This window comes from Hyphomicrobium sp. 802 (assembly GCF_000526135.1).
Taxonomy (GTDB): domain Bacteria; phylum Pseudomonadota; class Alphaproteobacteria; order Rhizobiales; family Hyphomicrobiaceae; genus Hyphomicrobium_B.
Genome location: NZ_JAFM01000001.1, coordinates 511,465 through 568,486 on the forward strand (window position 1 = coordinate 511,465; position 57,022 = coordinate 568,486).

52 protein-coding genes and 1 tRNA gene (1 of these 53 cut by a window edge) are annotated in these 57,022 nt (G+C 60.6%); 25 read left to right on the forward strand and 28 right to left on the reverse strand.

Features of this window, described 5'->3' with window-relative positions; genetic code table 11:
* Nucleotides 1-211 precede the first annotated feature (211 nt).
* The gene (locus HYP802_RS0102585; RefSeq protein ID WP_013950469.1) at nt 212-874 is read left to right on the forward strand and encodes an ABATE domain-containing protein; all 663 of its coding nucleotides are present in this window, start codon (nt 212-214) and stop codon (nt 872-874) included.
* A 444-nt stretch (nt 875-1,318) separates the two neighbouring features.
* Here HYP802_RS0102585 and HYP802_RS23450 read toward each other — a convergent pair whose 3' ends face one another.
* The 4 genes from HYP802_RS23450 to HYP802_RS0102610 all read right to left on the reverse strand — a co-directional run bounded on the left by HYP802_RS23450 (nt 1,319) and on the right by HYP802_RS0102610 (nt 5,038).
* Entirely contained in the window at nt 1,319-1,543 is a 225-nt protein-coding gene (locus HYP802_RS23450; RefSeq protein ID WP_155831108.1) for a hypothetical protein, read from the reverse strand.
* Nucleotides 1,544-1,797: 254 nt separating this feature from the next.
* Nucleotides 1,798-1,874 (reverse strand) — tRNA-Arg (locus HYP802_RS0102600).
* 159 nt (nt 1,875-2,033) lie between these two features.
* Nucleotides 2,034-3,548, reverse strand: a complete 1,515-nt coding sequence (locus HYP802_RS0102605) for a HAMP domain-containing sensor histidine kinase (RefSeq protein WP_244420941.1) — start codon at nt 3,546-3,548, stop codon at nt 2,034-2,036.
* A gap of 29 nt (nt 3,549-3,577) precedes the next feature.
* Nucleotides 3,578-5,038 (reverse strand): FAD-dependent oxidoreductase, encoded by a 1,461-nt coding sequence (locus HYP802_RS0102610; protein WP_013950472.1) that lies wholly within the window; start codon nt 5,036-5,038, stop codon nt 3,578-3,580.
* A 369-nt stretch (nt 5,039-5,407) separates the two neighbouring features.
* Here HYP802_RS0102610 and rpmH point away from each other — a divergent pair, with 369 nt between their 5' ends.
* The 4 genes from rpmH (at nt 5,408) to yihA (ending at nt 8,695) form a co-directional block, all read left to right on the forward strand.
* Nucleotides 5,408-5,542, forward strand: a complete 135-nt coding sequence (gene rpmH / locus HYP802_RS0102615; protein ID WP_024275086.1) for a 50S ribosomal protein L34 — start codon at nt 5,408-5,410, stop codon at nt 5,540-5,542.
* Nucleotides 5,543-5,605: 63 nt separating this feature from the next.
* Nucleotides 5,606-6,004, forward strand: coding sequence for a ribonuclease P protein component (rnpA, locus tag HYP802_RS0102620; protein WP_013950473.1), 399 nt, complete (start codon nt 5,606-5,608; stop codon nt 6,002-6,004).
* 90 nt (nt 6,005-6,094) lie between these two features.
* Nucleotides 6,095-7,987 (forward strand): membrane protein insertase YidC, encoded by a 1,893-nt coding sequence (yidC, locus tag HYP802_RS0102625; protein WP_013950474.1) that lies wholly within the window; start codon nt 6,095-6,097, stop codon nt 7,985-7,987.
* A 51-nt stretch (nt 7,988-8,038) separates the two neighbouring features.
* Nucleotides 8,039-8,695 carry a ribosome biogenesis GTP-binding protein YihA/YsxC gene (yihA, locus tag HYP802_RS0102630; RefSeq protein ID WP_013950475.1) on the forward strand — a complete coding sequence of 219 codons (657 nt, stop codon included), beginning with the start codon at nt 8,039-8,041 and terminating at the stop codon, nt 8,693-8,695.
* Between the two features lie 3 nt (nt 8,696-8,698).
* On the opposite strand, the gene HYP802_RS23455 is transcribed toward yihA, so the two are convergent.
* Nucleotides 8,699-10,855: a Clp protease N-terminal domain-containing protein gene (locus tag HYP802_RS23455; protein WP_244420942.1), complete on the reverse strand. Its 2,157-nt coding sequence runs from the start codon at nt 10,853-10,855 to the stop codon at nt 8,699-8,701.
* A gap of 358 nt (nt 10,856-11,213) precedes the next feature.
* On the opposite strand from HYP802_RS23455, the gene argB reads away from it, so the two are divergent.
* Both argB and HYP802_RS0102645 read left to right on the forward strand, forming a co-directional pair.
* The gene (gene argB, locus HYP802_RS0102640; RefSeq protein WP_050976914.1) at nt 11,214-12,113 is read left to right on the forward strand and encodes an acetylglutamate kinase; all 900 of its coding nucleotides are present in this window, start codon (nt 11,214-11,216) and stop codon (nt 12,111-12,113) included.
* Entirely contained in the window at nt 12,113-12,856 is a 744-nt protein-coding gene (locus tag HYP802_RS0102645) for a pyrimidine 5'-nucleotidase (protein WP_013950478.1), read from the forward strand. Before argB ends, HYP802_RS0102645 begins: the two co-directional genes overlap by 1 nt.
* A 16-nt stretch (nt 12,857-12,872) precedes the next feature.
* Here HYP802_RS0102645 and HYP802_RS0102650 read toward each other — a convergent pair whose 3' ends face one another.
* Nucleotides 12,873-13,631 carry an SDR family oxidoreductase gene (locus HYP802_RS0102650; RefSeq protein ID WP_013950479.1) on the reverse strand — a complete coding sequence of 253 codons (759 nt, stop codon included), beginning with the start codon at nt 13,629-13,631 and terminating at the stop codon, nt 12,873-12,875.
* A 124-nt stretch (nt 13,632-13,755) separates the two neighbouring features.
* On the opposite strand from HYP802_RS0102650, the gene HYP802_RS0102655 reads away from it, so the two are divergent.
* Nucleotides 13,756-14,568, forward strand: coding sequence for a zinc ribbon domain-containing protein (locus tag HYP802_RS0102655; RefSeq protein ID WP_013950480.1), 813 nt, complete (start codon nt 13,756-13,758; stop codon nt 14,566-14,568).
* Nucleotides 14,569-14,572: 4 nt separating this feature from the next.
* Here HYP802_RS0102655 and HYP802_RS0102660 read toward each other — a convergent pair whose 3' ends face one another.
* The 5 genes from HYP802_RS0102660 to HYP802_RS0102685 form a co-directional block, all read right to left on the reverse strand.
* Nucleotides 14,573-15,502, reverse strand: coding sequence for a 3-hydroxybutyryl-CoA dehydrogenase (locus HYP802_RS0102660; RefSeq protein WP_013950481.1), 930 nt, complete (start codon nt 15,500-15,502; stop codon nt 14,573-14,575).
* Between the two features lie 45 nt (nt 15,503-15,547).
* A complete protein-coding gene (locus tag HYP802_RS0102665; RefSeq protein WP_013950482.1) occupies nt 15,548-16,492 on the reverse strand; it encodes an FAD-binding protein in 945 nt (314 codons plus the stop codon).
* A gap of 2 nt (nt 16,493-16,494) precedes the next feature.
* Nucleotides 16,495-17,250 (reverse strand): electron transfer flavoprotein subunit beta/FixA family protein, encoded by a 756-nt coding sequence (locus HYP802_RS0102670; protein WP_013950483.1) that lies wholly within the window; start codon nt 17,248-17,250, stop codon nt 16,495-16,497.
* Nucleotides 17,251-17,577: 327 nt separating this feature from the next.
* The gene (locus HYP802_RS0102680; RefSeq protein WP_013950484.1) at nt 17,578-18,159 is read right to left on the reverse strand and encodes a cob(I)yrinic acid a,c-diamide adenosyltransferase; all 582 of its coding nucleotides are present in this window, start codon (nt 18,157-18,159) and stop codon (nt 17,578-17,580) included.
* Between the two features lie 68 nt (nt 18,160-18,227).
* Nucleotides 18,228-18,416, reverse strand: a complete 189-nt coding sequence (locus HYP802_RS0102685) for a twin transmembrane helix small protein (protein WP_013950485.1) — start codon at nt 18,414-18,416, stop codon at nt 18,228-18,230.
* Nucleotides 18,417-18,647: 231 nt separating this feature from the next.
* On the opposite strand from HYP802_RS0102685, the gene HYP802_RS0102690 reads away from it, so the two are divergent.
* The 4 genes from HYP802_RS0102690 to HYP802_RS0102705 all read left to right on the forward strand — a co-directional run bounded on the left by HYP802_RS0102690 (nt 18,648) and on the right by HYP802_RS0102705 (nt 23,026).
* Nucleotides 18,648-20,237: a peptidoglycan DD-metalloendopeptidase family protein gene (locus tag HYP802_RS0102690; protein ID WP_013950486.1), complete on the forward strand. Its 1,590-nt coding sequence runs from the start codon at nt 18,648-18,650 to the stop codon at nt 20,235-20,237.
* Nucleotides 20,237-21,685 carry a S41 family peptidase gene (locus tag HYP802_RS0102695; protein WP_013950487.1) on the forward strand — a complete coding sequence of 483 codons (1,449 nt, stop codon included), beginning with the start codon at nt 20,237-20,239 and terminating at the stop codon, nt 21,683-21,685. Before HYP802_RS0102690 ends, HYP802_RS0102695 begins: the two co-directional genes overlap by 1 nt.
* Before the next feature lie 95 nt (nt 21,686-21,780).
* On the forward strand, nt 21,781-22,314 hold the full coding sequence (locus HYP802_RS0102700) for an RNA pyrophosphohydrolase (RefSeq protein WP_013950488.1): 534 nt from the start codon (nt 21,781-21,783) through the stop codon (nt 22,312-22,314).
* A gap of 163 nt (nt 22,315-22,477) precedes the next feature.
* Nucleotides 22,478-23,026, forward strand: coding sequence for an RNA pyrophosphohydrolase (locus tag HYP802_RS0102705; RefSeq protein ID WP_013950489.1), 549 nt, complete (start codon nt 22,478-22,480; stop codon nt 23,024-23,026).
* 20 nt (nt 23,027-23,046) lie between these two features.
* On the opposite strand, the gene HYP802_RS23130 is transcribed toward HYP802_RS0102705, so the two are convergent.
* The 4 genes from HYP802_RS23130 to HYP802_RS0102725 form a co-directional block, all read right to left on the reverse strand.
* Nucleotides 23,047-23,193: a DUF2474 domain-containing protein gene (locus HYP802_RS23130; RefSeq protein ID WP_081740925.1), complete on the reverse strand. Its 147-nt coding sequence runs from the start codon at nt 23,191-23,193 to the stop codon at nt 23,047-23,049.
* Complete coding sequence (gene cydB / locus HYP802_RS0102715; protein ID WP_024275089.1) at nt 23,193-24,200, reverse strand: cytochrome d ubiquinol oxidase subunit II; 1,008 nt, start codon at nt 24,198-24,200, stop codon at nt 23,193-23,195. Before cydB ends, HYP802_RS23130 begins: the two co-directional genes overlap by 1 nt.
* A gap of 19 nt (nt 24,201-24,219) precedes the next feature.
* Nucleotides 24,220-25,647 carry a cytochrome ubiquinol oxidase subunit I gene (locus tag HYP802_RS0102720; RefSeq protein ID WP_013950491.1) on the reverse strand — a complete coding sequence of 476 codons (1,428 nt, stop codon included), beginning with the start codon at nt 25,645-25,647 and terminating at the stop codon, nt 24,220-24,222.
* A gap of 317 nt (nt 25,648-25,964) precedes the next feature.
* Nucleotides 25,965-26,246 (reverse strand): hypothetical protein, encoded by a 282-nt coding sequence (locus tag HYP802_RS0102725; RefSeq protein WP_013950492.1) that lies wholly within the window; start codon nt 26,244-26,246, stop codon nt 25,965-25,967.
* Nucleotides 26,247-26,771: 525 nt separating this feature from the next.
* Here HYP802_RS0102725 and HYP802_RS0102730 point away from each other — a divergent pair.
* The 3 genes from HYP802_RS0102730 to HYP802_RS0102740 all read left to right on the forward strand — a co-directional run bounded on the left by HYP802_RS0102730 (nt 26,772) and on the right by HYP802_RS0102740 (nt 28,978).
* The gene (locus tag HYP802_RS0102730) at nt 26,772-27,062 is read left to right on the forward strand and encodes a hypothetical protein (protein WP_013950493.1); all 291 of its coding nucleotides are present in this window, start codon (nt 26,772-26,774) and stop codon (nt 27,060-27,062) included.
* 149 nt (nt 27,063-27,211) lie between these two features.
* A complete protein-coding gene (locus tag HYP802_RS0102735; RefSeq protein ID WP_013950494.1) occupies nt 27,212-27,382 on the forward strand; it encodes a hypothetical protein in 171 nt (56 codons plus the stop codon).
* 279 nt (nt 27,383-27,661) lie between these two features.
* On the forward strand, nt 27,662-28,978 hold the full coding sequence (locus HYP802_RS0102740; protein WP_013950495.1) for an MFS transporter: 1,317 nt from the start codon (nt 27,662-27,664) through the stop codon (nt 28,976-28,978).
* A gap of 81 nt (nt 28,979-29,059) precedes the next feature.
* On the opposite strand, the gene HYP802_RS0102745 is transcribed toward HYP802_RS0102740, so the two are convergent.
* Nucleotides 29,060-30,580, reverse strand: coding sequence for an acyl--CoA ligase (locus tag HYP802_RS0102745; protein ID WP_024275092.1), 1,521 nt, complete (start codon nt 30,578-30,580; stop codon nt 29,060-29,062).
* Nucleotides 30,581-30,623: 43 nt separating this feature from the next.
* Nucleotides 30,624-31,628, reverse strand: coding sequence for a 2-dehydropantoate 2-reductase (locus HYP802_RS0102750; protein WP_013950497.1), 1,005 nt, complete (start codon nt 31,626-31,628; stop codon nt 30,624-30,626).
* Between the two features lie 160 nt (nt 31,629-31,788).
* Here HYP802_RS0102750 and oxlT point away from each other — a divergent pair, with 160 nt between their 5' ends.
* Complete coding sequence (gene oxlT / locus HYP802_RS0102755) at nt 31,789-33,063, forward strand: oxalate/formate MFS antiporter (protein ID WP_013950498.1); 1,275 nt, start codon at nt 31,789-31,791, stop codon at nt 33,061-33,063.
* Nucleotides 33,064-33,140: 77 nt separating this feature from the next.
* Here oxlT and HYP802_RS0102760 read toward each other — a convergent pair whose 3' ends face one another.
* Nucleotides 33,141-33,800, reverse strand: a complete 660-nt coding sequence (locus HYP802_RS0102760) for a rhomboid family intramembrane serine protease (RefSeq protein ID WP_013950499.1) — start codon at nt 33,798-33,800, stop codon at nt 33,141-33,143.
* A 44-nt stretch (nt 33,801-33,844) separates the two neighbouring features.
* Complete coding sequence (ubiG, locus tag HYP802_RS0102765; protein WP_013950500.1) at nt 33,845-34,612, reverse strand: bifunctional 2-polyprenyl-6-hydroxyphenol methylase/3-demethylubiquinol 3-O-methyltransferase UbiG; 768 nt, start codon at nt 34,610-34,612, stop codon at nt 33,845-33,847.
* A gap of 200 nt (nt 34,613-34,812) precedes the next feature.
* Here ubiG and HYP802_RS0102770 point away from each other — a divergent pair, with 200 nt between their 5' ends.
* The 6 genes from HYP802_RS0102770 (at nt 34,813) to HYP802_RS0102800 (ending at nt 43,139) form a co-directional block, all read left to right on the forward strand.
* Complete coding sequence (locus HYP802_RS0102770; protein WP_024275093.1) at nt 34,813-36,075, forward strand: aspartate kinase; 1,263 nt, start codon at nt 34,813-34,815, stop codon at nt 36,073-36,075.
* Nucleotides 36,076-36,165: 90 nt separating this feature from the next.
* Entirely contained in the window at nt 36,166-38,457 is a 2,292-nt protein-coding gene (gene ptsP, locus HYP802_RS0102775; protein ID WP_013950502.1) for a phosphoenolpyruvate--protein phosphotransferase, read from the forward strand.
* Nucleotides 38,458-38,558: 101 nt separating this feature from the next.
* The gene (locus tag HYP802_RS23915; RefSeq protein WP_013950503.1) at nt 38,559-39,578 is read left to right on the forward strand and encodes a helix-turn-helix domain-containing protein; all 1,020 of its coding nucleotides are present in this window, start codon (nt 38,559-38,561) and stop codon (nt 39,576-39,578) included.
* A 101-nt stretch (nt 39,579-39,679) separates the two neighbouring features.
* Complete coding sequence (gene prfA, locus HYP802_RS0102790) at nt 39,680-40,759, forward strand: peptide chain release factor 1 (protein WP_024275095.1); 1,080 nt, start codon at nt 39,680-39,682, stop codon at nt 40,757-40,759.
* Entirely contained in the window at nt 40,756-41,664 is a 909-nt protein-coding gene (prmC, locus tag HYP802_RS0102795; RefSeq protein WP_013950505.1) for a peptide chain release factor N(5)-glutamine methyltransferase, read from the forward strand. The genes prfA and prmC overlap by 4 nt, the downstream gene beginning before the upstream one ends.
* Before the next feature lie 467 nt (nt 41,665-42,131).
* On the forward strand, nt 42,132-43,139 hold the full coding sequence (locus tag HYP802_RS0102800; RefSeq protein ID WP_024275097.1) for a DUF4167 domain-containing protein: 1,008 nt from the start codon (nt 42,132-42,134) through the stop codon (nt 43,137-43,139).
* A gap of 267 nt (nt 43,140-43,406) precedes the next feature.
* On the opposite strand, the gene HYP802_RS0102805 is transcribed toward HYP802_RS0102800, so the two are convergent.
* Nucleotides 43,407-44,330, reverse strand: a complete 924-nt coding sequence (locus tag HYP802_RS0102805) for a hypothetical protein (RefSeq protein ID WP_013950508.1) — start codon at nt 44,328-44,330, stop codon at nt 43,407-43,409.
* A gap of 54 nt (nt 44,331-44,384) precedes the next feature.
* Nucleotides 44,385-45,158 carry an MOSC domain-containing protein gene (locus HYP802_RS0102810; protein WP_013950509.1) on the reverse strand — a complete coding sequence of 258 codons (774 nt, stop codon included), beginning with the start codon at nt 45,156-45,158 and terminating at the stop codon, nt 44,385-44,387.
* A 195-nt stretch (nt 45,159-45,353) separates the two neighbouring features.
* Between HYP802_RS0102810 and clpB the strand changes: the two genes are divergently transcribed.
* The gene (gene clpB, locus HYP802_RS0102820) at nt 45,354-47,945 is read left to right on the forward strand and encodes an ATP-dependent chaperone ClpB (protein ID WP_013950510.1); all 2,592 of its coding nucleotides are present in this window, start codon (nt 45,354-45,356) and stop codon (nt 47,943-47,945) included.
* A gap of 126 nt (nt 47,946-48,071) precedes the next feature.
* Here clpB and HYP802_RS0102825 read toward each other — a convergent pair whose 3' ends face one another.
* Entirely contained in the window at nt 48,072-48,899 is an 828-nt protein-coding gene (locus HYP802_RS0102825) for an oxidoreductase (RefSeq protein WP_013950511.1), read from the reverse strand.
* 106 nt (nt 48,900-49,005) lie between these two features.
* Between HYP802_RS0102825 and HYP802_RS0102830 the strand changes: the two genes are divergently transcribed.
* Complete coding sequence (locus HYP802_RS0102830; RefSeq protein WP_013950512.1) at nt 49,006-49,578, forward strand: TetR/AcrR family transcriptional regulator; 573 nt, start codon at nt 49,006-49,008, stop codon at nt 49,576-49,578.
* Nucleotides 49,579-50,469: 891 nt separating this feature from the next.
* On the opposite strand, the gene HYP802_RS23135 is transcribed toward HYP802_RS0102830, so the two are convergent.
* The 6 genes from HYP802_RS23135 to HYP802_RS0102865 all read right to left on the reverse strand — a co-directional run bounded on the left by HYP802_RS23135 (nt 50,470) and on the right by HYP802_RS0102865 (nt 55,768).
* Entirely contained in the window at nt 50,470-50,817 is a 348-nt protein-coding gene (locus HYP802_RS23135; RefSeq protein WP_013950514.1) for a DUF1289 domain-containing protein, read from the reverse strand.
* A 321-nt stretch (nt 50,818-51,138) separates the two neighbouring features.
* Nucleotides 51,139-51,519 carry a nuclear transport factor 2 family protein gene (locus HYP802_RS0102840; protein WP_024275098.1) on the reverse strand — a complete coding sequence of 127 codons (381 nt, stop codon included), beginning with the start codon at nt 51,517-51,519 and terminating at the stop codon, nt 51,139-51,141.
* A 736-nt stretch (nt 51,520-52,255) separates the two neighbouring features.
* Entirely contained in the window at nt 52,256-52,486 is a 231-nt protein-coding gene (locus tag HYP802_RS0102850) for a hypothetical protein (RefSeq protein ID WP_013950518.1), read from the reverse strand.
* Between the two features lie 156 nt (nt 52,487-52,642).
* Nucleotides 52,643-53,653, reverse strand: a complete 1,011-nt coding sequence (locus HYP802_RS0102855) for a glycoside hydrolase family 5 protein (RefSeq protein WP_013950519.1) — start codon at nt 53,651-53,653, stop codon at nt 52,643-52,645.
* Entirely contained in the window at nt 53,650-54,744 is a 1,095-nt protein-coding gene (locus HYP802_RS0102860; RefSeq protein ID WP_013950520.1) for an acyltransferase, read from the reverse strand. The genes HYP802_RS0102855 and HYP802_RS0102860 overlap by 4 nt, the downstream gene beginning before the upstream one ends.
* Before the next feature lie 316 nt (nt 54,745-55,060).
* Nucleotides 55,061-55,768: a hypothetical protein gene (locus tag HYP802_RS0102865; RefSeq protein WP_013950521.1), complete on the reverse strand. Its 708-nt coding sequence runs from the start codon at nt 55,766-55,768 to the stop codon at nt 55,061-55,063.
* A gap of 272 nt (nt 55,769-56,040) precedes the next feature.
* Between HYP802_RS0102865 and HYP802_RS0102870 the strand changes: the two genes are divergently transcribed.
* Nucleotides 56,041-57,022, forward strand: partial view of an OmpA family protein gene (locus HYP802_RS0102870; protein WP_157135485.1) — the 5' portion only. The gene runs 95 nt beyond the window's last position; only the first 982 of its 1,077 coding nucleotides appear in the window; the start codon lies at nt 56,041-56,043; its stop codon lies off the right edge, out of view.

Below are 57,022 nucleotides of genomic sequence, written 5' to 3' on the forward strand. Positions count from 1 at the left end.
CCTAATAAATAGGCATGTAACGGTTATTATTTGTGAGCCGTACATGTCAACCTGAGGCAACAAAATTTAGCGAGGCGAATTGGCTCATGGCGATTTATCGCTGTTTTTATGGCGAGTTTTGCGACGGGAAGCAGAAGTCGCAATGTCCGATTTCCCCAAGGCAATCAGACCTCCATTCGTAACTGATAAATAAGATAAAAAGAGGTTATTAATGCGTAGAAGGCTGGCGAGGACTTCTAAGTGGCGGCATGCCGGAAAACACGGTCACGCGCCCATCTTTCTAGCTAATGCGGTCGCTCTCGATTTCCTAAACGCGCTCGCGCCGCCGCCGGGCGCCGAGATGAGGCCGCTTAAGTCAGGAACAGATTTTCTGCACTGGCTAGAGAGCGCGGAGCTGGTTTGCTCTAACGTTGCGCGGTATTTTCGCGAGGCGGTCAATTCCTCAGATCTGGATATTGTCGCGGACGACGCCAAGCGGCTTGGCGACTGGTTTCGCAGTTTCATAAATGAATATGCAGGTCGTCGGTTATGTCCATCTGCCGTGGAAGATCTGGCGCCGCTCAATGCGATCTTGAGACGGGATGCGCGCTTCGGTCAGATCGCGCAAACGACATGCGCAGAGCCAAAATTGTTCTGGGAGTTTAAGCGGCGTTTCATGACGCCGATGGACTTGTTATTTCCCGTTGCGAACGCGATGGCCGAGATGCTGTGCAAAGATGATTTGGCAAAAGTTAAGGTGTGCGAGGCAAAAGAATGCACGCTGCTTTTTCTCGATCGGACACATGGCGGCAAGAGACGGTGGTGCAGCATGAGTGCTTGCGGCAACCGCGCGAAGCAAAAAATCCGTAGGACACTGCCGAAGCCGCCGGAATGATTGACTTCGAATATGCTTGCCTCGTGCGGGAGGACTTTGGTGTCATCTCGAAATTTTATGTTCGGCGTGAAACGTCCTGCGTGAACCTTCCGAAGTTGGGCTTTGAGTACCTGCAAAAGCTGCAGCCGCGCGTGAGACCGTATTTCAGTCAGGAGGTTCCGTATGTCGACTTTTCTCAGATGCCTTTTCGTAGCGGTCGTCTTGTCCGCGATCGCAGGCAGCTTGGCTGTCGCCGGCGGCCACGATGATCCGCGCGCGTGTGACGATCACGCTTTCCGGCACTGCCGTTGATGCAAGACGTTCATCTATTGCGCGCGCAATGGATTTTTAAGTAGAGATTTGGGTGTCTGTGGTGGTCCGCTCCGCTGACACGGCTAGGGGCGGCTCGGGCTGAGTGAGCGATCCGGTTATTTCCAACGCTAACCGGATACTGCGATCCGCTCACTAAATACGAAATACCGTTCGCGTTCCGCTCTGTTGCAGGAGCGCGTGAGCAAGCTGGTCTCCGGCGGCGGTGAGCTGACCGTTCGCGTCGAGCCAGCCATGATCGGTCGCAAAGCGTGCCACTTCGTCGGCGCTGCCTCCGCCAGAGAGCATTCCAGTAAAGCCTAAAACGACACTCAGATGATCTTGGGAGGCCACGTCTTTATGATCAGGAGGTTGTTGCACGAATTTCCTCCGCTCGCGGTTAACTTCAAAGGGAGATCATCCCGGCTGGCGTGACGGTGCGCTATAAATTTGCTCCCTCGTCACCGGGGGGACGGGAACAGCTATATCGGTTTTAAATTCGTCAGGTAGGATCGATTGTTCATGGCTGTCGTGTCGTGCACGAATGCGCGCTCTCGCTATAGAGAGGGCTAGCCGCCTCATTGCTGGCCGCAGCCGGGCCCGATGGAAGGCACAAATTTTTTTGTTTTTTGAAATGGCGCGCCCGAAAGGATTCGAACCTCTGACCCCCAGATTCGTAGTCTGGTGCTCTATCCAGCTGAGCTACGGGCGCTTTTTTCGTTGCGGAGGGGCCGGATGCCCATCCGGCCGTAAGGCCGGGCGACGAAGGAACCCTCTCTAGTGGCTCACGGCGGCGAGCGCAAGACCCCTCTTTCGCAAGCATCGTGACGTCTCGCCGCGCTTGCAAGGGGCGGGCCGATCTCCGGCTTGCTCAGTCGACAGGTCGGTCCGGCAACTCGATGCGAAACCGGGCGCCGATTGCGCTGTCGACGAGCGTCAGGCTGCCGCCGTGGGCCTGTACAAGCTCAGCCGCGATGGCGAGCCCGAGGCCGGTGCCGCCCTTCTTCGTCGAAGCCTGAAAGGCCTTGAAAAGGTTCTCGCGTGCCTTCTGTGGCACGCCTGCGCCGTTATCCATCACATCAATAATGACCTTGCGGCTCTCGCGGTGGGCGGTGACGCGCACCTCGCCATCCGTTTTGCCTTCGATGCTCTCGATGGCCTGCACAGCGTTGCGGATGAGGTTCGAGAGGACACGGAACAGGTGCTCGTGGTCCGCATCAATCAGGAGTGCAGGGTCGATATCGGTCGTGAAAGCGATGGTGCCTTCCCGCGGCAGGCCTTGGCTGTCGGCCACCTCGTCGATGAGCGGTTTCAGCGGCATCAGCTCGCGCCGGGGTGCGGCCTCCGATACGCCGCCGAACTTGAGCGATGAATTGCAGAACTGAATGGCGCGGTCGAGCGAGGCGATCAGCTTCGGCACGAAGCGCTGCACAGTCGGATCGGGAATGGCAACGAGGCGATCGGAGATCAGCTGTGCGTTCGCCAGCATATTGCGGAGATCGTGGTTGATCTTGGAGACGGCCATGCCGAGTTGCGCGAGGCGGTTCTTTTGTACGAGCAAGCTCGAAAGCTGGCGCTGCATGCTTGCGAGTTCGCGCTCGGCAACCCCGATTTCATCGCGGCGGCCGGTATCGGGCATGATGCGGCTTTGGTCTTCGGGGTTCTCCGAAAAGTGCAGCATGTTGGTCGTGATCTGCGTCAGCGGCTTCACGAACAGGCGGCTCAGCGCGAAATAAACGACGACGGCCGTCAGCAGCGAAAGGATAATCGACAGCCACAGGATATTCATGCCGTAGCGGATCATCGCGGCTTTCAGCGGTGCTTCGGGAATGACAATTTCGATCAGGCTGTTGTTGTCGGGGCCGCTGTGGCCGATGACGCGGATGGTGCGATCGTTCGACAACAGGGTCGTCACGGCATCGCGAGCCTGCTCGATATGCGTCGACAGGCTTTGCCAGAAGGAATTGGATTCGGGCGGCAGGTAATAAACGTAGTCGATCGATAGGTCGCCGTCGGGCGGATAGACAAGACGGCGTTCGTTGACGGTGCGGGAGGCGATCGCCTTCACTTGTGCAGTTCGGAGAAGGTCGGCGCGCAGAGCCGAAGGGATTTGACCTCCTGGGAACGCATCCGATGCCAGTGCTGCAAGCTGGGCGGCGGTCAGGCGTTCCTGCAGCCAGGTCACGCGATAGCTCGATATCGATGGCAGGAAGATCAGGGCTTCGGCGACCAAAACGAAGATGGCCGTCAGCAGAATGAGTTTGGTCGGGAGGCCACGGCTTTCCCAGAAACGCGCCACGGCACGCCACGGCGCCACGAAGACCGAAGCCGCTCCCTTGGCGTCATGGTTGTTTTTATCGTCGCCGTTGAAAATTGCGCGCTGCACTGGACCGAGCATCTCCTACGCGGAGATCATTAACCGAGCTTCGCGAGCAACGCGATGACTTTACGCAAAAAGGGGTTACTCGGCACTGTTGCAAAGTAACGGATCGCCGCTTTTTTATTGATCTCGGAAAATGTCGGATAGGGCGAGATCCATTGCGTCATCGCTTTGATATTCAGGCGCTGGGAAATGGCGAGCGACCACATCTGAATGATTTCTCCGGCTTCGGCGCCGACGATGGCCGCGCCGAGAATTTGGCCGCGCTTCGTCGTGATGACTTTAATGTGGCCCTCCGTCTTACGCTCGATCTGAGCGCGGTCATTTTCGTGATAGGGCCAGCGCAGAACATTGACGCGGCCGTATTTGGTGCTGGCTTCAGCCTCGCTCAGGCCGACGCACGCGAATTGCGGTTCGGTGAAGACGACGCGCGGCGTGGAACGGCCAACCGTTTTTGCCGACTGACGAAACAGGGAGCGGCGAAGCACGACGTCGGCCTGCTCAGCGGCAACGTGTGCGAAGCGAAGGCCGCCTGCGGCATCGCCTATGGCATAGACGCGCTTGTTTGTGGTCATCAAGCTTTCGTTAACTTTGATCGCGTTGCCGGCGACTTTGATGCGGGCATTGTCGAGGCCGAGGTCGGCGACGTTGGCTTTGCGGCCTGCGGCGACGAGAATCGCTGAGCCTTCGATCCGTTCCGTTTCGCTTTCGCCGTTGCCTGCGATTTCGACCGTGATGTTGCCGACCGTGCCGGAGACGCGCGTGATGCGGACGCCTTCGCGGAATACGATGCCTTCAGCGGCAAGCTGCGTCAGCAACACGACAGCCAATTCAGAATCTTCATCGCCAAGCGCGTCGGCAGCGTCGATGACGGTGACACGGGAGCCGAGGCGCCGATGGGCCTGCGCCAGTTCGATGCCTGTCGTCCCGGCACCTACGACGATGAGATGCGGAATGGGCGCGTTGTTATCGAAGATCGTCTCGTTGGTGAAATAGGGAACGTCGGCCAAGCCCGGAATTGGCGGGATGGTTGGTGAGGATCCCGTTGCGATGACGAAGCGGCGCGCGGAGATGCGATATTCACCGGCGGCAACTGTGGTCGGGTTCAGGAATTTGGCGGCGGCGGAAATCACCTGGATGCCCATGCCGCCGAAGCGCTCGACCGTCGTGTTCGGCGCAATGCGGGCAATGACGTCCGTAACGTAGCGGTTGACCGCCGCATGATCGATCAGCGGTTCGACACCGCGAATACCGAAGGGCGATGCGGTCCGCATATCTTGGGCGCGCTTGGCAGCGGCCAGAAGAGCGTTGGCGGGAATGCTGCCGTAGTTGAGGCCATCGCCCCCCATCTTATGTTTTTCAATGAGCACGACTCGCTGTCCGAACGCAGCTGCCGTCGTCGCGACGGCGACGCCACCCGCGCCCGCGCCGATGACGCAGAAGTCAGCATTGACGGTGTGCGTCTCGGGATGGGGTTCGACAGTATCCTTGGGCATGGAGAAGGTATCCGGTCATCGCGAGGCCATAGCGATTAGATTAATACGGCGGCGCGACTTTTCACGCTGGAGATCGGGCCTATCCCCTGCCGGAAATGGGGGATACGAGCAGATGTCGGCCAATTTCGACGATGTGCAAATGCAAGCGGGCGGCGTTTTCTATCGTTTGCGCGCGCACGGCCTGCGTTGACTTGCCCGCGCAGCCCCACTATAAGAGCCCGAATTCCGGAGACATGCGCAATCGGCTGGGGTTTTTGCCCAGGCGACGCGTTTTTGTAAACATCGGAAAAATAATAGCAATTATGCTGCTTGGGCCGGCGCGGTAAGCGCCAGGACCGGTGGCTTTGAGAGACTTGGACGGAGACTTCCGTGAAGCGCACATATCAACCGAGCCGCCTTGTCCGCAAGCGCCGCCACGGATTTCGCAAACGCATGCTGACGGCTGGCGGTCAGAAGGTTCTGGCACGCCGTCGCGCGAAGGGCCGCAAGCGTCTTTCGGCCTAATCGGGTCTAAGGCCTAGGCCCCGCTGCCCGCGTCTTGCGGCTCTGGAGGCTGTCATTCCTATTTTGCCAACGCTCAAGGCGCGATCCGAATTTCTCGCTGTCCGCGGAGGTCGGCGTCAGTCTACGCCGGCATTCCTGATCGAAATGCGCGAACGCTCCGCTGCCACCATGCGTGGCGGCGGCTTTGTCGATTCTGCGGGGCCGCGCTTCGGGTTCACGATCACCAAGAAAATCGGCAACGCCGTTACGCGGAACCGTATCCGCAGGCGTCTCAAAGCGGCATTCGCCGCTGAAACCAAGGCGAAGAGCCTGGGCGCCTGCGATTATGTCGTGGTCGCTCGGCATGCCGCGCTTGACCGGCCGTTCGATCTGCTGCTTGGCGACGTCAATCGGGCGCTCGCCGCATTGCACAGTGTTAAGTCGCGCCACGCCGACCGAACTGACAAAAAAGGGTCAGCGTGACTGGGTGTCTACTTCCCTTTATGACCAGTTTCCTCCATCGCTTCCGGGCAACAAAAGGCCTGAAGAAGCCCGCTCCAGTTCGAGGATTTGATGAGCACGCCTAGCGATCCAAAAGACCAGAACAACCTGATCATCGCCGTAGTGCTGTCGATCCTTGTGTTGATCGGTTGGCAGTATTTTTTTGCAGCACCGCAGATCAAGCACGAGCAGGCGAAGCAGGCCTATAACAAGCAGCTCGACGCGCAGAACAAAGGCACGGCGACATCGGAAAGCCCGCCAAACGTTGCGAACGCTCCGATCGCGGGACCGTCTGCGAGCGTGCCGGCGAGCGGCCAGCCGACGACGGGTCTGCCGGTTAAATCACGCGAAGAAATTTTGAAGGAGACGCCGCGCGTACCGATCTCGACGCCGTCGCTTGAAGGCTCGATCGATCTCAAGACCGGCCGCATCGATGACCTCGTGCTCCGGAAATATCACGAGACGGTCGATCCCAACAGCCCGATGGTAACGCTGCTGTCGCCTGCGGGGTCGTTCGATCCCTATTTTGCGGAGTTCGGCTGGGTGCCGCAGGTCGGTTCGACGATCAGGGTGCCGGATCGCGATACCGTCTGGAAAGTCGAAAGCGGCGCGAAGCTGACGCCGGAGACGCCCGTTACCCTCGAATGGGACAACGGCCAGGGCGTCATCTTCCATCGCACGATTTCGATCGACAAAGACTACATGTTCAAGATCGTCGACGAGGTCGAGAACAAGACGAGCAGCGATATTTCGCTGCTGCCGTATGCGCGCGTGCATCGTAGCGGCCATCCGCCCGATCACGCTTATTACGTTCTGCATGAAGGTCTCGTTGGCGTTTCGGGCGATCACGGCCTGATCGAGGACACCTACGCCAACGCCGTCAAGGAAGGCGTGCCGCGCACGTTCGAAAACGTCGTCGGTGGTTGGCTCGGCATCACCGACAAGTATTGGGCGACGGCGCTCGTTCCCAATCAGACGGCGCCCTATCGCGCCATGTATTCAGCGCTTCCGGCGCGCGATCCGGCAGGCCGCGATGCTTTCCAGACCGACTATCTGCTCGGCGCGGTAACGGTTCCGCCCGGCGAGCGCAAGGGCGTCGAAGGCCATCTTTTTGCCGGCGCCAAGCAAGTGTCGCTGATCGACGGCTACGAAAAGGCGCTCAACATTCTGCGCTTCGACCGGCTGATCGACTGGGGCTGGTTCTATTTCATCACGCGGCCGCTCTTCAGCCTGATGGAGATGATCAACGGCGTGGTGCACAACTTCGGCATCACCATTCTCGTGCTGACCGTGATCGTGAAGGCGGCGTTCTATCCGCTCGCGAGCAAGCAGTATGAGAGCATGGCGCGCATGAAGAAGATGCAGCCGGAAATGCAGCGGATCAAAGAGCAATATAAAGACGATCCGCAGCGTCAGCAGAAAGAGATCTTCGATCTCTACCGCACGCAGAAGATCAATCCGCTGGCGGGATGCTGGCCGATCCTCTTGCAGATCCCGGTGTTCTTCGCGCTCTATAAGGTGCTGTTCGTCACTATCGATATGCGTCACGCGCCGTTCTTCGGCTGGATTCACGACCTGTCGGCGCCGGATCCGACGACCGTGTTCAACCTCTTCGGTCTGCTGCCGTATGACGTGCCGACGTTCCTGCACATTGGTGCGTGGCCGCTCGTCATGGGCATTACGATGTGGGTCCAGATGCAGCTCAACCCGCCGCAGCCCGATCCGATCCAGCAGCAGATCTTCCAGTTCATGCCGGTGATGTTCACCTTCCTGCTGGCAAGTTTCCCGGCCGGTCTCGTGATCTACTGGGCGTGGAGCAACACGCTGTCGATCTGCCAGCAGCTCCTGATCAACAAGAGGAGCGGCGCGGAGATTCATTTGTTCGGGAATCTCAAGCGAGCGTTCGCACCACTGTTACGACTATTCGGGGCGAGCGGCAGCGGTAGCGGCGGCTCCGGTAAGTAGCATTTCTCAAAGGCCCGGCTCGTTCCGGGCCTTTGCAATTGGAGCCTGGTCATGGCTGAAACAGAGACCCTATCGGCAGATGAGATCGAGAATGGACGGCGGCTTTTCACGCGCGCGTGGACGTTCTCGCGCGGCACGCCCGATCTCGATCATCTCCCGCCCGACGACCGGCCGGAAATCGCGTTCGCAGGCCGGTCGAATGTCGGCAAGTCGAGCCTGATCAATGCGCTTGTCGGACAGCTTCGATTGGCGCGCGCCTCGAACACCCCAGGCCGCACGCAGGACCTCAACTTTTTCACCGAACCCAATGACGAGCTCTATCTCGTCGATATGCCGGGCTATGGCTTCGCGGAAGCGCCGAAGGACAAGGTTGCGGCGTGGAACAAGGTGCTGCGCGCCTATCTCGCTGGGCGGCGCACGCTTCTGCGCGTGTTCCTGCTGGTCGATGCGCGGCACGGGCTGAAGCCGGTCGATGATGAGATCATGGCGCTGCTCGACGGCGCGGCGGTGTCCTATCAGGTGGTGCTGACGAAGGTCGACAAGATCAGCAAGACCGATCTCGAAAAAGTCGCCGAGCGGACGCAGGAGGCGCTCGCGAAGCACCCGGCGGCGTTTCCGCAGCTCATTCTGACGTCGTCGGAAAAAGCCCTCGGTTTCGAAGAGCTGCGCGGAACGATCGCGCAGTTGCTTGCATCCCACGGCAGCTAAGGCTCAGTGGCCGAACTTCTTCATCAACGTCGTCACGATCGCCATGCCTTGCTCGCCGAACGTCGCGAGCGCGCCGCCGATCACGGCTGCGACCGTCCAGCTGAAAATGCGAACGATGGTGCGGCCGATGTTGGCGCGAACTTTCACTTCAACGATTTGATCGGGAAGTGCCGTTTCAGCGGCAACGCCGTCAGCGCCGATCGAGCGTGCCGAGACGATGATCTGGAGATCCGACCAGCCGCGATACTGCGGCGTGATGTTGAAGCGCCAGCTCGCGAAATCATCGCTCGAATAGCCGAGATTGCTCTCAATCCACTGCGTCTCGGGCGAGGTCGATTCAATATAGAAGCCGCCATCGGGCGCGCGGATGCGGACTGACATCGCCTTCGTCACGGCGACCGTGTGCTGCCAGACCTGACCGCCGCCATCGAGACCTTCCGTCAGAGCTTTCACGGAAGACTTCGCGATGCGGATCTCGGCGCGGACGGTTTTGCCGACGCGCATTGCGCGCGGAATGTTTTCAGCAAGCTGACCGGTTTCGACGTTCGCGCCTTTGCCACGCTTCGGTGCGGGAGCGCGGCGCTGGGCTTGCGGCGGTGCCGGCGATTGCGGTGCGGAGGGCGCGCCGATCGGTGCGCCAGGACGAAAGACTGTATCCTGCCCGAGATTCGGTCGCTGAGCCTGGATGGGTGCAGGTGCTGCGCCTGGAGCGCCCATTGGAGGCGCGCCCATCGGGCCTGTTGGCGACAGGCTCGGTCCGGGCGGCCCGAATTGCGGCGATCCGCCTTGCATTGGGACTGGTCCTTCCGGACGCGGCCGGGCCGATGCCGGACCACCTAAGCCCGGCGCGGGAATTGGCGGCGGCTGGACGGACGAGGGCTGCGGGCGTGGCGGCAGATCGAACATGCCGCGCTGGTGCGGAGCGACAGCGCCTGGATTTCCTGCCGGTCCAGGAGGTGCCGATTGCTGGTCTCCGGCCGGCTGATAGGGCGAGGGAAAAGCTTGTGGGCCCTGCGGCGCACCGGGACCGGGCTGTTGCGGCTGCCGCGAGGGCAGCCGCAGGGACGGTTCGCGCGGATACTGCGCTGGTGTACCAATTTGGCCTGGGCCGGGGGCAGGGCGCGGTCCGGCACCCTGGCTGGGTCCGCGATCCAAGGCAGGGGCGGGCGCCCCGAACGATGGTTCATGCCGCGGTTCTTGCTTCGGCTCGCCGACGCCGGTCGGCAGACGCGGTTCCTGGGCCGCTGGTGCCGGTGTAGAAAACGGCCGCGACGGCATGGGCGCAGGGGCGGGTTCGGCTGCAGCCGGAGATGATCTCGGAGGTTCGGCTTGGTGCGGTTCCGCTCCGGGGCCGGCGTCGAACGAATGCGGTGCCGGCGGACCGATCGGCTCGCCCTGCTCCCCGCTGGACGCGTCCCGGCCAAATGGCCCGTCGAATGCGGGGGTCTGAGGAAATGGCGGCGCGGGGATGGGATCTGAGTGTTGGGACTGCTCCGGAAATGCCGTTTGCGGAGAGGGATCATGCGCCGACGGCGGAGCGGTAGGCAGCGGATCGGAGCGCTCGGATAGCGGATGCCGCGGCATGTCCTTCATGATGTCGCGCAGAGACGGTGCGGAGCGCGACTGCACGCGTTCGCGGGCGCGGGCCAGGACATCGTCGGCTACGGGCGGCTGGGGCTGTTGCGGCGGCGCTGGTGCTTCACGCGGCGGATTGAGCGCAGCTTGAAGCGCACGAATGGCGTTTTCGAAGGTCAAACCGTGCGCTTCGAGGATTTCAGCGGCAATGCTTCTGGCATCGCCGACGATGGCGGCGAGCACGATGGCGCCGTTGATGTCACGCCTGCGGCTGCCACGCGCTGCGGCCGCTGCGGCTTCGAGAATGCGGCGAACCTCGGCCGAGACGCCGAGCGAATCCTGCGGCGGTGCACCGCTCGGAGTGCCTTCGAGCACGCGGGAAATGACGTCGCCTTTGATCCGTTCACCGCTGATATGGCTCGCGTCGAGCACGGCAACGGCATCGGGATCGTCACAAAGGGCTGCGAGCAAATGCTCAAGCGAGACCTCTGACGCCCCCGTCGCGCCGGCAAACTCGGCGCCGCGCGCCAACGTTGCCGCCAGTTCCGACGACATCGGGATTTGGGTAATATCTGGTGCCGTCACGCCCACGACATCTCCTGAAACGAAGGCCAAGACGGGCAGACTGGCCAAGACTCGTTGCGATAGCGTGTCGAAAACACACGCTGATGGCAAGGTTATAGCAATGGCACGCGCGTTGGCAGGCCGAGAATGGTTTTCGTCCCCAGATGGCGGGCGTTTACCTGCGTCAGGACCGCCCGCAGGGCAACAACGCCTGGAAATCCATTGAGACCCGCCACCGAGCCGCTATAAGACCGCGACAACGCGCCCGGCTCCCCGCCAGGCGGTGCATTTTGGCCATAGGGGGAAACTCGTGACGTCAGCGAAACCTCTCTCGGAAAAAGTTGCCGCAACTCAAGCCGCTTCGTCGGCCGAAAGTCCGCTGACAGCGCATCAGCAGGCGCGCATTCTCGCGGAAGCGATTCCACACCTCATTGATTACGACGAAAAGAACGTCGTCATCAAATTCGGCGGTAACGCCATGGGCGATGAGGCGCTGTTCAAGGCGTTCGCGCAGGATGTCGTCTATCTGAAGCAATCGGGCATCAACCCGATCGTCGTGCACGGCGGCGGGCCGCAGATCGGCAATATGCTGCAGAAGCTCGCGATCAAATCCGATTTCGTCCATGGGCTGCGGGTGACGGACAAGCCGACCGTCGAAGTCGTCGAGATGGTGCTTGCGGGCAAGATCAACAAAGAGATCGTGTCGGCGATCAACCGGCAGGGCGGCAAGGCCGTTGGCATCTCGGGCAAAGATGCCAATCTGATGATCGCGAAAAAGATCACGGAGATGCCCGATCCGCAGTCGAACATCATGAAGCATGTCGACATTGGATACGTCGGTGATCCGCTGGAAGTTAATCCGCATATCGTCGAAGTGATTTCGAAGTCCGATCTCATTCCGGTCATCGCGCCGGTTGCGATCAGCCGCGAAGGCGAGACGCTGAACGTCAACGCCGATACGTTCGCTTCGGCGCTTGCGGCGCGCATGCAAGCCAAGCGCCTGCTGCTGCTGACCGACGTCACGGGTGTTCTCGACGAGAACAAGCAGCTCATTCCGAGCCTGACGATCGACGAAGCGAAAGCGATGATCAAGAAGGGCGCGATCTCGGGCGGCATGATCCCGAAGATCGAGGGCTGTATCGAAGTCGTCGAAGCAGGTGTCGAGGGCGTCGTCGTGATCGACGGGCGGGTGCCGCATTGCGTGCTGCTCGAGCTCTTCACCGAGCATGGTGTCGGTACACTCGTCAAACGGGCCGAGCGCAAGAAGGGCCGTAGCTAATGGCAGCTCCGGCAGGACAGGCAGGCTTGCCGGCTGCAGCCATGACGCGACCTGGTTTCGATCACGTCGAGACGTGGATTTTCGATCTCGATAACACGCTCTATCCGGCGTCGTGCGATCTGTTCGCGCAAGTCGATCAGCGCATGAGCGCCTTTATTGCGAAGACGCTAGGTGTGCCGCGTGAGCATGCGCGGCATTTGCAGAAGGCGTATTACCGGCAATTCGGCACGACGCTTGCGGGCCTGATGAAGGTGCATAAGCTGCAGCCAGGGCCGTTTCTCGAATACGTGCACGACATCGATTTGTCGGTGGTGCCGGAGTTGCCCGATCTTGCCGCGGCGATTGCCGCGCTGCCGGGGCGGCGGTTGATTTTCACCAACGGCTCGCGGCGGCATGCCGAGAACGTGGCGCGGAAGCTCGGCGTGCTGCATCTGTTTGAGGATATCTGCGATATCGCGGCGCTCGACTATGTGCCGAAGCCCGAGCGCGAAGCGTTCGACAGAATGCTGAAGCTTCACGCCGTCTCGGGCGCGCGTGCGGCGATGTTTGAAGACATGCCGCACAATCTGGAACCGGCGTCGAGCCTCGGCATGACGACGGTGCTCGTTCATTCCGACTACATCGACCATCCGGCGCAACTGAAGGTTCGCGAGTGGCGCGAGCTTCCAGAGCACGTGCATTACCTGACGCGGGATTTGACGGGGTTTTTGACGACGGAAGCGAAGCCGAAGCTCTCTCGCTGAAGCGGCAATGGTTATCTCAACCGCGGCCGATGAAGGGCATCGTGGTCGCCATCAGCGTCATGGATTGAACATTGGCGTCGAGAGGCAGGTTAGCGATGTAGAGTACGGCATCCGCCACATGCGAAACGTCCATGCGCGGTTCGATCATGGTCGTGCCGTTCGCCTGCAGAATGCCGCTGCCCATCTTTGAGGTCAGGTCCGTTGCGGCGTTGCCGATGTCGATCTGCGAGCAGGCGATGTTGTCGGTGCGGCCATCGAGAGACAGCGATTTCGTCAGCCCAGTGATGGCATGCTTGGTCGCCGTATACGCGACCGAGAAGGGGCGCGGGACTTGAGCCGAAATCGAGCCGTTGTTGATGATGCGGCCGCCTTTGGGATCTTGCGCCTTCATAATACGAACGGCTTCGCGGGCGCAGAGGAAACATCCCGTCAAATTCACATCAACGACGCGTTTCCATTCGCTGAGCGGCAGTTCGTCGATCGGAACGCCTTGGGTGAAGGTGCCGGCGTTGTTGAAGAGAAGATCGAGGCGGCCGAACGTTTTGCGGGTTGCGTTGAAGGCTTTTGCAACCGCCGTTTCATCCGCGACGTCAGCAGGCGCGATGAGGCATTTGCCACCATCGGGCGTTGCGAGGTTTGCCGTTTTTTGCAGCTCATCGACGCGACGACCGAGCAGCGCGACGTCGAAGCCGTTGGCCTGAAGTTTCAGGGCCACCGCTCGGCCGATGCCGGAGCCGGCACCCGTCACCAAAGCTACGCGCTTCGTATGAACCATGTTTTCATTCCATCCCGACGGCGTTGGCGCTGCATAGCGTGGAATGTCCGCGGGCGCCAGTTTCTGGCGTCGGGCGGCCATGCTAAAGGTGCGCCGGACCTGAGCGCTGCGTGGGGGCACGATCATGACCGAGGCGGGAATGGCAAGCGCGCGTTTTTGCGCCAATTGCGGGACGGCTCTGCAGGGAAAATTCTGCACTTCCTGCGGGACGCAAGCGGCCGCGGCGTCAGCGCCGGCGCCAAGCTCCGAAGGCTGGGGCAGCCTGTCGTCGGAATTTTTCAGCTCGCATGGTCGCAACGGTATTCACTCCGTCGCGCTGTCGTTTCTGCGCCATCCTGTCGATACCATCATCCGGTTGACGGACGATCCGACCTATCGCTCGCAGTGGGGGTTTCTGACGGCCACGGTCGGCGCGCAGATGACGCTCATCTATGTGTTGCTGCCGCGCGCCTTTGCGGCGCTGTTTCATGTGCCCAACACGGCGAACAGTTCGGCGGTCATCACGAACGAGATCGTGCAATACGTCGGCATGGCGATCCTGACGCCGATCCAATATTACGTTTGCCGGTGGCTCGGGACGCGGAAACGGTCGCCGATGTCGTATGTGAAGCTTTGCGTTTTGAGTGTTAGTTATGGCGCGCTGCTGTCGAGCCTTGTCGCGATCTTTTTCTTTCTGCTCGCTGTCGGCTTGTTGAAAAACGGAACCGCTGTCGATCTCGGAACGCTATGGCAAGGGCTGGCGGTGCTGACGTTGATTGCCATCCTGGTGTTCGTCACCGAAAGCCATCGTCGGTTCTGGGGGATGGCGTGGCCGATTGCGATCGGCGTGACGATCTCAATCGCGGCGCTGTCGTGGCTGGTCGTCTATCCGGGGCTTGGGGCGCTGATCGAACGCGGCGGCATTGCGGGCGCAGTCAGCGGGCTTTTCGGAAGTTGATGCGTTAGCGTGTCGGGACGGGCTTCTCGCCGCGGTAATCGTAGAAGCCGCGCTTGGTCTTGCGGCCGAGCCAACCGGCTTCAACGTATTTCACGAGCAGCGGGCAGGGGCGGTATTTCGAATCCGACAGGCCTTCGTAAAGCACCTGCATGACGCTCAAGCAGGTGTCGAGGCCGATAAAGTCGGCGAGTTCGAGCGGGCCCATTGGATGGTGGGCGCCAAGCTTCATCGCCTTGTCGATGGCTTCAACGGTGCCGACGCCTTCATACAGCGTGTAGACGGCCTCGTTGATCATCGGCAGCAGGATTCGGTTGACGATGAAGGCCGGAAAATCTTCCGACACGGCTGTGGTCTTGCCGAGGCTTTCGACGAAGGTTTTGGCGGTCGCGAACGTTTCGTCTTCCGTGGCGATGCCGCGGATCAGTTCGACAAGCTCCATCACCGGCACCGGGTTCATAAAGTGCATGCCGATGAAGTCTTCGGGACGATCGGTGCCCGACGCCAAGCGCGTGATCGAAATCGACGAGGTGTTGGACGCCAGCATCGCCGTCGGCTTCAGGTGCGGACAGAGTGCTGCGAAAATTTTGTGTTTCAGACTTTCGTCTTCGGTGGCGGCCTCGATGACGAGATCGCAATCGCCGAAGGCTTCGAGCGTCGGCGCGAAGGAGATGCGCTCTAACGCCTGGTCGCGCTTTTCCTCGGTGATGAGGCCCTTCGAGACCTGACGCGCCAGGTTCTTTGTGACGGCCTCAAAGCCCTTGTCGTAGGACTCTTTCTTGAGGTCGTTGATCGCGACCGAATACCCCGAGAGGGCCACGACGTGGGCGATGCCGCTGCCCATCTGGCCGGCGCCGATGACGCCGACCTTGCTGATCGTCCGGGCAGGCTGGACGCTGACCTTGCCTTTTTCCATCAGCTTCTGAGCTTGCGACATGAAGTCGGGTCCTCGCGGGTTTCGATGTTGTCTAGCGCGTTTATCTCAGGCCTTGGCTTTCTGCAGTTCGGCATCAAGCTCGGGCAGCGCCTGGAACAGGTCCGCGACAAGCCCGTAGTCGGCGACCTGGAAGATCGGCGCATCGCCGTCCTTGTTGATTGCAACGATGACTTTGGAGTCTTTCATGCCGGCGAGATGCTGGATGGCGCCGGAGATGCCGACCGCGATGTAGAGGTCGGGAGCGACAACCTTGCCGGTCTGGCCGACCTGCCAATCGTTCGGCACGAAACCGGCATCGACGGCGGCACGCGACGCACCCATCGCGGCGCCAAGCTTATCGGCAATCGGCTCGATATACTTCGTGAAGTTCTCGCCGTTGCCCATGCCGCGGCCGCCGGAGATGATGATCTTGGCGGACGTCAACTCCGGGCGATCCGACTTCGACAACTCGGCCTTCTCGAAGGTCGAGATGCCGACTGCAGCCGGAGCCGAAATCGTTTCGGCGGTGGCTGAGCCACCATCTGGCGCGGCCGCGAACGCAGCGGTGCGGACGGTGATGACTTTCACCGGTTCAGCCGACTGCACGGTCTGGATGGCGTTGCCGGCATAGATCGGACGCTCGAACGTGTCGGGCGCGACGACCTTGGTGACGTCGGAGATCTGCATCACGTCGAGCTTGGCGGCGACGCGCGGCAGTACGTTTTTGCCGAACGCCGTCGCAGCAGCAACAATTGCGGAATAATCCTTCGCAATCGACAGGATGACCGCGGCCACCTCTTCCGCCAAGCCATTGGCGAGCTGAGGGGCGTCCGCGACGAGAACCTTCGAAACGCCTGCGAGCTTGGTTGCGGTCTCGGCGGCGCTACCAACGTCGGAGCCAGCAACCAGGATGTGGACGTCTCCGCCAAGGTCCTTCGCCGCGGAAAGCGCTTTGGCAGTGGCAGGTGCGAGCGTCTTGCCGGAAAGTTCGGCGAGGAGAAGTGTCGTCATGATTAGAGAACTCCCGCTTCGCTTTTCAGCTTCTCGACCAGCTCTGCAACGCTGCCGACCTTGACGCCTGCTTTGCGCGTCGCCGGTTCGGCAGTCTTCAAAACTTTGAGCCGCGGTGCGATGTCGACGCCGAAGTCTTCCGGCTTCTTGACATCGAGCGGCTTCTTCTTGGCCTTCATGATATTCGGCAGCGACGGATAACGCGGCTCGTTCAGCCGCAGATCGGTCGTGACGATCGCGGGCAGGTTGAGCTTGATCGTTTCCAAGCCGCCATCAACTTCGCGCGTGACAGTGATGGAGCCTGCTTCCGGCACGACTTTCGAGGCAAACGTGCCTTGCGGCCAGTCGAGCAAGCTGGCGAGCATCTGGCCCGTCTGGTTGCTGTCGTCGTCAATTGCCTGCTTGCCCAGGATGACGAGATCGGGCTTTTCGGCTTCAACCAGTGCTTTCAAGAGCTTGGCGACGGCGAGCGGTTCGACGACGGCGCCTTCAGGCGTTTCGATCAGGATGGCGCGGTCGGCGCCGATGGCAAGCGCGGTGCGCAGCGTTTCCTGCGATTTGGCCGATCCGATCGAGATGGCAACGACCTCTTTGGCGCCGCTTTTTTCCTTAAGGCGCACAGCCTCTTCGACGGCGATTTCATCGAACGGGTTCATCGACATCTTGACGTTCGCCAGGTCGATTCCAGAGCCGTCCGGCTTGACGCGAATTTTAACGTTGTAGTCAACGACGCGTTTGACCGGCACTACGATCTTCATGCCTTCCGCCAGATTCTCTGGCGCTCCCCTGTTTGTTGTTTCCCGCGTTTCGGACGAACGCGGGTTTCTTCACAGTGCATTTCCGCTCGCGGGTCGAGCGGGACGCGCCCGCGGGGTTCAAGTTCCAGCAAAAAAGCGCGATTTTCGCAACTGCGAAGAGCGAAAGCTAAGGTTGGGTTGGGTTCAAGTCAATCGTCGCTTGCGTCGCGGCGGAGGTTAACAAGGCCAGCCTTGGATAAGTCTTTCGCCTAATGGCGCGCGACGTCTATTAGAATATTGCGAAGCTTGGGGTTGTGCGGATTTGCCCATGCGTGCAGGGCTTTGGCGTCAGCGATTTTTCCCCGGAACCCACAGGATATCGCCCTTGCCGCGGTCGTTGACGTAGCGGCTTGCGACAAAGAGGAAGTCGGACAGACGGTTGATGTATTTCAGGGCCGGCGCGCTGACCGCTTCGTCGGGCACGGCGGCCAGTTCGACCATCATCCGCTCGGCGCGGCGCGAGACGGTGCGCGCTACGTGCAAGGCGGCGCCTGCTGGCGTGCCACCGGGAAGAATGAAGGAGCGCAGAGGTGTCAGCTCGGCATTCATCTGATCGATCTCGGCTTCGAGGCGCGTCACCTGGGCATCGGCAACACGAAGCGGCTCGTATGCCAGCTTTTCACCCTTGTCAGGAACGCAGAGATCGGCGCCGAGATCGAACAGGTCGTTCTGGATGCGAAGGAGCATGGCGTCCACGTCAGGTTCGCTCCCGGCGAGGTGGGTACGAGCGACGCCGACGGCCGCGTTTGTTTCGTCCACGGTGCCGTAAGCCGCTATTCTCGGAGACGTTTTCGGGACGCGCTCGCCCGTTCCGAGTGCCGTCGTGCCGGCATCGCCGGTCTTGGTATAGATGCGATTGAGTACGACCATCGTCTCAAATCCGGTTTATCTTGTTTCGCCATAAATCGGCGGTGACGCCCCGGAGGGCACTTCGGCCATTAGTGGGTCACAATGACGTAGGCAAGAATAATGAGAATCGCGACGAACTGGAGCCCGACGCGCCATCGCATCAGCTTCTGGCTCAGGTTGGGGCTGCTGCCGCGCATCATGTTCCACAAGCCCAAGAGCAGGACGATCAGAACGGCAAAAACGGCAACCGTAGTGGCATGATAGAGAAAATATTGCATTCAGCCTGTCCGCAGCGAAATCGAACGATGTGCTTAAGCCTTCCGGAGGGGCAGGGCAATCTGCAAGTGGCCAAGGCGTCGAAGACTGTCCGTCCGCATAGCATTACGCATTTGAAATTTGCTCTCCGCTGCAAATCCCTTAATTTTTCAGCCGCATCATTCGCACAACCGGTTTCAAGGCGGGCGAGATCCGTCCTTCCCGGTCCTATGCGCCCATCAACCTGAGGCCTCGTGTCAAAGAACCAACCTGCGTTGCGGACGTTTCGGCCTCGCATCGGCGACGTGAGCGGACGCGTGGGTTTTGCCGGCGTGCTGGCGCTGTCGTTCGCGCTGCTGCCGTCGCCGCTGTTCGCTGAGGATCCGCTGCCGACCGATGCCGAGACGGCCAAGCGCGTCCTGCAGGAAAAGAAGCACGAGCTCGACGTTAACGCGGCCAAGGAGCTGACGATCCAATCGGACGTCGCGCAGCTCGATGCGGAACGCGAGCAGTTGAATGGCCGGCTTATCGATACGGCTGCTCTCATTCAGCGCAGCGAAGGCAAGATGACCGCGATCGAAGGCCGGTTGTCGGAACTCGAAGAGCAGGAGCGGATCGTTCGCGGTTCGCTGGCGCAGCGGCATGTCGAGATCGCGGCGCTGCTCAGTGCACTTCAACGCATGGGGCGCAACCCGCCGCCGGTTCTCGTGACGCGACGCGAGGATGCGCTCAAGATGGTTCGCAGCGCGATGCTGTTGTCGTCGGCGTTTCCGGGGCTCAGAGATCAGGCGGTGGCGCTTGGAACGCAGCTCGCCGATCTGCAGCGCGTAATGGGCAACATTCGCACCGAAGGCGCGCGACTTCAGGCCGAGACGGACCGGCTCAATGAAGCTCGCACCCGGCTCGCGAGTTTGATGGAAGCCAAGAAGCTGACGTTGCAGGACCGGAAATCGCAGCTTGCGTCGGTGCGCACCGCGACCTCGGACATTTCCAAGAGTGTCACAAGCCTTTCCGATCTCATCAACAAGCTCGACACGGCCGTTTCTGAAAAGACCGGACTCGGCACTTACGATGAAGAGCTGAAAGCGCGTCAGCGGACGCAAAGCCAGCAGGTGGCGTCGGCTGCTCCGGCATCGGGACCGCAGATCATCAAGCCACCACCGGCGGACGACGCTGCGGTCAAAACTGCCAAGGTCGCCGAGGCGACGCCGTCAGTGCAGCCTGCGCCTCCGCCTGCAACAGCAGCGAAAGCGGCAACGGCCGCCGCGGCGTCGAAGGTTGTGGCTCAAGGCACGCAGCCAGCGTCTGCCACCACTGCCCCCAATGGCCAGAAGGTTGCGATGGTTGAGCTTGAGCCGGGGGGAGCATCGCTCATTCCCGGTAGCCCGGGCCGCATCAAACCGGCCATCCCGTTTTCGGATGCACGCGGCAAACTGCCGTTACCGGCCCAGGGTCGGCGGGCCCTTGGATTCGGCGAGAAAACGCAATTTGGCGGACAATCCAAGGGGATTGTCATCGAGACGCGGTATTCCGCCCAAGTTACGTCGCCATGCGATGGCTGGGTTGTCTACGCCGGTGAATTTCGCAGCTATGGGCAACTCTTGATCATTAATGCAGGCGACGGCTATCATGTTCTGCTCGCGGGCCTATCGCAGATCGATGTTCAGCCGGGACAGTTCGTACTGACCGCAGAGCCCGTCGGTACAATGAGTGGTGGTCAAAAGAATTCGTCGTCCGCGACACCAGTAAGCGGACCCGTATTATACGTTGAACTTCGTAAAGATGGACGTCCTATCGATCCCGATCCCTGGTGGGCATCAGGTCAGCAGAAGGTACAAGGCTAATGCGCAAGACAGACTATGCATTCTGGACATTCCTGCTGATGACGGGTTTGGCCGGAGCGACAACGCTCCTGAATGTCACCCAGACGTACTCGGCGACGTCATCGCAGAATTCCGAACTCTATAAGCAGCTCGATCTTTTCGGCGACGTTCTTGAGCGCGTTCGCTCCGACTACGTCGACAAGCCCGACGATACGCAGCTTATCGAAGCCGCGATCAACGGCATGCTGTCGTCGCTCGATCCGCATTCGTCTTATATGAGCCCGAAGAATTTCCGGGATATGCAGGTCCAGACGCGCGGTGAGTTCGGCGGTCTCGGCATCGAAGTGACGATGGAGAACGGCGTTATCAAAGTCGTTTCGCCGATCGACGATACGCCTGCCTCCAAGGCTGGCCTGATGGCCAACGACCTCATCACGCATCTCGATAACGAAGCCATCTCGGGTCTGACGCTCGAGCAGGCGGTCGAGAAGATGCGCGGTCCGGTCAACACGCCCATTACGCTGACGATCGTCCGCAAGGGCAAGGATGAGCCGTTCGACGTCAAGGTTGTGCGCGACGTGATCCGCATCAACCCGGTCAAGTCGCATGTCGAAGGCGATGTCGGCTACATCAAGATCTCGACCTTCAACGAGCAGACGCATGCCAACCTCGTGAAGGCCGTCGAGAGCCTCGACAAGGAAATCGGGCCGAACATCAAGGGCTACATCATCGACCTGCGCAACAATCCGGGCGGTCTTCTCGATCAGGCGATCGCGGTTTCCGACGACTTTCTGGAGCAGGGCGCGATCGTGCTGACCAAGGGCCGCAACAACGAAGAGACGCAGCGTGCGAACGCACGTCCCGGCGATATCAGCGACGGCAAGAAGATCGTCGTGCTGATCAACGGCGGTTCGGCTTCGGCGTCTGAAATCGTTGCTGGTGCTTTGCAGGATCACAAGCGTGCGACGGTCATCGGCACCCGCTCGTTCGGCAAGGGTTCGGTGCAGACGATCATTCCGCTCGGCGCCAACGGTGCGATCCGTCTGACGACGGCGCGCTACTACACGCCGTCGAACCGGTCGATCCAGGCTAAGGGCATCGATCCGGATATCAACGTCGCCGAGGCTGTGCCGGATGACCTGAAGGACAAGATCGCTGCTGAAAAGCCGCGCGGTGAAGCGAGCCTTCGCGGCCATCTGAAGAACCCGAGCAATCCGGACCAGACGAAAGACGACGATCTGGCGGAACCGTCGGGCTCGCCGTCCTACGTCAACAAGGACGCGGCGAAGGATACGCAGTTGCAGTACGCAATCTCGTTCCTCGACGGCAAGGCGAAGGGACCGGAGACGTCCAGCGCGGCGCCGTCTCCTTCGGACACGCCGGCCGCCAAGCCGTCGACCGACGCTGACGACAAGAAGGCCCCGGCGGCACCGTCGTCCGACGACGACAAGAAGGTGACGCCGAACTAAGGCTACGCCGTCTGAACTCAAGGCATTCAAAGGGCGCTGGAAACGGCGCCCTTTGTGTTATGGAGCGGCCGGAACAAGGGACGAGGCAATCGCACATGAGTAAGTCAGGGAAACCGAACATCAAGCCCGAGGATCTGCCCTATCGGCCGTGTGTGGGGCAGATGGTCATCAACGCCGAAGGGCTCGTTTGGGTAGGCCGCCGCGCCGACATTCCGGGTGATGCGGAAGGGCGCGGGACCTGGTGGCAGATGCCGCAGGGCGGCATCGATGCTGGCGAAGAGCCCGCCAAAGCAGCGAGGCGCGAACTGTTTGAGGAAACGGCGATGGTTTCCGTCGAACAGATCGGGGAGCTATCGCGCTGGGTCACTTACGACTTGCCGCCTGAATTGATCGGCGTCGCCTGGGGCGGTCGCTATCGCGGGCAGAAGCAGATATGGTTTGCCTATCGCTTCCTGGGAACGGACAGCGAAATCAACATCACGCCCGGCGAAGGGCTGGAACCTGAGTTCGTGGAATGGCGTTGGGCTAGCGCGCATGACCTTCTCGACCTTATCGTTCCATTCAAGCGCGCGGTCTACCGCGAGGTTCTGAGGGAGTTCGCGCCGTTAGCGCGCCCGACGCGCGGCTAGCGTCGCCCTAACGCTGCATTTTTGCTTCAGATTCTGATTAAAAAAGCGACTTGTCCTCGCTTCCTGTTTATATGACAGTCTAATGTCATACGGCTGCTACGTTTTTCTGCAGAATCAGGATGCGCCATCAATCAACTCACAAATGCGAGGGTTGCAACCAGGAATGACAGTGTTGCCGACACCAGCCAGCTTGTCTCCGAATGCTCTGCCTTTCCGGACCGGCGTCGGCATCATGCTCATCAATCGCGACGGTCTCGTTTGGGTTGGCCGGCGGCGTCCGAAGTGGGCCAGCGACGGCCAAGCGCATATCTGGCAGATGCCGCAGGGCGGAATCGAGAAGTTCGAAGCGCCGCGCATCGCCGCGTTGAGGGAGCTTCGCGAAGAAACCGGCGTGACGCATGTCGAGATGCTGGCCGAGCACCCGGAATGGCTGTCGTATGAACTGCCGCCTCACCTTCTCGGCGTGGCGCTGAAGGGCCGTTATCGCGGCCAGCGGCAGAAATGGTTTGCGATGCGCTTCCTCGGTGAGGACAGCGATATCGACATTGCGGCGAAGGCGGAAACCAAAGCCGAGTTCGATATGTGGCGCTGGGCGCCGATGGAAACCCTTCCCGAACTGATCGTGCCGTTCAAGCGCGGGATTTACGAGCGGGTTACGACCGACTTCGCCTATCTGGCGCGTCCGGCGACCGAGCCGTCTGCGGAAGACTAAAGTTTTGCTGGCTTGTCGGTTCAGACGGTGAGGCCAGCTTGCGTCATCAGAAGGCGCATCAGGCCGGCGACCGCGCCGAGCGCCAGCACGCTCAACGTCCAAATCAGCACGAGCCAGCCGACGCGCCGCGCCCAGGATGGGGGCTTCGTTTCGGCGTTGCCCGGCATCAGTGATACCCCTCTCCCGCTTTCACTTTGCCGCGGAACACGTGGTAGGCCCAGGCGGTGTAGAAGAGAATGAACGGGATCGTGAACAACGCGCCGACGAGTGTGAAGCCTAAGCTTTGCGGCGGCGAGGCTGCGTCCCAGATCGAGATCGACGGCGGCACGATGTTCGGCCACAGGCTGATGACGAGCCCGCTGTAGCCCAGAAAAACGAGACCCAACGCGAGCAGGAACGGCATTGCGTGCGTGTCGCGTGCGATGGCCCACAGCAACGCCACTGCCGCGACGACAACCAAAATCGGCACCGGCGAGAAAAATACGATGTTGGGGAAGGAAAACCAACGCGTGGCAATCTCAGGATGGCTCAGTGGCGTCCATAGGCTGACGATGGCGATGGTCGCAAGCAAGGCCAAGACGATCGGCTTGGAGAGTTCACGCATGCGTTCGAGTAAAGCGCCCTCGGTCTTCAGGATCAGCCACGTCGCGCCAAGCAGCGCGTAGGCGACGATCAAGCCCAGTCCGGAAAAAATTGCGAAGGGCGTCAGCCAGTCGAAGGCACCGCCCGAATAGACGTGATTTTCGACCTGGAAGCCGTTGATGAACGATCCAAGCACGACGCCTTGCGAGAATGTGGCGATGTACGATCCGCCGGCGAACGCCTTATCCCAGATCGGCTTGTGCGCATCGTCGGCCTTGAAGCGGAATTCGAATGCGACGCCGCGCAAGATCAATCCGAGCAGCATGGCGATGATCGGCAAATACATGGCCGAGAGAACGATGGAATAGGCGATCGGGAAGGCCGCAAGAAGACCGGCGCCGCCAAGCACCAGCCACGTCTCGTTGCCGTCCCAGACCGGAGCGACGGTATTCACCATCGTATCGCGGTCGGTGCGGTCTTTGACGAAGGGAAAGAGAATGCCGATCCCGAGGTCGAAGCCATCCATGATGACGTACATCATCAGGCCGAAGCCGATGATCACGGCCCAGAGAAGCGGGAGGTCGATACCGATGTCCATGGTTCGCGTCTCCTCAAATGGCCGGATTGTCGATTTTGTCTTCGACCGCAGAGAGCGGGCGCGCAGGACGCAGGTGCGGATCTTTGTCCGCATCGGGTTGCGGTCCGCCGCTTTCGTCGGGGCCTTGATCGACGACCTTCAGCATGTAGCCGACACCTGTGCCGAACACTGCGAAATAGACAACGACGAAAGCGCAGAGCGTGATCGACAGCGCAAGGACCGAATGGTTCGAGACGGCGTCGGCGGTCCGCAATTGCCCATAGACGACCCAGGGCTGGCGGCCGATCTCCGTCGTTAGCCAACCGGCGAGAATGGCAATCAGCCCCGCCGGACCCATCAGCAATGCGAAGCGGAGGAAGTAGTCTGACGAATAGAGCCGCTCCTTCCAGCGCAGCCACAGGCTCCAGACGCCAAGTGCCACCATGAGCAGGCCGAGCCCGACCATGATGCGGAACGTCCAGAAGATAATCGTGGAGTTCGGACGGTCTTGCGGCGGGAATTCCTTGAGGCCTGGAATGTGGCCGGTGAGACTGTGCGTCAGCACGAGCGAGCCGAGTTCGGGGATTTCAAGCGCGTAGCGCGTCGTCTCGGCCTTCATGTCGGGCCAGCCAAAGAGGATGAGCGGGACGCTCTGGCCCGGCTCGTTTTGCCAGTGTCCTTCGATGGCTGCGATCTTGGCGGGCTGGTATTTCAGCGTGTTCAGGCCGTGCTGATCGCCGACGAGAATCTGGATCGGCGCAAGGATCAGGATCAGCCACATCGCCATCGAGAACATGGTGCGGATCGCAGGCGATGATCGGCCTTTAAGCAGGTGCCACGCGGCGGAAGCGCCGACGAACAAGCCAACGGCAAGCTCGGATGCAACGACCATATGCGCGAGGCGATAAGGGAATGACGGATTGAAAATGACTTTCAGCCAATCAACGGGAACGACGCGGCCGTCGATGACCTCGAAGCCCGCGGGCGTCTGCATCCAGCTATTGGATGCTAAGATCCAATTGGCCGAGAGCAGCGTTCCGAGCGACACCATGATCGTCGCGAAGAAGTGGAGGCCGGGACCGACCTTGTTCCAGCCGAACAGCATGACGCCGAGAAAGCCGGCTTCGAGGAAAAAGGCCGTCAGAACTTCGTACGTCAGAAGCGGGCCGGTGACGCCGCCAGCGAAGGCCGTGAAGCCGCTCCAGTTGGTGCCGAACTGGTAGGCCATGACGAGGCCCGAGACGACGCCCATGCCAAAGTTGATCGCAAAGACCTTCGACCAGAAATGATAAAGATCGCGGTAGGCCGTATCCTTCGTTAACAGCCACATCCCCTCAAGAACGACGAGATAGGTTCCGAGGCCAATGGTGATGGCGGGAAAGATGATGTGGAAGGAGACGGTGAACCCAAACTGGATGCGAGCGAGCTCAAACGCACTCAATGCGGATACGGTCGTTATCATTTGCGCCTCGGCATCTCGTCGTGACACGACCCTGCATTCGACGCGATGCCGAACCGATCGCCTTGCCTATGTTGAGCCATTCGTCGCCGAATAGAAAGAACGGATGCGACGCTGACTTAATACGGGTTCTTCAGCAACGGTCTGACGGGCGCATATGTCTGGAGGACAAGCGCCATAAGTGATGACGAGCAGTCCGCTATGGACTGTCAATTAGAAAAGCCGATGCGTGTTGCGAAGTAGACAAGACGCCCAACCGCGTATGCCGGACGCGTTTATCGTGCCAATCGGAAATCGGGGCGTGCCAATTGGCAATTCGCCTAACGGCGATTGCTTCGCATGCCGGTATTGCCCGTGACGGGATTTCCGAACCGGCCATAGCTCGCAGCGGGGTTGTTATAATTCTGCAGTCGCGGCGGATACATCGATGTCGGCGCGCCGACATTTCCGGATGTCCCGTAGCTGCTGCCATTATTGCTGCTCGACGGGGTTCGAATGATCGATTCAGTTCCGCCCGTCGGCGCCGGACTGACGCTTTGCTGCGCGTGAGCCTGGACGACGCTTCCCAGAACCAGGGCTGCAGCCAATATTCCTGTTCTCATTGTGACGCTCCTACCGTTTAGCCACGAGACCGCGTCTATCCCGCCTGAGACATAGCCTACGCAAAACATAGGACGTCCGGGACTGGCTGCAAGCAGCCGCCCCGCCAGCACGAAGTGCGTTGCGGCCTTCTTTGGATACAACCCTCAGCGGACCAAAAAGATCGTCCAGGTCGCTATTGCAACCAGAACAGCGCACAGGACCGTCAGCATGACGGGTGAGTTGGCTGGAGGCCGGCCGCGGTTGTCGGAAGGATCGGGAGTTGCCATTGAGCGGATCAAATTCGAAATAGATTTAAGGCGAGAATGAAAGAAACTTTAGCCGATTTTTCAGCGATATAGTTGCACAACGCTCTTCGCTGGTTGACGAACGGTAAATTACGCAAAATCAATGGCGCAGGTTCGTTCGTCATCCAAATAACGTATGAAAGTGACCGATCCGTTGGGGAATTTGGGTGAAAAGTTGGGGTCACATGTTTATTTTCGTCGCAGGTCAGGAAGGGGCCGCAAAAGGCCAAGGAGCATAAGATGCAGCGTTATCGCAAACTTCGCCGCGGTTCCCTGCTGATGACGGTCGGCGCATTGGCGATCCCGGCGATCGGGAGCCTCGCATTTGCCGATTCCGTCCCGGAAAGCATTCGCATTCAGGAAAAGGCCGAGAAGGCCTATGAGTCCGCCCCCGTTGTTCCGATCGAACGGGGCAATGCGCACCATCGCGATCTAAAGGACGAAGATGGTGGCGATGGCGGCACGGGCGGATCCGAGGCGCTTCCTCCGCCGGAGCCGCCGGCAGCCAAGCACAACAAAACGAACAAATAGAGCGTGGGGGACTCCGGGCTTCTGTTCACGGCTGCTGATGCAACATCGGCGGTGCGCGGTGTACCTAATGCATAAAATCCCGGCGATCTGGGGAACCCCGGTTTAACGGCGCGAGGGCTATGCTCAAATCCGAAATTTTCGGAGGGGTCATGTCATTCGCAGATGCTTATAGCAAGCGCCGTCGCGTCCTGATCGAGATCACACCGTCGTTGGGGGCTCGCTTGCGCCTCTGGATTCACAAGCTGCGGCATCCGCGCCATCGCTGGTTCGCAGGTCGCGGCACTGGCGCGACCAAGCCCGCATCCGGTTCGCAGTCTTGAGCGTTCAATCCTGACGGCCTCTCGGGCCGGGATGCGCGCTCGACCGGCCTTCGCTCCCCTCTAAAACACACGTCATTGCATCCTCGGGCGCCGAAGTGGCTTGGCAAACCCCCGGGGATCAAGGCAAAAGCTTTGAAAAGCCGTTTTCTGCGTCATTGGCACATTGGACAATTTGCCTAATGCCCTCGGGCGGGAACCCGGGACAGAAGCTACGTTGAGTGGCTCGCGAATATTTTTGCGCGCAGAGCCAGAGCATGGTTCAAGGAGCATGAGCGGCCGATGAGTGGAGCCACAGCCACGTTCGAGCGGAACACAGCATCTGCGGATGGCGGGCACGGCGATGTCAGCCCGGGCGAAATCGCCATTGGCGTCATCATTGGCCGGACTTCGGAATTTTTCGACTTTTTCGTTTATGCCATCGCATCGGTCATCGTTTTTCCGAAGCTCGTCTTTCCGCATCTCGATGCCCTGACCGGGACGCTCTATTCGTTCGCGATCTTCGCGCTGGCGTTCATTGCCCGTCCGGTCGGCACGGTCATGTTCATGGCCCTCGACCGCAATTACGGGCGCGCGGTGAAGCTGACGTTCACGCTGTTCCTGCTCGGAACCTGTACGGTCGCGATTGCCTTCTTGCCGGGTTACGAACAGATCGGCCTGGCGTCCGCCGTTCTGCTGGCGATCTTCCGCATCGGCCAGGGTCTGGCGCTTGGCGGCGAATGGGACGGTCTGCCGTCGCTGCTGGCGATGAACGCGCCGGAGAATCGTCGCGGCTGGTACGCCATGATCCCGCAGCTTGGCGCGCCGCTCGGCCTGATGGTCGCGGCCGCGCTGTTCGCTTATTTCGCAGCCAACCTGTCGAGCGAAGATTTCCTGGATTGGGGCTGGCGCTACCCGTTCTTCGTTGCCTTCGCGATCAACGTCGTGGCGCTGTTCGCGCGTCTGCGCATGGTCGATACACCGGAATACATCGAGCACTTCGAGCAGCAAGAGCTTGAGCCGATGCCGATCGGCGAGACGCTGCAAAAGGAAGGCCGCCATGTTATCATCGGCGCCTTTGCACCGCTGGCGAGCTTCGCGCTGTTTCACATGGTGACGGTGTTCCCGCTGTCGTGGGTATTCCTCTTTACGACCCAGAGCCCGTCGCGCTTCCTCGTCATCGAGATCATCGGCGCCATCGTCGGTCTATTCGCGATCGTGGCGTCGGGGTTCGTTGCGGACCGAGTCGGCCGTCGTAACCTGCTCTCGGCCACGGCGGCGGTAATCGCGGTGTTCAGCGGTTTCGCTCCGCAGCTCCTCAACGGCGGTGACGTCGGTGAGATCGTGTTCATGGTGCTGGGCTTCACGCTGCTCGGTCTGTCGTTCGGACAGGCGTCGGGCGCCGTCGCCTCGAACTTCGCCAAGATCTACCGCTATACCGGCTCGGCGTTGACGACCGACTTGGCGTGGCTGGTCGGCGCCGGGTTCGCGCCGTTCGTTGCGCTCTGGCTGTCGAGTCACTTCGGCCTGATGGCGGCGGGCGGCTATCTGCTCTCCGGTGCGGTCTGCACGCTGATGGCGCTCGCGATGAGCCGCCAGCTCGAGTCGGGCGATCGCTAACGCCAGCCGCTTCAGCTTCGGACAATAAAAAAGCGCCCAGTGATACCGGGCGCTTTTCTTTGTCTTCATCGCCCTAGCGCGTCAGGCGAGGCCAAGCTTCTGGGCCAGGCCGATACGCTGTAGCTTGCCTGTCGCGCCCTTGGGGATCTCCGGCAGCAGCAGGATCTTGCGGGGCACCTTGTAATGGGCGAGGTGCTCGTTCGCGAAGTCGCGAAGCTCGCGCTCGGTCGCTTCCTGGCCTTCGCGCAGCACAACGGCGGCGGCGACATCTTCGCCGAGCTTGTCGTGCGGCACGGCAAACGTCACGACCTGCAATACGGCGGGATGATCCATCAGGACTTCATCGACTTCGCGCGGGGAAACCTTCTCACCGCCGCGATTGATGATCTCCTTCAGACGGCCGGTTATCGTGATGTAGCCGTCGGCGTCGATGGTGCCCTGGTCGCCGGTGCGGAACCAGCCGTTGGTGAAGGCTTCGCCGTTGGCCTTGGCGTTGTTCTCGTAACCGCTCGTAACGTTGTCGCCGCGAATGACGATTTCGCCGACTTCGCCGGGCTGCAAGAGATTGCCTTCGGTATCCATGATGGCGACCTCGGGTCCGGCGGCCAGGCCGACCGTGCCGGGCTTGCGGACGCCACCGATGGGGTTCGACGCCATCTGATGCGAGGCTTCCGTCATGCCGTAGGCTTCGACGACGGGGGCACCGAAGGTCGCTTCGAGTTCGCTCAGGACCTGCGGCGGGAGCGACGATGACGAGGAGCGGATGAAGCGCAGCTTGTGGCGCGCGATCGTCTCGGCGTTGTGGCTGGCGCGCGAGAGGATTGCCTGATGCATGGTCGGGACGCCAGTATACCAGGTCGGCGCCGCCTCTTCCATGGCGTGGAAGAACTTCAGCGCATTGAAGCCCGGCGTGCAGAAGATCGAGCCGCCGCGAGACAGCGGGGCCAGCACGCCCGCGATCAGACCGTGGATGTGAAACAGCGGCATGATGTTCAAGGCGCGGTCGCCGGCCGAAAGCTGCAATGCGGTGGCGATATTGCCAGCGGAGGCCGCAACGTTCTTATGGCTGAGAGGCACGATCTTCGGACGCGACGTCGTGCCCGACGTATGCAAGATCAATGCGGTGTCGTCGCTCTGCGCCGGGCCAGTCTGAGCTGGTTTCTCGGCAGGCGTTTCAGCCGACAGCGTGAATGCGCCGGCGCCGCTCGCAGGATCGGGCTTCAGCGTGATGAGCATGATGCCGCGCTCTTTCGCAACGGCGACTGCGGGTGAAGTGCTGCCATCCTCGACGATGAGCGCCTTGGTGTTGATGTCCGACATGTAGAAGTCGAACTCGTCGTGGCGGTAGGAAGGATTGAGCGGCGCGGCCGTCGCGGCCGATGCCGTTGCAACGAAGGATGTCGCCATCTCGGGGCCGTTCGGCAGCACGATCGCAACGCGGTCGCCGCGGCCGATGCCAAGCGCATTCAGGCTGTCGATGGTTCGCGTCACAAGGTCGCGAAAGCCGGCGTAGGTCAGCGCTTCGATGCCGGACGCCCGGATGGCCGGCGCTCGGCCGTCTCCGGCATTCAGAAGCTCATGCAGTGTCGTGGGTGTTGCCATCGTCGTTCTCATATCTCCGGTGCCTGTGCCGTCGGCGGCGTTGTCAGGCCTTTTCAACTCTCAATCGTCCGCCTTCGCGCGATAAGGTCGCGGAAAGCAATTTCACGCAGGCATAGATCGTTTCGATCTGTGGCGTCGGAACGTTTGCGACCTGACCGAGCTCTATCACCGAGCCGATCAGTGCGTCGGCTTCGATGCCGCGACCGGCTTCGATGTCCTGCAGCATCGACGTCTTGTGTGGCCCGACGGCTTCGGCGCCTGCAATGCGCTTTTCGAGCGGGATGCGGAAGCGAATGCCGAGTGCTTCGCCGACGGCCTGGGCTTCCCTCATCATGCGGGCAGCGGCATCGCGGGTCGGCTGATATTTGCAGATATCTTCCAGCGTCGCATGCGTCAGTGCGCTGATTGGATTGAAGCTCAGATTGCCCCAGAGTTTCGTCCAGATCTCGGCGCGAATGTCGGAGACGACCGGGGCTTTGAAACCGGCTTTCTGCAACGCCTCCGAAACGCGGGTGACGCGCTCGGTTTTCGAATTATCGATTTCGGCAATCGAGAACCGGTTGCCTTCGATATGCTTAATTACCCCCGGCTCGGCGATTTCGGCCGCGGGATACACCACACTGCCAAGAACACGCTCAGCAGGCAGATTATCTGCGACCACGCCACCGGGATCGACGCTTTCCAAGCGATGGTTTTCGTGCGGCCCGCTGACGCGCATGAAGTACCACCACGGAATGCCGTTCTGGGCGGTGAGCACGGCCGTGTCGCGACCATACATCGCGGGAAGATCGCGCACGACGGCTGCGACCTGATGTGCCTTCATTCCGAGGATAACGAGATCCTGTTCGGAAACGTCGGCGATCTTATCTGTTGCGGCAATGCGAGAAACGCTCTCGCTACCGTCCTCTTCGATCAGTTTGAGGCCATTGGCGCGGATCGCCGCAAGGTGCGGGCCGCGGGCGATCACGGTTACATCTTCGCCCGATTGCGCAAGCCGCGCGGCGAGCAGGCCACCGATTCCGCCTGCGCCGACGACGCAAATTTTCATCGAACTTCGTCCCTCGATTTCTGTGTGGCGGTGCAGCAAAAAACTTTGTTGGCGCTTAGCTTTAATGCTGCACTTGTCGAACGTGATTTTTCACGTTTTATGGTTGGGCGCTTTTAGTGCGAAATGAAAAAGAATTACAAGCCCGAGGGGACTGCCAAGGATGACTATTCAAACGGAGTCGCGCGCTCCGGCTTCTGGCATTGCGACGTCAACCACCGGACGGTGGGCGCAGCTCGCGCTGGGGGTGCTGTGCATGACGATGATCGCCAACCTGCAATATGGTTGGACGCTCTTCGTCAATCCGCTTCACGCCAAGTTCGGCTGGGAGATGGCGGCGATCCAGTGGGCGTTCACCATCTTCATTCTGACCGAGACGTGGCTCATTCCCTTCGAAGGCTATCTTGAAGATCGCCTCGGGCCGCGGCCGCTCGTCCTGGTCGGCGGCATCATGATCGGCCTATCGTGGCTTTTGAACTCGCAGGCGGACTCGCTGGCGATGCTCTATGTCGCGCAGGCCATCGGCGGTATCGGCGCAGGGTGTGTTTACGGCACGTGCGTCGGCAATGCGCTCAAATGGTTTCCGGATCGTCGCGGTTTGGCGGCCGGTGTGACGGCAGCCGGCTTCGGCATGGGCTCGGCACTGACGATTATTCCAATCTCGATCGTGATCGCATCGCAGGGATACGAAGCGGCGTTTCTTTATTTCGGTCTGCTGCAGGGCATCGTCATCATTCTTGTGTCGTTCCTATTGCGGTCGCCGTCGAAGGATCAGTTCGGTGCGCGCGTCGAGCTGCTTTCGGCCAAGCGGTCGTTCGCACCGACTGAGATGCTGAAGACACCGGTCTTCTGGATCATGTATTTGATGTTTGTGATGATGGCGGCGGGCGGCCTGATGGCGACGGCGCAGCTCGCGCCCATCGCGAAGGACTTCAAGGTTGCAGATGTTCCGGTGTCCCTCGTCGGCATTACGCTTCCGGCGCTCACGTTCGCGCTGTCGCTCGACCGCATTCTCAACGGCGTCACGCGTCCGTTCTTCGGCTGGGTGTCGGACAAAATCGGCCGCGAAACGACAATGTTCATCGCGTTCGGCATTGAGGGCGTCGGCCTGCTGGCGCTGGCGCGCATGGGGCACGATCCGATCCTGTTCGTGGTGCTGACGGGGCTGGTGTTCTTTGCGTGGGGTGAGATCTACAGCCTTTTCCCGGCAACGTGCGGCGACACCTTCGGCTCGAAGTTCGCAACGACGAATGCGGGCCTGCTCTATACTGCCAAGGGCACCGCGTCGCTGCTCGTGCCGTTTTCCAGTCTGCTGACACAGGCGACGGGCAACTGGCATGCCGTGTTCTATACGGCGGCCGGCATGAACATTCTCGCGGCGATTCTCGCGCTTGCCGTTCTACGCCCGATGCGTCAGCGGATGGCGCGGAACATCTAACAGCTCGCTTTTGGGTGCAGTTTTAGAAGGGTCGGAACTCTGTTCCGGCCCTTTTTCGCTTTTTTCAGGGGTGGTGCTCAGGCGGTTCTTGGCGGGCCGCCGCGGCCTCTGAAGAGCAGCGCAATCGCGAGACCGGCAACGAAGCCGCCGACATGCGCCATGTAAGCGACGCCGCCGGCGTCGGCAGTTTCATCGGTATGGGCAATGGAGCCGACGCCGCTGAAGAGCTGAAGCACGAACCAGAAGCCGATCACGATCAGCGCCGGCATCGACATGACGGCCCGCGCGACAAGCACATCGACGCGAGCCTGCGGGAATAGAAGCAGGTAAGCACCGAGCACACCGGCGATCGCGCCCGAAGCGCCGACGTTGGGAATGTTCGAGTGCGGATTGAAATAGAACTGAGCGAATGTCGCTGCGATACCGGCGATCAGGTAGAACGCCAGATACTTCACATGTCCGAAGTTTTCTTCGACGTTGTCGCCGAAGATGTAGAGATAGAGCATGTTGCCGAACAGGTGCATCCAGCCGCCGTGCATGAACATGGCGGTGAAGATGGTCGGCCAGTTCGACGCGGGATCTTCGGCGAAGCGACTCGGGATGAACGACCAGCGCTGAATGAACTCGTTGCCGCCGTTCAGCTCGATCAGGAAGAAAAGCACGTTGACGACGATAAGCGCCGTCGTAACGATGGGCGAAATGCGGACCTGCGAATCATCGTCCCCGATTGGAAACATCGCACCTTCCCCCTCTCAATGCGTCGCCGAGTGGGCGAGCGCCGTCACGATGGTTTCGGTTTCCGTGCCGACATCAGATAGTTCACGTCCGTATTCGGATTGCGCGACCAGGAATCCTGCAGCGGATTATACGTGATGCCTTCGAACCGGACATCGTCGAGCCCCGCGGCTTTGACGTAACCGGCCAGCTCGGCCGGGGTGATAAAGCGGTCCCACTGGTGCGTTCCGCGCGGTAGCCAGCCGAGCACATACTCGGCGCCGACGATGGCGAGCGCCCAGGCCTTGAAGGTGCGGTTCATCGTCGAGAACACGCCGAGGCCGCCGGGCGCGACGAGGCTCACGCATTCGCCGATGAATTTCGCCGGGTCTGGGACGTGCTCTACAACTTCGAGGCAGGTGACGATATCGAACGTGCGGCCTTCGGCGACGAGGTCTTCGACGCGCACGGCACGATAGTCGATGGCGATGCCCTGACCTTCGGCGTGCGATTTCGCGATGGCGATGTTCTTTTCCGACGGGTCGATGGCAGTGACGGTTGCGCCCATGCGTGCCAAAGGTTCCGCGACGAGGCCACCGCCGCAGCCGATATCGACGGCCGTCAAGCCGGTGAGGGGCCGGAGGGCCTTGGGATCGCGGCCGAAGCGTTCGACGGCGCTATCGCGGATGAATGACAGCCGCGGCGGCCCGATCTGGTGCAAAGGGCGGAATTTTCCACGTGGGTCCCACCATTCGGTGGCCATGCGGGAAAAGCGCTCGACCTCTTCGGTATCGAGGGTGCGTTTACCGGCGTCGGATTGCTGCGTTGCGGTCATTGTCGTCTCCGTCTTCCGCCATACACGTCAACCCGGCGGTCATCTTGTCAAGCTATTGTCCCGGATGGGTCAATTTTCGGTTGTTGCCGGGGGGCTCGCGAGCCGCTAATAAGCGCCGGACTCAATCCAAATCTTAATGCTCGTCAGACCCATGCCAGGGGCCGTGCGGGCATGCACAGGCCAAGGGAAGCGCTTCGAGAATGGCGACCGTAGTCATGAAATTTGGCGGCACGTCGGTCGCCAACATCGAGCGCATCCAGAACGTCGCACGTCACGTGAAGCGCGAGGTCGACGCCGGCAACAAGGTCGCAGTCGTCGTCTCAGCCATGGCCGGGGTGACGAACCAGCTCGTTGCCTGGGTCAAGGAAGCCTCTCCGCTTTACGATGCGCGGGAATACGATGCCGTCGTCGCCACCGGCGAGCAGGTGACGGCGGGGCTTCTCGCCATCACGTTGCAGGCGATGGGCCTGCACGCGCGGTCGTGGACCGGCTGGCAGGTTCCGGTGAAGACCGATACGGCGCATGGTGCGGCGCGAATTCTCGATATCCCAGGCGCCGAGATCAAATCGCGGATCGAAGGCGGCGAGATTGCCGTCGTCACCGGCTTTCAGGGCATCGAGCCCACCGAGAACAGGATCGCAACGCTCGGCCGGGGCGGCTCGGACACGAGTGCGGTCGCGATCGCCGTCGCGCTCGAAGCCGACGTTTGCGATATCTACACCGACGTTGACGGCGTTTACACAACGGACCCGCGCATCGTTTCCAAAGCGAAACGGCTTGCGAAAATTTCCTACGAAGAGATGCTCGAAATGGCGTCGCTCGGCTCGAAGGTCCTGCAGACGCGGTCTGTCGAGCTGGCAATGGTCTACAAGGTCAAGACTCGGGTACTGTCGAGCTTCGTAGCGCCGGACGCCATGCAACCCTTCAGAGCCGATAATATCGAGAATATCGGCACCATCGTATGCGACGAGGATGAGATCGTGGAACAGCAGGTCGTAAGCGGCATCGCCTATGCGAAAGACGAAGCGAAAGTTACGCTTCTGAATGTCGACGACAAACCGGGCATCGCCGCGCGCATCTTCGGACCGCTCGCAGATGCGAATATCAACGTCGATATGATCGTGCAGAACATCACGCCGGACGGCAAGCATACGGATATGACGTTTACCGTGCAGGCGGCCGAGCTGCCGCGCACGCTTGAAGTCTTGAAACAGGCGAAGACCGACATCGGCCACGTCGACGTCAAAAGCTCGGCAGACGTCGTAAAGATTTCGGTCATCGGCGTCGGCATGCGCAGCCATGCGGGCGTTGCAGCGCAGATGTTCAAGACGCTCTCGGAAAAGGGCATCAACATTCACGCGATCTCGACGTCTGAGATCAAGGTCAGTGTTCTGATCGATGCAGCCTACGCCGAACTCGCGGTTCGTGCGTTGCACTCGGCCTACGGGCTCGACAACGACTAGAGGCCGGGCGCTCTTACCAGCCCCGTCTCTTTGTGACTAAGGTGCATTTGCCGGAGTAGTTTTGCCGGCGAGACGAATGGGCAAGGCAAGATGGTGCGGCGCGACGATCCGAGACCTTTACCAAGCGAGACCTCGCTTCGGGTCATCATGCGCCATCTGCGCGAGATCATGTCCGATGGCGGCGAGGGCCAGGAAAAGCTCGATCGTATCGTGCGGCAGATTTCCGGCGTCATGGTCGCCGAGGTTTGCTCGATCTATCTGAAGCGGCAAGATGGCTCACTCGAACTTTTCGCGACCGAAGGCCTCAATCCGAGTGCGGTGCATACGACGCGACTGAAGCGCGGCGAGGGTCTCGTGGGACGCGCTGCCGAGCTTGGCGTGACCGTCAACGAACCGGAAGCGTCGAGCCATCCGGCGTTCTCCTACCGGCCGGAAACAGGTGAAGAAATTTATCATTCTCTGCTCGCCGTGCCGATCGCGCGGTCGGGGCAGGTGCTTGGCGTGCTCGTCATCCAGAACCGGACGCCGCGCGAATATTCCGACGAAGATGTTGAGGTGATGCAGGCGACCGCGATGGTGATCGCGGAAAATCTCGTCTCTGGCGCCGTGGCGGGGACAGTCGCGGCCATCGAAGCCTCGCGCTCGCAACCGCTCGTCATCGAGGGCGAACCCATCTCGGACGGTATCGCGCTCGGGCATGTGGTGCTGCACGAGCCGCGCATCGTCGTGACGCAGTTGATGGCGGAAAATCCGGCGCTCGAATTGGAGCGGCTGTCGCTCGCGCTCGAAAAGCTGCAGTTGAACATCGATGAGATGTTTGATCATGAGCATTTGTCGAACATCGGCGAGCATCGCGATGTGCTCGAAGCCTATCGCATGTTCGCGCATGACAAGGGCTGGCACCGGCGACTGCGCGAAGCCGTCGAAGGCGGGCTGACGGCTGAGGCGGCCGTCGAACGAGTTCAGAATGCGATGCGCACGCGCATGCTGCGCCAGCACGACACCTATTGGCGCGAGCGCCAGCGTGATCTCGATGATCTTTCCGACCGGCTACTGCGCGTGCTCGCGGGGCGGCTCAAGAGTTCGGAAGATGACGGCGGCCTCCCGCCCGATACGATCCTTGTTGCGCGAACGATGGGACCGGCAGAACTACTCGATTACGATCGCAGCAGGCTCAGAGGGCTCGTCGTCGAAGACGGGTCGAGCCAAAGCCACGTTGCGGTTGTAGCGAAGGCGCTCGGCATCGCCGCAATCGGGCAGGCCGCGGGAATCGTCGATCGCGTCTCTGCGGGCGATGCGGCGATCGTCGATGCTGTTGCGGGTGAAGTGCATCTGCGGCCGACGGCCGAAGTGATCTCGGCTTATTCTGACAAAGTGCGGTTTCGCGCGCGCCGGCAGAAGCGCTATCAGTCGCTGCGCGATCGCCCGGCGATCACCAAGGATGGCGTGCCGATTGCGCTGATGATGAATGCGGGTCTGCTCGTCGATCTGCCGCATCTAGACGAAGCCGGTGCGGACGGCATCGGGCTCTATCGCACCGAATTGCAGTTCATGCTGTCGGAGTCGTTCCCACGCCTCGACCGGCAGACGCAGCTCTACAAGGCGGTGATGGACGAAGCCCGCGGCAAGCCCGTCGTGTTTCGCACGCTCGATATCGGCGGCGACAAGGTGCTTCCCTACCTTCGTCAGCCGAAGGAAGAAAACCCGTCGATGGGGTGGCGGGCGATCCGCATGGCGCTCGACCGGCCGGAATTGTTCCGGCTACAGGTGCGGGCCTTGCTCAAGGCGGCGGCAGGGCGTGAGCTGCGGGTGATGATCCCGATGGTTTCGGCGACGTATGAGCTGGGGGCCATCCGTGCGCTGATCGAGCGCGAGAAGGCATTTCTGACGGAGCACGGCCATCCCCTGCCGCAGATCATTCTCGTCGGGGCGATGTTCGAAGTGCCTGCACTTCTGTTCGAGCTCGATGCGTTTCTGTCGCGGGTCGATTTCGTGTCGGTCGGCTCGAACGATCTGATGCAGTTCCTGTTTGCCGCAGACCGCACCAATGCGCGGGTGGCGAGCCGCTTCGATGTGCTGGCGCCAGCACCGCTCCGGGCGCTGAAGTCGCTCATGACGGCTGCCAGCGCGCACAACGTGCCGGTGACACTATGCGGCGAGATGGCAGGCAGCCCGCTCGAAGCCCTGACGCTGATTGGTCTCGGCTTCCGGTCGCTGTCGATGGCGCCGGCCTCCATCGGCCCTATCAAGTCCATGGTGCTGTCGCTCGACGCCGCGAAGGTGACCGCTTTCCTCGACGATCTTTTGAAAGAGGGTGCGAAGGACGTGCGCATGTCCTTGCAGCAGTTCGCAGAAACGGAACACGTCGCGCTCGACGGTTAACAGCTCCTCCCCAACGACGCACGGAGGCTTTGACAAATAAGGATTTTTAGCCGACAATATCCTTAACATCGGGGACCGGCGCGTTTTGCCGGGTAGAGGGTATGCGTCGAAGCGTTGGGCGGAACGTTTCGGTTGGAAGTCATGAGTACGAGCGGCAGGGGCATAGCCGTTTCGAAGCACCAGTGCCAACGGCGTCGGTGCAGGCTCAGGCGGAAAGCCGAGCGCTAATTGCGCGATTTTTTATCGATTTGCGGCAGGCGCTGCGGCTGACGGTGCCGCAGGCAGCTCATTATCTCGCGGTTCGACCGGAAGTTGTCGAAGCGCTGGAGACGGGGCAGGTCGAGTACCTGCCGCAGTGGCAGGAAACGTCGGCCATCATCATGACTTATACGTCGATGGCGGGCGTCAATGGACGGCCGGTTCTGAATGCCATCGGGACGCTGTTCACGCAGCTTTCCGTCCGCGCGGCGCCGACCGCAAATCAGCTTCCGGCGCCCACGCCAGATGTGCATTTCCGCGAGCCGACGTCGTATTTTCAGCAGCAGCCGTTTTTTCAACAGCCGGCGGTTCAGCCGCAGGCATATGCGGCTCCTCAGCAGCCGTACGATCACGGTCGGCACGAGCCTTACGACCCGCCGCAAGGGTATTCGCCGCTACAGGGGGCAATGCCGCAGCAAAGCTCGATCCCTCAGCAGGGCTTGATGTTCCAGGGCCATGGTGGCTTCCCACCTCGGCCAAGGCCACAGCAGCCGGTGCACGTTTCCGATCAGGAGCCGGATATCGCCCGGTCAGGGCTCGCAGTTTCGAGCCGGAACCTGTTACGGGCCGGATCGGTCATCGCGAGCGGGGCGCGGCGTCTGCCGCAGGAAGCGCTGCACCGGGTTCGGGAACGTCCGCAGCGGGCCGTTTATGCCCTTTCGCTGCCGCTCGCTCTGCTGCTGCTTATGATGCATTCGTCGATATTTGCTACGATCTCGCAGCCGTTTTCGGTGGCCGTGCAGTGGGTCAGCGGCTACATGCAGGAGCACTACGGCCCGATCCGGGACGGCATGCGCTATATCGAAGTTGACGATCCGGAAACGCGCCGGGCGGATAAATTGCAGATCGGCAGCGGTTCGTAGTAGATACCCGTGCCTGAGGCGTGGCGATGGGCTCAATCGCCGTCGCCACCTCTTTCGGCCGCTTTTTTCGCGGCTCGCTATTCATAAAAACATCGGACTCAATGTCAGCTCTGCCGCGCGATAAACTCGACCGTCTATCCGAACGCTATATGGCCATCCAGGACCTGATGAACCACGGGGTTCCGCAGGCGGAATTTGTGAAGCTCTCGAAGGAGTTTTCCGAACTCGGACCGGTCGTCGCTCAAATCGATGCGTTGCGTAAAGCCGAGGCCGAGAGCGCGGATCTCGAACAGATGATCAATGATCCGTCGGCCGACAAGGAAATGGTCGATCTCGCCTATGCGGAGCGGGCGTCGCTTGCCGAGCGGATCACGGAGCTGGAGCAACAGCTGCGCATCGCGCTGCTGCCGAAGGACGCGGCCGACGAAAAGAGCGCCATCCTGGAAGTCCGCGCCGGAACGGGTGGTGATGAGGCGGCGTTGTTCGCGGCCGATCTTTTCCGCATGTACACGCGCTATGCCGATCTGCACGGCTGGAAGACCGAGATCATCTCGGCGTCCGAAAACGATCTTGGCGGCTACAAGGAAATCATCGCGTCGATCACGGGCTCGGGCGTTTTCGCGCGATTGAAGTTCGAGTCCGGTGTGCATCGTGTGCAGCGCGTTCCGGCGACAGAGGCGAGTGGGCGCATTCACACCTCGGCCGCGACCGTTGCGGTGCTGCCGGAGGCCGAGGAACTCGACGTCGACATCCGACCCGAAGACATCCGTATCGATACGATGCGTGCTGGCGGCGCCGGTGGCCAGCACGTCAACAAAACGGACAGCGCCGTGCGCATGACGCATATTCCGACCGGAATCGTCGTTGTTTCCGCAGAAAAATCGCAGCATCAAAACCGGCGTCTTGCGATGGCGGTTCTGAAATCGCGCATTTACGAGATGGAACGCGAGCGCGCGGCGACCGAACGCTCAGACGCGCGTAAATCACAGGTCGGATCGGGCGATCGCTCGCAGCGCATCCGGACGTACAACTTTCCGCAGGGGCGGGTTACCGACCATCGGATCAACCTGACGCTCTACAATCTCGATGAAGTGATGACGGGCAACGGGCTCGACGAGCTGATCGATGCTTTGATCACCGATCATCAGGCGACGATGCTCGCCGAATTGAGCGCAGCATGACGACGCCGGCTGCGCGCGCTGATAACGGGGCGGCGTCCGGCTTCCGGCCAGAGATGAGTCTCGCCGAGGCGTTGAGCCTGCTGACGCGAACGCTGATCGAGGCCGGGCTCGATACGCCGCAGCGGGATGCGCGCTTTCTGATGCAAGGGCTGCTCGGGCTCGATGGCGCTCAATTGCTGACGGGATCGGGGCGCCCACTTGGGGACGCCGCTGGCCTCCTCAGGGATGCAGCAGCCCGGCGGGCAGCGCACGAACCCGTCTCGCGCATTCTCGGACGCCGAGGTTTTTACGGGCGGGATTTCATTGTGACGCCGGACGTTCTCGATCCGCGTCCCGATACCGAAGTCGTCGTCGAGCTGGCGCTCGATCTGGTCAAGGGCCGCGGGTTGGCGGAAGCGCCGCTGTCGATCGCAGACATCGGGACGGGCTCTGGCATTCTGATCGTCACGCTGCTGGCCGAGCTGCCGAATGCGCGCGGGTTGGCAACGGATATCAGCCCGGCGGCTCTGGCCGTCGCGCGCCGGAATGCGGAAGCCCACGGGGTTGTGGATCGAATTCAGTTTGTTGCGACAACTGGTCTCGACGGTTGTCCGGGGCCGTTCGACCTTGTGATTTCGAATCCACCCTATATATCCACGGAAGAGATCGCTGGTCTCGAGCCGGACGTGAAGGACTTCGATCCGGTGCTGGCTCTCGATGGCGGCGACGACGGGCTTCGCGTTTACCGTGATATCGCCCGAAATATCATGGAATTGCAGGCGTCTTGCCTGGTGGTTCTGGAAATCGGCGCGACACAGGCCGAAGCGGTTGAAGACATTTTCTCAAAATCCGGGGCGCAACCCATTGGGCGACGTCAGGATTTGGGTGGCCATACGCGCGCTGTTGCGCTGGAGATACATCTCTAACCCAAGCGATCATTTCTATTTGCGGAATTACGTTTCCGGGGTAATATCCGGGCCGAAGAGTTTGATCGGATGTGCCTGGCCAATATACCGCTAGAGCGGTTACCGAGCCGGCCTTCCCATCTCAGATCATCAGCACAAACTTTCGCGGACCCCTCTGTCCGTTGATTGGCGAGTGTCGGGCTTATCCTTCTCGGCATATGTGCTGGGCAAGCTCCTTTGAGGCGGCTCTAGTATCTTTGCTGGCGTGATGATTGGGATGACTGCGATTTTGCCCGAGGCCGTGGGGGCGAGAGCTTGGGCTGCGATCCTTGGTGTGATCCGTCTTGATCGGATCCATGGGGCACGATCCATAGGACTGTGGTGACGTTAAGAGACAGCTTTTTTGAATTGGATCGAAGGATCCAGGGCGTCGCCCCGGGAAATTGGCGTGCGCAGATGGCAATACCAACAAGCATGAACGGGAGCCCATGAGGCAAGGTCAACAGAACCGTCGCGGTCGCGGACGAAACAACAACAATAATAATAACCGCAAATCGCAAAATCCTCTGATGCGCAGCTTCGAGAGTTCGGGGCCCGACGTGAAGATTCGCGGTACGCCCTCGCATATCGCCGAGAAGTACATCAGCCTGGCGCGCGATGCGCTGTCGTCGGGCGATCCGGTGCTCGCTGAGAACTATCTCCAGCACGCCGAGCATTATAATCGCATCATCCTGGGCTATCGCGAGCAGATGGCGCAGCAGGGCGGCGTGGACCCGATGGGGAACGGCGCCGCGCGGACGCATTCGCTTGCCGGGCCTGAAGGCGCCGACAGCGACGAGTTCGGCGATGAGGATGGTGACGAGTTCGGCGGGGGCCAACAGCAGGCTATCGCCGGTCAGGGTAACCAGCCGGACGTGCAGCCGCCTTTCCCGCAGCAGCAGCGCAATTTCGATAATCAAAACCGTTACGACAATCGCCAGCCGCGCCACGAGCGGTTCAACAACAATCGCCATGATCGTGGTGATCGCGGCGATCGGCAGGATTTCCGGGGCGACCGCGGTGACCGGTACGAGCAGCGCAACGGCCAAGGCGGCGAGGGTCGCTTCCGTGAGGATCGGCGCCCACAGCACAACGGCAACGGAGACTCGCATCAGGGTGAAGGCGGTTTCCGCCGTCGCGAGCGCTATCAGGCCCCGAGTGGGGCTCCGAACGGCGCCGAGCGCGAGCCCGCGAACGGCGGAAGTTTCCAGCCGTCGGTCGCGACGTCTTCTCCGGCACCGGCTCCGGCTGCCGAACGTGAACGTCCCGAGCGGTCAGAGCGGTCTGAACGCCCTGAGCGTTCCGAGCGTCCGGAACGTTCAGCGCCGCAAGCTGCGGCTTCGATCGACCAGCAGGAGCAGCCCGCCTTCCTGCGCCGCCCGGTTCGCCGGCCGCGTCGCGAAGAGCCGGCCGAAGCTCCGGCCGTGCCGCCAGCCGCAAACGAAGACAGCGAATAAAGCGAATTAGAAAAGAGCCTCGATTTCGGGGCTCTTTTTTGTTTGTCCCTGGCGACACCGCTTCGCGGAGCCGGCCGCCAGGAACGGCTCTTTTTTGTTGGCGCGAGCGACTCCCCTGCGTGGAGCCGGCCGCTCGCGCGAGGCTTTTAATTTGGTCCCCGGCGACTCTCGTTCCGAGAGCCGGCCGCCGGGGACGAGCCTGTTCCCACGCGGCCTGCGCCGGGCGGGCTCTTCTTCGACATTCGCGCAATTCGCTTGCAATCGCTCTCAGGCAGCCGTGCTTGCGCGCTGTGCCAGCACGTGAACGCGTTCGAAGATCGCGATCATGTAGCGGCTCGCGGGGCAGTAGGACCAATGCTTGCTTGCGAACTCAAATCCAGCGGGACTGTCCGGCCGCAGCGCCTGGCGCGTTTTCAGCAGAACGAGGGCGTTCGCCGGAACTTCTTCTGAAATGCCTGCAAATCTCAGCGGCGTTTTGTTTTGCCGCGTGAGCATCGCTGGCGCGGTGCGCACCTTCCTCCAATCGAAGGGCGCTCCGGTCGCCGTTCTGGTTAGGCGCACAGCGAAGGACGCACGAAGATTTTCGAGAATGATTTCGGAATTGGCGAGGGTGATGCCGACGGCATGCAGGCCGTAATCGTCACCGCCTGTCATCCTCAGAATTTCTTGCTCAGCACGGCGGTCAACACCGAGGAGGCGACTTAGCAGTCCTTTCCAACTCTGGCGGGCGAACTTCAGTCGTTGGTATTGCTCGAACAAGTCGCCAAACTTTGCCGCCTCGAACGGGATGGGCGTTTCCCTGCCATCGGCCGCAAGGAAGGGATAGGCCGTCGCGTAGGTCAAGGCGGCGAGGGCGGCGTCGCGGTTCGTACCGTTCGCGACATAGGCCGCCATGGTGGCAAGCGCGTCGTTGGACCAAGGCGCCTGCTGGGCAAGCGCATCCAGGCGCTTTGCAGCGGCAGCTTGTGCTGCTGCCCGTTCGCCATCGCCGCGCGGCCGGAACGATAGCAGGGCTTGCCCGTCTCGAAATAGAGCATGGCGCAACGTCGAGAGCAGCAGGCGATTGAGCGGCGGGCCGGCGGGGCGATAGGTACGATCGAGCTCGGGATGATCGAGAAGCGCGTCGATCTCATCGTCGTCTTCGACGATCACGATGGACGCCAAGCCTGCGAAGCGGACGTAACGCGCCATCGTTCGATCCCTGCCATGCGCCGGAGAGCAGCTTACGGTGGGTCCGTCTTTCGCTCAATCGGTGACTTCGAGGGTGTCGCCGACGTGGAGCCGGCCGCCGTCGACGATGCGGGCGTAGACGCCGAAATCCGTGTGCCCCAGGGTCTTAGACAGGAACGACGGGATCTTCATGTCACGTTCGCCCGTCTCTGGGTCGACGTTGGTCGCCGCGCAGCGCTCGGTGCGCTTGAAGACTTCGAGGGTGATGCCGCCGGTCCGCAACTTTTTGCCGACGAGGTCCAGTTCCTGCCAGGGTTCCAAGCCGTCGAGCACGAGGTTCGGGCGGAAGCGCCGGGCATCGACGGGCGCGCCGAGCATGCCTTCGAGTGCGGTTAAACTCTGGCGGTTGACGAGGTGGACGCATTTGGGTGCGACGTCGGAAAAGCTGTGTCCTGGGCTGACAACGACGCGGGGACGTCCACGTAAACCCGAGGTTACGATGCGGGCGATGGCGTCTTCGATAGCGGTGCGGCCCGCTTCGGTTCGCAGGTCCCCACGGGCGATCTCGGCGCCGCCCTTCGAGATGACGAGGGTCTCGGTGCTGTCGTCGAATAAGGAACGGACGGTCGCCAGCTCCTCGTTCCGCATCAGCATGACGAAGTGAATTTTCTGCAGGTGCTGGGGGTTTGCCGGGTCGAAGGGGCCGGGACCGTTCTCGATGGCGTAGGCCCGGTCGAAGGGCAGGGTCTGCATCGGGCGCAATTCCACGCTTTCGAGCGGTTCCGGCGTCAAACCTTTAACCGGATAGCGGTAAAGGGCTTCGATCGTAGCGGTCCCGGAAGTGGCCATGTCGCGCGTATCCCTCAGATTTTGTCGGCGATGCCTCTTTTTCGGGCGGCGCCCGATCCTATATCCGAAGCATCGTACGGGTGCGCGGGGATGCCGGCCATCGGGTCTTTGGCCGCGCTTGGATGATAAAAATCAATTCGCATGGCATTCTTTCCGGGCCTTAAGGACGGTGAGGAATGTGCTGGAGGACGCGACATGAACTTCGAACGCTACACGGACCGCGCCAAGGGCTTTATCCAATCGGCTCAATCGCTGGCACTCCGCGAAAACAATCAACAGGTCACCCCCGAACATCTTCTGAAAATTCTGCTCGATGACCCGGAGGGTCTAGCCAGCGGACTGATCCAGAAGGCGAGCGGGGATTCGCGCGCCGCATTGCGCGCGGTCGAGGCGAACCTTGCCAAGAAGCCAAAGGTCACCGGCGGCTCGGGACAGGTTTACGTCTCGTCGGAACTCGCACGCGTGTTCGACGCCGTCGAGAAACTTGCCGACAAGGCGAGCGACAAGTTCGTCACCGCCGAGCGGCTGCTTTTGGCGCTGGCGCTCGACACCGCGACGGACGCGGGCAAGATCCTGCGCGACGCCGGTGTGACGCCCGACAAGATCAACGCCGCCATCAACGACATCCGCAAGGGCCGCACGGCCGACAGCGCCAACGCCGAGCAGGCGTATGACGCTCTGAAGCGCTATGCCCGCGACCTCACCGAAGCGGCAGGCTCCGGCAAGCTCGATCCGGTTATCGGCCGCGACGAAGAGATCCGCCGCACCATCCAGGTGCTGTCGCGGCGCACGAAGAACAATCCCGTGCTGATCGGCGAACCGGGCGTCGGCAAGACGGCGATCGCGGAAGGCCTCGCGCTGCGCATCGTCAAGGGCGACGTGCCGGAAAGCCTGAAGCATAAGAAGCTGCTGTCGCTCGATATGGGCGCCTTGATCGCGGGCGCGAAGTATCGCGGCGAGTTCGAGGAACGCTTGAAAGCCGTGCTGTCCGAGGTCGAGGCCGAGGGCGACATCATTCTGTTTATTGACGAGCTGCATACCATCGTCGGCGCCGGCAAGACCGAAGGGTCGATGGATGCGGGCAACCTGTTGAAGCCTGCGCTCGCGCGCGGCGAGCTTCACTGCGTTGGTGCGACCACGCTGGATGAATACCGCAAGCACATCGAAAAGGACGCCGCGCTCGCCCGCCGCTTCCAGCCGATATTCGTAACCGAACCGACGGTGGAAGATACGATCTCGATCCTGCGCGGCTTGAAAGAGAAGTATGAGCTGCATCACGGCGTGCGCATCACCGACAGCGCGCTCGTCTCGGCGGCGACGCTTTCGAACCGCTACATCACCGACCGCTTTCTGCCCGACAAGGCGATCGACCTTGTCGACGAGGCGGCGTCGCGTCTGCGCATGCAAGTCGATTCCAAGCCGGAAGAGCTCGACGCCATCGACCGCGATCTCATGCAGATGATGATCGAGCGCGAAGCGTTGAAAAAGGAAACCGACTCGGCATCGAAGGATCGTCTCGCGCGGCTTGAGAAATCCATCGCCGATCTGCAGGAAAAATCCGAGGCGATGACGGCGCGCTGGCAGGCCGAGAAGCAAAAGCTCGGCTCGGCGCAGAAGCTGAAGGAAGAGCTTGAGAGCCTGCGCAACGCGCTCGAACAGGCGCAGCGCAAGGGCGATCTGGCACGCGCGGGCGAGCTTCGCTACGGCAAGATCCCCGAGCTTGAGAAGAAGCTCGCCGACGTCGAATCCCAAGAGCGTAAGGGCGCGCTGGTCGAGGAAGCCGTCACGCCGGATCAGATCGCGGCCGTCGTGTCGCGCTGGACGGGCGTTCCGGTCGACAAGATGCTCGAGGGCGAACGCGACAAGCTTCTGAAGATGGAAGATGCGCTGGGCAAGCGCGTCATCGGTCAGAAGGAAGCGGTCATCGCCGTTTCGACAGCTGTGCGTCGTGCGCGCGCCGGGCTTCAGGACCCGAACCGGCCGATCGGCTCGTTCATGTTCTTAGGACCGACCGGCGTCGGCAAGACCGAGCTGACGAAGGCGCTCGCGGGCTATCTCTTCGACGACGACACGGCGCTCGTGCGCATCGACATGTCGGAGTTCATGGAGAAGCACTCGGTCGCCCGTCTCATCGGCGCGCCTCCGGGTTATGTCGGCTACGAGGAAGGCGGCGTGCTGACGGAAGCGGTGCGGCGGCGTCCGTATCAGATCATCCTGTTCGATGAGATCGAGAAGGCGCATCCGGATGTCTTCAACGTGTTGCTTCAGGTTTTGGACGACGGTCGCCTGACCGACGGCCAGGGCCGCACGGTCGACTTCAAGAACACGTTGATCGTGCTGACGTCGAACATCGGCGCGCAGTACCTCGTCGAGCAGAAGGAAGGCGAGGAAACGGAAGCCGTGCGCGACGAAGTCATGGCTGAAGTTCGCGCTCGCTTCCGGCCCGAATTCCTCAACCGTCTCGACGACATCATCCTGTTCCACCGCTTGCAGCGCGCGGACATGACGAAGATCGTCGATATCCAGATCGGGCGTCTGCAGAAGCTCTTGGCGGATCGCAAGATCACGATCGAGCTTGATGAGCAGGCGAAGACGTGGCTCGCAAACCGCGGCTACGATCCGGCGTATGGCGCGCGGCCTTTGAAGCGTGTCATCCAGCGCAACGTGCAGGACCCGCTCGCCGAGCAGATCCTTGCGGGCGGCGTGAAGGACGGCGATACGGTGACGGTGTCGGTGCGCGACGGTGCTCTGACGATCAACGGCTGGCCGATCAAAGCCGCGGCTTGATTAAATGCGCTCCCGGCCGGCCGGCTCTACGAAGCAGGGTCGGGAGCGCGCATTAAAATTTACTCGGGCGACTGGGTTTGGGCTTCGCGATTCAACGTTTGTGCGGGGATGTCGCTGCCGTCGGCATTATGCCGACGCGCGCTTGATCAAAGCGTCGAACATCCTGTCGCTGAGCCAGCGGCGCATGAACAGGATCGGCTTGGCGCCAAAACCGACTGCATAGCGCGTCCGAGGCTTGGTCGCTGTCGCAGCCTGAACGATGGCTTTTGCAATCACCGAAGGCGGCGATAGCCGGTTGCCCTGATACGTCTTGAGCATGCCGTCGGCGGTCTTATTGGCATCGCTGGCGTAGGCGCCGCTGCCAGATGTCTCGCGCAAATGATTGGCGGCAATAATGCCCCAGTCGGTCTTAATGCCACCGGGCTCGATCACGATGACATCGATACCAAAACGCTGGACTTCGAGGCGCAGGCAATCCGAAAGGCCCTCGACCGCAAATTTCGTTGCGTGGTACCAGCCGCCGAACGGCGTATGGATTTTACCGCCTATCGACGAGATACTAATGATCCGACCAAAGTTGTGGGCACGCATCAGTGGAAGCACTGCTTGCGTCAGGCGTGCGAGGCCGAACACATTAACCTCGAACTGGGACCTTGCTTCGCTAAGCGGCACGTTCTCGATGGCTCCGTAGGAGCCGTAGCCGGCGTTGTTGATCAGAACGTCGATCCGGCCTTCCCGATCTGCTATCGTTTTGACGCAATCCAGAATCGATTTTTCGTCGGTTACATCGAGCGAAATGATGTGAATGCCGTCATTTTCCAGCTCTCGCATCCGGTCAACACGCCGTGCCGCGCCGTAGACGGTGAACCCGGACGACCTCAGGCTACGCGCAGCTTCCATGCCAATGCCAGATGAAGCACCTGTAACGAGCGCAACTTTCAACTTTGACGACATTACCAGTTGCTCCTGATTGGAGAGGGATGCACTACCACTTGACGCCGAAGCGACGATGTAATCGACTGTTTACAAGTCTCCAAACAACAAGTCAACGGGTGTTTACTTGAGCAGCAAATCCAAGCGCCCTCGCGATGCCTCAGCCACGCGCGAGGCTATACTGGCGGCCGCACAGCGTGTGTTCACCGAAAAAGGATTCGACGGCGCGGGTCTGCGCGAAATCGCCACCGAAGCAGGTGTCAACGCCGCGCTCGTCAACCGCTACTTTACATCGAAAGAGGGTTTGTTTGCCGAGGCGGTGATACCCTACATGAATCTCGACAGCCTGCTCGAGGGAGATTGCGCGACGTTCGGCAAGCGTGCTGCGACATACTTTTGTACGAAAAGCTATGACGGGCAGCACTTCGATCCGACGCTCGCTTTTTTGCGTTCGATGGGAAGCCCGGACGTCGCGCCTTTATTACGCGTCGCAGCCGATACGGCCGTCATCGCGAAGATCGCGCGTTGGTTGGGAGGGCGCAACTCGAAGCAGCGTGCTGCGCTCATTGCCGCTCAGCTTATCGGTCTCGATCTGATGCGGCGCGTGCTTCAAACTGAGGCCCTAAGTCAAGCACACCAGGCCAAGGCGATCCTTTACGCGACGAACTCACTGCAGGCGTTGGTCGACGACGAAATCTGAATAATTCCGGATCGAATGGCCGTGATGATGCGGACCTGAAGTAGATAACAAAACTTATCCGCGCTCTCGAAACCTCCCGCATACTTCCTCGCATCTTCTCACGAAGGACAAAGGGCATGAGCTCGTGCCGCGAGACGTGAGTGGGGAGGGCTTTGATGCGCACATTCTTCGTTGCATGATGAGACTTGTGGAGATTGTCGACGCTTCGCTGCAGTCGCCAAAAGCTGAAGCTAACGTGGTCAGCGCGGTGTCGCGATTTATATGACGTGCTCGCCTTAGTCACAAAATTGTATGACGCTCTCATAGGAATTTCGAACGCGTCACGCGGTCGGTTACTCACAGATTTGTATGGTTGAAAGCGGCCGCTAAGCCGAGCAACGTGAATCATACAAAGCTGTAACCGGCCGAGTGAAATCGAGCTGCGCTTTTCACTTCGCGCATAAGAGAAAACTAACCGCGGCGAAATATGTTGAGTCTGTTCCTGCCAAGCGAATGTTTGAAGCGTGCTTTGCCGGGCGGTGCTCAATCTCGCGACAACATATTTTCGAGGAAGCAAAAATCGTGAACATCACTTCAGTCAACTCAACGGCCGCAAACTCTCTACAAAAAACATCTCCGGCGCAGTCTAAAAATACACGCGCCGCAGACGGCGACTACCTGACGAAGGGGCCAGACCGTTCAAGCGTCAAAGACGCTGACGGAGATTATAAGCCGTCCACTACTGCTAGTCGTGCGTCTAGCTCTGTGCAGCAGGCGTTGACCGATCTCGCAACGCGCGGCTGATTCAGCGTTTAATCTGAAATAAGAAGAAGCAGCCGACGTATGTTCAAGACGGCTGCTTCGCCACGCTCGGCTAGGAACTTAGGTCTTTGTCTGGTGTCATCCTCGGCTTTATGCCGAGGATCTATCTTGCTGCTCCGACCGCTGATCGATGGATACTCGGGACAAGCCCGAGGATGACATTCCGTCGTTCAGATCATTGGAGGGCGGCGATGGGAGCCGGTCGAGCGGACACGCGATGCCTTTCTTTGTGCAGCGGCGACGATAGGCGCGTTCCCAATTGGTCTTGAGACCGATCTCGATCTGTCTCAGGCGCAAAGCTTCTATGAACGCGAGCTTCGCCTTTCGACCGTCGAGACGCTTGAATTTCTTTCTCTGCTTCTTGGTCATGCCGCAGCCGATGCAATGTCCGGCGTGCTTGAATTTGCAAACATCGATGCAGGGAGAGAGAGCTTTCATATCGGTCGACGTTGGATCGCTTTCGGCGGCATCGCGCGCCGCCCAGAATTAAGGCGCGGGGAAACTATCATGACATGTAGTTTTTGTTCGGCGACTTTCAAACCTATCCTCTTGTGCGCGAGAAAGAGCCTGCCGCTGCTGTAGTGGTCGCGTCGGATAAATTCCTTCAGCATCTCGCATGTTTTTGGCTAGGCTGGATCCCGGCCTGCGCCGGGATGGCGGATTAGAGAGTGCGGTTTTAACGGCGATAGAAATCGCTGCCGCGCGGAGAAATCGGTAAGCCGCGGGTCTCTGCCTGCGCGCGACAAGCACACAACCTACCTAAACTTCCATCCTCTCCACCCACTTCGCACGGCCGGGCCAGGGCGGGAAGGGATCACCGAAGTATTGCGTCTCGCGGAAGACTTTTCCGTCTCTGAATTCCATGATGCTGACGACGTAGGACGGCTTGCCGTCATAGCTGATGACGTACTCGGTCGTCCAAAGATCGCCGTGCCCGATCACACGCCGTATGGTGAAGTGCTTGTTGGGCAGCAGTCCGCGTGTCGTGCGGATGGCGAGGCGCCCTCGGATTCGCTCGCCGGACTGTGGGTATTCCAGCACGACGTCATCGTGATAGATCTCGTCCTCGGCGTCGTCATCACCAGCCTCGGACGCGGCCCAGTGCCGGTCGAGCGCAGTTCGGATTTCTGGATCGCCCATTTCGCTCTCCTGATTGTTCGGTAGTTTCAGCCTTTAACCTCACTCTACATCTCCGCAAAAAATTTATCCCCGTTCTCGAAACCTCCCGCATACTCCCTCGCATCTTCTCACGAAGGACAAAGGGCATGAGCTCGTGCCGCGAGACGTGAGTGGGAAGAGCATGCGGGGTCGCGCGGAGAAATCGGTAAGCCGCGGGTTCTCTGTCTGCCGCGCGACAAGCACGATCGGGTGCTCGGCGCGGTGAAACGCTTCTTGCATAAAAGGATGCGGGGCGGATGGCGGGTTCGACGACTCAGGGATCGCTCAGGAGCGATCCGCACTCATACGAGAGGCTCCGGACATATGGGCCGGGGACGAGGCGGAGAGTTGGCATGCGCGGGGCGGCAATGGTCCGCATCCCTAATACAAAAATCAAATGAGCGAGGCCGTGCCGTCCCGCCTCTTTGTTGATTGGCGCAACCGACTCCACTTCGTGGAGCCGGCCGGTTGCGCTTTGTTTGATCGTCCACGGCGACTCCGCTGCGCGGAGCCGGCCGCCGTGGACGTTTGCTGTTTCGTCGTTCCAGGTTGGCCTCCGCATCTGCTTTACAGAACCGGCCGGAGGCGCTTTTGAGTTTGCGATCGGCGACTCGCGTTCCGCGAGTCGGCCGCCGATCGCGTTGGACAAAAATTTCGGACGCGATGCGCAAGGCATCACGTCCGGATGGTGAAGTTCTTAATCCGAACTGGTCGCAGATTAACGTCTTACGCAGACCATGCGGCCGTTGGGCATACGAACGGCGCGATAGCCCGTGTGTCTGACACACCATCCCTGGTTTTGGCCGCCCCAGATGCAGCGGCCGGTGACGCTGCTGCGATGGCGGTTCGGGCCGCAGCCACCAAGGGCAGCAGCGGGCGTGGCGGCATATGACAGATCGATGGCGATAAGTGCAGCAAGACCGAGTAGAGGCGCGAAAAGCTTCATCATGGCAAAGTCTCCGTTGGGACGTGCGATATTGATTATTTTGCGCACGTCATCGCCAGTTTCCCGCCGTTATCCTGAACTCGGGATTAATGCCGTTCAGTCGAATTGAGGCGAGTTGAGACGGGAATGTCCGCCAACGATGCAGCCAGAGAAACGGATCTACTTGTTCCCCTGCACGAGAACATCAAGCTGAGGGCGGTCGGTTCCGTTCTTGGGTTCGACGGAATACATGTAATCGCCCCACCAGGGGCCAGCCGCCCAATACGTCCATCCGATCCAGACGTCCCGGTTGTCGGACATATACTTGATCAGCGCGGCGCCCTCGCGAAGAGCAGGTTCGGCGGACGAAAAACCGAATTCGCCAAGAAAGCCGTGCGCGTGATTCTGACGGGCCCATTCGGTGAAGGCCTTGAGCCGTTCGCTTCCCGATCCGGGGACGGCGTCCGGCGACGTGCCGGAACTGTTGGAGTCGAGATATTGATGAACGTCATAGGCGAAGTTGTTCTCCGGATCGACGACTCCGGTCATGACGCGCGCGTTAGGGGTCGTGGTCCACGAATGCGCGCCGGTCCAGTAGGAGCCCGGCACCAGCAGCAGTTGCTTGGCGCCGGCTTGGCGGATGGCGGCAATCGCGGTGTTCGCGGCCGGAAGCCACTCCTCCGCCGTCTGCTCGTGCGGCTCGTTCATGAGATTGAAAATGACGTTGGGCTTGTCTTTGAGCCGCTTCGCCGTCTCAGCCCATGCCGCAACGAACTCCTGCGTTGCGGCCGCGTCGCGTCCGATGAGGCCGGATTGCGTTCGGCCGAACTGATGAAAGTCGACGATGATCACTGCGTCGACGCTGGCGGCCTTGTCGATCAACGCGACGAATTGCTTCCAGTCTGCCGTCGGCGTCGGGTCCGGAACGCCGCCTTCGAATTGGAACAGTCTCTGCATCAACACCGGCAGGCGGAAATAGCGAAAGCCCTTGGCGCGGAAGTATTCGATCTCTTTGATCGTCGGGAAAACGTAGTCGAAATTGATCCGGCTCTTCTTTGCGTTGAGTTCGGCGCCCGACAGATTGACGCCAGTCATCCACGCCGCTTTGCTGTCCGCAATTGCAGGCGAGGCCGAGAGGCAGGCGATCACGACCAGCGCGGTGCGCCAGACTTTTTGAATCTGAAATTTCATAAGACGGTATCTCTCGCGACAGGAAAAAGCCGAATGGACTTCAGCGCCATGGCCGGCTTCTCGATGAAGTGCCATGACAGCGACGCCGGCACGAGGGTGAGCAGAAACGCGACGAGCGCTTGCGCCAGCGGATGCCAGCCAGGAAGGAGCTGGATGGTGATTTGCTGGATGGGATAGGCGTAAATGTAAATTCCGTACGAATAGTCCGGAAGCACATCCAGCCTTGTCAGCACGCGTGCCGGGCGGAAGGCAACCCACAATGTGAGCAGCGAAATCGCAGCGGCCGCAAAGATCGTGTTTGTCGGCGTGTGCGCCAAAGCTGCCGCAAGCGCCATTGCGACTGCCACCCAAGGCAGTTTGGGCCCGCTTCGTTTGGTGGCCTGAAACCACCCGCCGATTGCAAACGGAATGAACAGGGTGAGGAAATTGGTCGCCTGCACCGGGATCGTGTGACCGAGCGCGGTTGGCACTCCGTAGCCAAGAGCACACGCGAAGCCGGTGGATATGATCGCTCCCGCGAAAATTATGCCGGTTCGATAAGATAGAACGAAGAGCATGAAAACGAGGAAGTAGCTCGCAACCTCATATCGCAGCGTCCACAGCGAACCGTTTGCATATGTGACGGCGTGATTCTGGAATGCTCCGGGAAGCGAATATTCAGTCGAGAGCAATGTGCCCGAACCGAAGATGTAGCGAAGCGTCTGTCGGTCAGTGATGAATTGGCTGAAACTCAGCGTGGAGAACGCGGAGATGACGAGCGCCGTCACCAGCGTGCAGATAATCAGACCCGGAAAGATCCGCAAAAAACGTGCTTGCCAGAATTCTAGTGCGGACCGCCGTTGCGCAGACGCGCTGATCAGATAGCCGCTTATCGTGAAGAACATCACGACTGCAGACCATCCGAGGTCCAGGCCTGTGAGGTGCGTGTAGACGCCCTGAAGATCACGCAGCCCATATGAGTGAGCCAGGATGACGGATGTTGCGGCGAGCCAGCGCAACGCTTGAAAGTTGTTTGCGTGGCGAACGGGACGCGATGTCGAGGGTGCGTCCCCTCTCGCATCAGATTGCTCGTTGGGAAGGGCTTTTTTCAAATCCGAAACAACCCCCGCTGTTAAATTGCTCGCAGAGCAGCCGCACGAAATTTGCAGCTCGATGTCTAATGAGCCATCGCGCGTTCAAGAGCCGGCGTTTCGCGCGGCGTGCGCATCGCATTCGGATTAGACAGGCATTAGACAGCGATGCGAATGCGGCGATTCATCTCCCGTGCGTGTGGGGGTGCATGTGATCGCTGCATTCGTTTCGATGTGAAACAAGTTTTGATAAAACGCGGCAAAGTCTCACGTCGAACAGAAGAGAGGAAATGTGATGCTTTGCTCGCATTGCTCTCTCTGAGCTGTTCCAAGTTGGTCAGGGTTTTGCGATTGGTTGCGGGAAGTCGAGCACCTCCTCGGTGTAGGTTTCGACAACTTGGCTGATCGGTCGGCCATCGGGAAGCGTCAGTACGGCCACGTGCTGAAGCACATGGTGTGGAACAACGAGCGGAACTCCGTCGTGCGGCTTCGTTAGGGTGCCGGCTATCTCCCAATTGTGCGGCAAGGGTGACCAGAGAAGCTTCGCGGAGAGTGTGTGCCGTCGAAACTTGAGCGACTGTGCAGCGCGACCGAATGCGATGTCGCTCGTCTCGAGCATATGATTGATCTCCGGAGTAAGGCGGCTTGGCACGTACCAGTTGTCCGCTTCGGAAAGCACATGGCCTCCGCAACTCAGGCGGACTTGGCGATATCGGATCGGCTCTGATGGACTGATGCCAAGGATTTGGCGTTGTTCGGCGGAGAGGGGTTTGTCGGCGCCATGGACGAACTCGGCGATAATACGCGCCGGGGGTGATGCAAGCCTGTGATCTTCGCACCAACGGTCCAGAGTGAGCGTGGCGCTATCGTGGCTCAGAAGTTCGGAATTGAGTGTTTCGAGCAACGCCAAAGCCTCGAGGCGTGTGGTTACCCCGTCCGTCCAGACGAAGTTCTTGCTGTCGTCGGCGATGGCGATATGAGAGGACAAAAGAGTAGTGACGGTGAAGAATGATGAGAGGGCAACGGAACGTATTTGGGGTTTCATCAATCTTTCCTCGTTGGAGCCATAGGTCCTAGTCTTGGATGGGCAAACGCACCGAGACTGTCGGAAGTCCTGCCAACTTCGGTGGATGCGCCACGTTTGTTACTAGGGCTCGGCCAAAGCGGCGAGCGCAGGATTGCCGCGCAATGTCGTCAGATCCTTGCAAAGGCCCTAATAGAGTATGAAAATGCGCGCTTTCGCGTTGTGAGAGGCCTGCAATGCGCCGATGGGTTTTATTGATCGTTTTTCTGTGTTTGTCCGCGGGAGCTTTCGCCTTGGCGCAAGTTTTCCATTTCCGGCTGCCTGTTGACGAGGTTTTCGAGGCTCACAAACCGGCTCCCGAGGCGGCGGCACCTGCTTCGGTCGCCAATGCTCCGGCGGCTGGATCAAAGGCCGAGGCCGATACCGGCTCGTCAGCTTCGCGGCAGGCTGGCAACGAATCGGACAGAAAAGAGAAGAGCAGCGAAGGATCGACCGGCGACGGCGTGAAGCTCGATCTTGCCGAGGTCTCGACGTCGGGTGCGACTTCGGTTTTTGCGGGGCGTGCCGCTCCGGGTAGCTCCGTCACGGTGTTTGAAGGCGATGTCGCGGTGGCGACAGCCAAGGCGAATGACAATGGCGACTGGTCGCTTGCAACGGATCACAAGTTTGCTGGCCCCGATCCGAAGTTCAGCTTGCGGAGCGGCACATTCAAGATCGCAAGCGAAACGTCGGCCGAGGATAACAGCTCTCACGCCAAACCGGCGGCGGCGCTGCCCTCTCAGACAGCGGTGAGCGATGCAGCTCAGCGTGGGACGTCACCGTCGGTCGCTCTGCTGAAGAATTTCGAGAACGTCGTCGCATCGGCGCGCGAGGAGGCTGCAGCGCAGGCGCAGACTGGAAGCGCGGTGACGGCAACGGCGACCGCGCCTCCTCCGGCATCGCAGAACAGCGGCGCCGTGCCGGAGGTTCAAGCATTGGTGTCGACGCCGCCCGAGGTTGCAAGTTCCGAGCATCCTCAGTCGGCGACGATACCCGTTCCGATGACCTTCATTTTCGACGAAGCGACGCTGACGTCCGACGGCGAGAAGACGGCAAAACTTCTGCTCGATTATGTGCAGCTGAAGAAGTTCAAATCCATTTCGCTCACTGGTCACGCGGATGAGCGCGGGACGGCCGAATACAACATGGATCTGTCACGCAAGCGGCTCGATACGGTCGCTGCGTTCTTGCGCAACGGCGGCTACGACGGGGAGCTGAAACTGATCCCAGAGGGCG

Bases quoted from the DNA above. Each gene is read 5' to 3' on its own strand.
- HYP802_RS0102585 (WP_013950469.1), top strand. From the start codon at position 212: ATGCGTAGAAGGCTGGCGAGGACTTCTAAGTGGCGGCATGCCGGAAAA.
- HYP802_RS0102610 (WP_013950472.1), bottom strand. From the start codon at position 5,038: ATGCCCAAGGATACTGTCGAACCCCATCCCGAGACGCACACCGTCAAT.
- yidC (WP_013950474.1), top strand. From the start codon at position 6,095: ATGAGCACGCCTAGCGATCCAAAAGACCAGAACAACCTGATCATCGCC.
- yihA (WP_013950475.1), top strand. From the start codon at position 8,039: ATGGCTGAAACAGAGACCCTATCGGCAGATGAGATCGAGAATGGACGG.
- HYP802_RS0102645 (WP_013950478.1), top strand. From the start codon at position 12,113: ATGGCAGCTCCGGCAGGACAGGCAGGCTTGCCGGCTGCAGCCATGACG.
- HYP802_RS0102650 (WP_013950479.1), bottom strand. From the start codon at position 13,631: ATGGTTCATACGAAGCGCGTAGCTTTGGTGACGGGTGCCGGCTCCGGC.
- HYP802_RS0102655 (WP_013950480.1), top strand. From the start codon at position 13,756: ATGACCGAGGCGGGAATGGCAAGCGCGCGTTTTTGCGCCAATTGCGGG.
- HYP802_RS0102660 (WP_013950481.1), bottom strand. From the start codon at position 15,502: ATGTCGCAAGCTCAGAAGCTGATGGAAAAAGGCAAGGTCAGCGTCCAG.
- HYP802_RS0102665 (WP_013950482.1), bottom strand. From the start codon at position 16,492: ATGACGACACTTCTCCTCGCCGAACTTTCCGGCAAGACGCTCGCACCT.
- HYP802_RS0102670 (WP_013950483.1), bottom strand. From the start codon at position 17,250: ATGAAGATCGTAGTGCCGGTCAAACGCGTCGTTGACTACAACGTTAAA.
- HYP802_RS0102680 (WP_013950484.1), bottom strand. From the start codon at position 18,159: ATGGTCGTACTCAATCGCATCTATACCAAGACCGGCGATGCCGGCACG.
- HYP802_RS0102685 (WP_013950485.1), bottom strand. From the start codon at position 18,416: ATGCAATATTTTCTCTATCATGCCACTACGGTTGCCGTTTTTGCCGTT.
- HYP802_RS0102695 (WP_013950487.1), top strand. From the start codon at position 20,237: ATGCGCAAGACAGACTATGCATTCTGGACATTCCTGCTGATGACGGGT.
- HYP802_RS0102700 (WP_013950488.1), top strand. From the start codon at position 21,781: ATGAGTAAGTCAGGGAAACCGAACATCAAGCCCGAGGATCTGCCCTAT.
- HYP802_RS0102705 (WP_013950489.1), top strand. From the start codon at position 22,478: ATGACAGTGTTGCCGACACCAGCCAGCTTGTCTCCGAATGCTCTGCCT.
- HYP802_RS23130 (WP_081740925.1), bottom strand. From the start codon at position 23,193: ATGCCGGGCAACGCCGAAACGAAGCCCCCATCCTGGGCGCGGCGCGTC.
- HYP802_RS0102720 (WP_013950491.1), bottom strand. From the start codon at position 25,647: ATGATAACGACCGTATCCGCATTGAGTGCGTTTGAGCTCGCTCGCATC.
- HYP802_RS0102725 (WP_013950492.1), bottom strand. From the start codon at position 26,246: ATGAGAACAGGAATATTGGCTGCAGCCCTGGTTCTGGGAAGCGTCGTC.
- HYP802_RS0102730 (WP_013950493.1), top strand. From the start codon at position 26,772: ATGCAGCGTTATCGCAAACTTCGCCGCGGTTCCCTGCTGATGACGGTC.
- HYP802_RS0102735 (WP_013950494.1), top strand. From the start codon at position 27,212: ATGTCATTCGCAGATGCTTATAGCAAGCGCCGTCGCGTCCTGATCGAG.
- HYP802_RS0102740 (WP_013950495.1), top strand. From the start codon at position 27,662: ATGAGTGGAGCCACAGCCACGTTCGAGCGGAACACAGCATCTGCGGAT.
- HYP802_RS0102745 (WP_024275092.1), bottom strand. From the start codon at position 30,580: ATGGCAACACCCACGACACTGCATGAGCTTCTGAATGCCGGAGACGGC.
- HYP802_RS0102750 (WP_013950497.1), bottom strand. From the start codon at position 31,628: ATGAAAATTTGCGTCGTCGGCGCAGGCGGAATCGGTGGCCTGCTCGCC.
- oxlT (WP_013950498.1), top strand. From the start codon at position 31,789: ATGACTATTCAAACGGAGTCGCGCGCTCCGGCTTCTGGCATTGCGACG.
- HYP802_RS0102760 (WP_013950499.1), bottom strand. From the start codon at position 33,800: ATGTTTCCAATCGGGGACGATGATTCGCAGGTCCGCATTTCGCCCATC.
- ubiG (WP_013950500.1), bottom strand. From the start codon at position 34,612: ATGACCGCAACGCAGCAATCCGACGCCGGTAAACGCACCCTCGATACC.
- HYP802_RS0102770 (WP_024275093.1), top strand. From the start codon at position 34,813: ATGGCGACCGTAGTCATGAAATTTGGCGGCACGTCGGTCGCCAACATC.
- ptsP (WP_013950502.1), top strand. From the start codon at position 36,166: ATGGTGCGGCGCGACGATCCGAGACCTTTACCAAGCGAGACCTCGCTT.
- HYP802_RS23915 (WP_013950503.1), top strand. From the start codon at position 38,559: ATGCGTCGAAGCGTTGGGCGGAACGTTTCGGTTGGAAGTCATGAGTAC.
- prfA (WP_024275095.1), top strand. From the start codon at position 39,680: ATGTCAGCTCTGCCGCGCGATAAACTCGACCGTCTATCCGAACGCTAT.
- prmC (WP_013950505.1), top strand. From the start codon at position 40,756: ATGACGACGCCGGCTGCGCGCGCTGATAACGGGGCGGCGTCCGGCTTC.
- HYP802_RS0102800 (WP_024275097.1), top strand. From the start codon at position 42,132: ATGAGGCAAGGTCAACAGAACCGTCGCGGTCGCGGACGAAACAACAAC.
- HYP802_RS0102805 (WP_013950508.1), bottom strand. From the start codon at position 44,330: ATGGCGCGTTACGTCCGCTTCGCAGGCTTGGCGTCCATCGTGATCGTC.
- HYP802_RS0102810 (WP_013950509.1), bottom strand. From the start codon at position 45,158: ATGGCCACTTCCGGGACCGCTACGATCGAAGCCCTTTACCGCTATCCG.
- clpB (WP_013950510.1), top strand. From the start codon at position 45,354: ATGAACTTCGAACGCTACACGGACCGCGCCAAGGGCTTTATCCAATCG.
- HYP802_RS0102825 (WP_013950511.1), bottom strand. From the start codon at position 48,899: ATGTCGTCAAAGTTGAAAGTTGCGCTCGTTACAGGTGCTTCATCTGGC.
- HYP802_RS23135 (WP_013950514.1), bottom strand. From the start codon at position 50,817: ATGAAAGCTCTCTCTCCCTGCATCGATGTTTGCAAATTCAAGCACGCC.
- HYP802_RS0102840 (WP_024275098.1), bottom strand. From the start codon at position 51,519: ATGGGCGATCCAGAAATCCGAACTGCGCTCGACCGGCACTGGGCCGCG.
- HYP802_RS0102850 (WP_013950518.1), bottom strand. From the start codon at position 52,486: ATGATGAAGCTTTTCGCGCCTCTACTCGGTCTTGCTGCACTTATCGCC.
- HYP802_RS0102855 (WP_013950519.1), bottom strand. From the start codon at position 53,653: ATGAAATTTCAGATTCAAAAAGTCTGGCGCACCGCGCTGGTCGTGATC.
- HYP802_RS0102865 (WP_013950521.1), bottom strand. From the start codon at position 55,768: ATGAAACCCCAAATACGTTCCGTTGCCCTCTCATCATTCTTCACCGTC.